A 41,826-nucleotide genomic window follows, 5' to 3' on the forward strand; every position below is an offset into this window, starting at 1 on the left:
AATACCAGTTTAATTGTGCTCGAAAACCTCGATGATTACCTGCGCTATGATATTGTGCCGCCAGCAGAATTGCGGCAAGAATACGAGGCAGTTTTAAAACAGCGTAGAACAGCAATTCTGGAACGTAAAACGGATTTGCTTAACGCAGCTGTAGCGATGACAAAAGAATTAAAAACCTGGTGGAATACGGAGTTTAACCAGGAAATTGAGAAGAAAAAAGAAGGTTACCCTGATCCGGGACAAGCTGATATACAAGGTGATCCTACTGCCGATATTGTAGTAAATGAACTGGCTGCTACCTCGAGGAGGAACGAGGCAATCAGGGCACAAGAAGTGCGCGTTGCCCCTCCTGTTGGTGCAGCAAGAAAAGCGGCTGAACGGACAAATGAATTAAATGAAGTAGTGGTTGTGGGTTATGGTGCACAGGCAAAAAGAGCCATAACAGGCGCTGCTTTAACGCAGTTAAAAGCGAAAGAAATTGGTGGTTTTCTGCAGGGTAAGGTTGCTGGCCTAAGTGTGCAAAATACAAGCACAGTGGGGAGAGATAAACGGCCAACTATTGTTATACCAGAATTTAAGAGCGATAAAGCCTACATGAAAAATATAGTAGGAAAACCGGACAGCGCTTATCAGGCTTATTTAAAAATGCGACCAGATTATGTGTCTACACCCATGTTTTATTTTGACGTAGCCAACTGGTTTTACCAGCAAAAAGATAGTGTACGGGCTTTAACTATTTTAAGCAACATTGCCGATTTAGACCTCGAAAATTCCGATCTATATAAAACCTTGGCTTATAAACTCAAACAAACAGGTAATTATAATGAGGAGATTTTTATTACCCAAAAAGTTTTACAATGGCGGCCAATGGACGCACAGAGTTACCGCGATTATGCTTTAGCATTGGCAGATATTGGTCAGTATCAAAAGGCTTTAGATAATTTATACAAAGTATTAACACAAAGTTACAATAGCCAGATTGCCAGCAGGGATCAGGGGATTGAGGAAATTGTAATTGCTGAAATCAACAATTTAATTGCCCGCCATAGCAATAAATTAAGCACTAAAGATATTGATAAACGATTAATCCAGCCTTTACCTGTGGATGTGCGCGTGGTATTAAACTGGAATAAAAACGATACAGATATCGATTTATGGCTTACTGATCCGATGGGCGAAAAGGGTTATTATGGTAACTCAAGGACAAAAATCGGTGGCAGGATTAGTAACGATTTTACAGCGGGTTATGGCCCAGAGCAGTTTATGATTAAAAAAGCGCCCAAAGGGAAATATAAAATCGAGGTAAATTATTTTGGCGACAGGCAGATTAACATTAGCGGACCAACAACTGTAACCGCTGAGATTTATACCCAGTATGCAACTGGTAAACAGCAACGCAAGGTAATTGTAATGCCCTTAGCTGCAAACGATAGTAAGGGCAACTTTGTTGGTGAGTTTAACTTTTAAAAAGGATTACACAGATTAAATGATTATACTGATTGGATAGCCTTTCAATTATGTCGTCGTTTCGACTATCGCATAGCGAAATCTAGAACGAGATTTCCTGCCGTAATCGAAATGACGGTTTTTGATATAGCTTAAAGTAATAAACCCGCCACCTCTTCCCAAGTGTTTACGCGCTCATATTGGGTAATGAGTAAATTGTGTGGCGAGGTGAACAAAAGCGGCCGGCCTTTAAAGCCTACAAAATTTTTAATGCGGTCGTCGATCAGGATATCTACCTCCACAATTTTGTTTCCACAGAACATAAGGTGCTGCCAATCAATAAAGGGGAAATGCTCGGCCATCCAGTCGTATTTATCAACCAGCGAATTGCGGAATTCCATAGCCGCCGAAACAATATAGACATCGTATTTTTCTTGCAGGGCCTTAATTACCCGCTGGCTATCGGCAATTACTTCCATATCGCGAAAAAAGCCAGGTTCGTTAATGTACTCGAACCATTTTTGGTTAACTTCATGCGGAACATGATGGTAAATTTCATTTCCAGCAGCTATTTTCAAATCGAGCGGTACGTTGTAATCGCGGTTATACAGTTTAATAAATTTTCCGAGGGCGTCGGCAATTACCTCGTCCATATCAATCGCAATTCTTTTCATTTTGTATCAGCAAATATTTTGATCGTAAATATCCAGAAAACAAATAAATTAAAGTATGTTTTTAATTTACAGTATTTTAGTTATCTTTGCAGCCCCGCAGCATGCAGCTCCGGGAACTATGTTGAATACATAAATACAAAAAGAAATGGCAACTAAAATCAGATTGCAAAGATTCGGTAAAAAAGGTAAACCTTTTTTCCACGTTGTGGTAGCAGATTCTCGCTCTCCACGTGATGGTAAATTTATTGAGCGTTTAGGTTCATACAACCCAAACACTAATCCTGCTACTATCGAAATTAACTTCGAAAAAACTTTAGCTTGGGTAAACAGTGGTGCAGAACCAACTGATACAGCTCGTGCAATCCTTTCTTACAAAGGTGTTTTATACAAAAAACACTTAGAAGGTGGTGTTAAAAAAGGTGCTTTAACTCAAGAACAAGCTGACGAAAAATTTGCAGCATGGTTAGATGCTAAAGCTGGTAAAATCTCTGGTAAAACAGAAGGTTTAGCTACTTCTAAAGCAGATGCGCGTAAAGCAGCATTAGCAGCAGAAGCTAAGAAAAAAGAAGAAAAAGCAGCAGCAATCGCAGCTAAAAATGCACCAGTTGCAGAAGAGGTTGTTGAAGAAGAAGCTCCAGCTGTTGAGGCTGAAGCAACTGAAGAAGCTCCTGCAGCAGAAGCTACTAAAGAAGAAGGAGCAGAATAATTTAATTATTCCGTTTCAAAAAATAGCGTTCCGGATTCGGAACGCTATTTTTATTAATACCCCTTTCCCCTAAAGGGGGGTGTTAATAAGTCCCCTTTAGGGGATTTAGGGTGATTATGAAACACGAAGAAGCATTTTACGTTGGTTACGTTACAAAAACAAGAGGTTTAAAAGGAGAAGTTCAGGTATTTTTCGAATTCGACGAATACGAACAGCTCGATTTTGATGTGGTTTTTGCTGATATGAACGGCAAACTGGTGCCTTACTTCGTGGCATCGGCAAAGCTGCAGGCCAATAAAACAGGTTATTTTAACTTCGATGATGTTGATCACATTGATAAAGCTCAGCCGCTGCTAAAAAAGAAATTATATCTACCAATTGCGCAGATGCCTGAGCGCGATGAAAACGAATTCTTTTATACCGATTTAAAAGGCTTTATGGCTATTGATGAAGCCCTTGGCGAACTGGGTGAGATTTTGGAGGTTAATGAATACCCTCAACAGTTTGTAGCTACCGTGCTTTATCAGGAGACAGAAATTCTTTTCCCTTTAAATGAAGATTTTATCGTTGAAATTGATGATGAGGAAAAGATTTTAACACTCGATTTACCTGAAGGCTTGCTTGATGTTTATTTAGAGAAATAAGCAAGACCGAAACTTTTTAAGCAGAATTTTCGTTTTACCTCTTATGAGGTGTTTGTCTGTTTTAATAATTGCTGTACTACTCATTTTAGGCTGCAACCGTAAAGAAAATAAAACCGCACATACTGCAAAAGCGAATGAGGCAAGTCAGCGGGATTCAATTGAAGCCGTGGGTTTAAAAGCATTAACCGCTTTGCAAGCCAAAGATTACGATGCTTTTGCCGCACTTTTTCATCCCATAGATGGCGTGCGTTTCTCTCCATATGGCTTTATCGACCCAACCCACAAACAAGTGCTGGCCAAAGACTTTCTTGAAGCCATAAGCCGGAACTGGATTTTAACCTGGGGCCACGTTGACGGAAGCGGCGAGCCCATTAAAATCAGGGTCAAAACCTATATCGACAAATTTATTTACAACGCAGGCTATTTGCATGCCCCGCAGAAAAGTTTCGATATGGTTATAGGTAAGGGCAATTCGATTGATAACCTGAAGGATACCTACCCTCAACTTCATTTTACAGAGTATTATTTTAAAGGCTTTGATGAAAAATACAGAGGCCTCGATTGGACCAGCTTGCGATTTGTTTTTAAAAAATATAACAATGCCTATTATCTGGTTGCCGTTATTCACGATCAATGGACAGTTTAAAAACAGCTAATTAACCGTTTCCTTTATGGAAATTGCCGTAATCTGCATCATAACTTTAAATCCGCTGTTATGATCAGAAAATTATACCTCTCATTTTTACTCTTTACAGTATTTGGCACAGCCGTAAATGCCCAGAAAGCCACTGTTGTAGAAATTGAAAAACTATCTCCTCCAGAAAAATTACTAAAAGAAACCGCCGCAAAAGATTTGCCGGATTTATATCGCAGTGCGTTCGAAAAAATGTCTCCATTGCCCGATAGTCTTGTCTTTTATCAGGATCATCCCTTTTTAACCGGCTTTTTTAACGCTTATAAAGATCACAGGCCTGTAGTTTTATCGCCTGATATGATTTGGTTACTCATCAGTCAAGGGTTTGCAAGGCATATCGATAACAACAGGGAGGCTTTAAGGCGTAAACTGGTTAATTTTGAAGGGCGTAAAGTGCTAACCGTAATGGCTAATGATATCAAGCTAGGTAACGCAAATAGCAACTGGGAAGCACTTTTTCCACAGTTTAATCAGCAAATAAGTCTGTTTACCGGAAAGAAGTTTGTTAAAAATCTAACAGCAGATTTTAGCACCACCACTCCTACCACTAAAATTGCATCAGAAATTACCTTGATGGAAGGAATGAGATCATATTTTGTATACCAGGTTATTTTGATTAGCTGCGGTATCCCCAGGGTAACGATAGAAGGAACTGTGGAGGACTGGGAAAAAGTGCTCCAAAAAATAAAATTTATTAAACAGTACGATTTAAGCTGGTGGACAACAGAACTCGAACCCATTGTAAAAGAAATTATCCAGGCCAAAAAAGGCAAGCCGAATAACGAGTTTTGGATGAATATGATTAAAGTGCATACCACCAAAGCTTATGGTACCGTTAACACTATAGATGGCTGGATTACAAAACTTTTTCCTTACAATAAAAAGGGATTAAAAACCAATTTCAAGCCCATTTCTGATATTGGTGGCCTGGCACCGGAGCTGGTAAAGGTTCCGTTTATATTAGAAGATAAAGTAACCAGGAAGACATACAACATGGAGTTCTGGGCGGGGTTTGTAGGCCTTAGGCAAAACAAAAATGATTTTTCATTAAAGCCAGAAATTGGCTGGGCAATTAGCTCATCAGTAGAAGGCGGAGCTACCATGAGCAAATCTGATGCGCTGAGCGTTTATAACATTACAGAGATACCCAACGAAGTGTATGCTGCTAAAAATCTGCGTGTGCTCGAACTCAGCTTTAAAAACCAGATTAAAATACCGGATCAGCTGGCCGAGATCAGTATTTTAACACTCAAGTTGCACGGTAATATAACCGAAGAAGAAGAAAAGCGGATATTTAAGCTTTTTCCAAAAACGCAGATTATTATCAATGATAAAGGGCCGGAACTGAAAGTAGTAAAAGGGATCAGGTAAAAATCTACTTTGGTTTAAAGACTTCAGACTAAAGACTTACCTTTGCGCTATGCGTTTCGATATTATAACTGTTTTACCCGCCCTATTGGAAAGTCCTTTTGCCCATTCTATACTGCACCGCGCACAGAAAAAAGGGATTGCCGAAATTGTGGTACATAACTTACGTGATTATGCTACCAATAAGCAAAAAAGTGTAGATGACTATCAGTATGGTGGTGGAAGTGGTATGGTTATGAGTATTGAACCTTTTGCTGCCTGTATTGAAAAACTTCAGGCAGAGCGCGAGTACGATGAAATTATTTTCATGAGCCCCGATGGTGTTACCTTAAATCAAAGCACGGCTAACGAGCTTTCCATTAAGAAAAACATCATTATCCTGTGCGGGCATTATAAAGGCATAGATCAGCGTATCAGAGATATATTTGTAACCAGAGAAATCTCTGTTGGCGATTATGTTTTAAGTGGCGGTGAGCTTCCTGCAGCCATTGTAGTAGATGCCGTCGTACGCTTAATTCCTGGCGTATTAAACGATGAAACATCGGCCTTATCCGATAGTTTTCAGGGAGAATTACTTGATGCCCCCGTATACACCCGCCCGGCCGATTGGCGCGGACATAAAGTGCCCGATGTTTTGTTAAGCGGACACGAAGCGAAGGTAAACGAATGGAGGCACGAACAAGCCCTTGAACGAACTAAAATACGTCGCCCCGATTTGCTTGAATAAGTAGAGCGATATTTCTACGCGGGAAAAATACCCTTTAGTGGGTATTTCGTACTTCCTTGTGTCCTACTATTTTAGCAGATAGAAAGCCGGTTATATTTCAAAAGTGGATTTCTATCTTTTGGATTAAGCAGTGCGAACGGAAAACAGAGAATTTGTTGTAAATAAGCGGGCGATGTGGTATTTTAGGAGACTTGCGTTCAACCTCCTTTTATGCCAAAACAGATCGTTATTTGCGATGACCATTTACTTTTTTTAAATGGCATTTCAGAATTGCTTAAAAATACCGGAAACGACTATTGCATTTTCAAATTTAGCGATGTGCACTCCTGCAGGCAACATTTAATGCAACACACTGCCGATGTTTTTATATGTGATTTAAACATTAACCATAGTGATGGTTTTTTGCTGCTGGAGGAACTAAAATCTCAGTTAAAAAATACGAAAACGATTATCCTAACAGCTTATTATGAAGATTTTCTAATTCAAAAGGCGAAAAAATTGGGCGTTGATGCTTTTCTGAAGAAAGAAACACCGGCCGAAGAGCTGATTGAGATCATAGAATCAGGTAAAAACAAGGAGTTTTATACCAATAAGAATTATAAGAACGGAAATAGTGTGTACAGCACTATTGATAATCCGATTATCAATAAATTCAGGATCTCTAAACAGGAGAAAGAAATTATTAAATTAATTATTAAAGGACTTACAAGTAAAGAAATTGCTGATGTGCTGTTTATCAGTATAACAACTGTTACCACCCACCGGAAAAATATCCACCGGAAACTGGAAATCAGCAACAGCAGTTCGCTCATCAAATTTGCTCATGAGAATAATCTACTTTCTTAGCCTTCTGCTATGCTCTTATTGCTCATGCGCACAAAACCTCAATAAACAACTCTCTATCTCATCTGGTTACGCTGTAGATACAAGTTCTGCCTGGAGTCAGGGTAATCTTCAGTCGCAGCAACTTTACCCTTTTAAGCCGCACCAAACGGTTAATATCGGTTACAATAAAAACGCAGCAGTATGGTGCAGGTTTGTGCTTAAAAATAAAAGTGCGTCACAATGGATAAAAACCTGGTTGTGTTTTAATAACAACCATATCGATAGCCTTACGCTTTACGATGCTGCGGCAACCAAAACCATTGGCGATAGAACAGCCAGCCAAAGCCCTTTTATCGAAACACTGGCATTTGAGCTTAATTTGCAGCCTAATGAGGAGAAAACAATTTGGGTAAGGGTAAAAAAAGTGACCTCTTATCTAGATTTCGCTTATAGTTTAGAGAGCCAGACTGATCTGGAAGCCAGGTCATCGCGCAAAATAGCCCTAACCTCTTTTTTTCTAGGCATTGTTTTTTTGCTGCTCATGATTAATGGAATCTTGTTTTTCATGACCAAAAACCGGTCGTACCTCTACTACATAGCCTATTCTATACTCACGGCCTGTTATGCTGCCATTACCACCAATTTTGCCAAGTACATTATGTTTCCGCAGTTTCGGTTCTTTAGCGAAGGTAGGGTTTACGTTGGGGCGCTTTGGTATATCGCACTCAGTTTTTTTCTAGACCATTTTTTAAAATTGCGGAAAAATCAACCCATTAAGCATAAAATTGTAATTGCGTTCAATTGTATTAATTTTTCGCTGATTTTGATTTCAATTTCGCTGCTTGTGCTTTACCCGGATGTTGAATTCCACTATTTTTTTATACTGGGTTATATCGTATTTCTGGCTTCAATTGTTTTACTGTTCATTTCGGCACTATCGCATGTAAAAATCGAAAGAATGCAGGGTATTTATGCTTTGTTTGCCTTTTTGCCACAGCTTATTTGGGGCGCCAGCCTCATTTTAAAAACTTTCGAAATTATTCCATACGCAATGGGTGGTAACTGGATGTTGTTTATCAGTCTTTACGAGGTGTTTTTGTTTGGCTATGTACTATCCAGAAATTACATTGATATCTTTTTGAAGAACAATGAGCTGATGCAGGAAATTATTTTCGAAAAAGAGAGCTCCCTAAAAACGATCAGTGAAGTTCAGTTGCGTGAGCGCAGAAATATTGCCAATATTATTCATGATAGAGTGGGCAGTAAAATTGCTTACATCATGCATCTTTTTGATATGGAGAATACCAAACTGGCCAAACAAACCATTGGCGAGCTGGCCGAAGATATCAGAGATATTTCGCATAAAATCCTTCCAAAAGCACTTGATGACGGCGCACTGGTGGCCAGTTTACAAAGCCAACTCAAAACCTTAAATGCAGGTTTAACAGATACCAAAATTGAGCTTTTTTGTTATGATTTTCCAGAGAAAGTACATGAGCCCTGGGTTTACGATTTATACCTGATTTCGCTCGAAATTATCAATAATGCGATAAAACACGGTCAGAGTGCTCTAATTACCCTCGAATTTTACCAATATAGCAGGCACTATCATTTTCAGTTTGTAGATGACGGAATTGGTTTTAATATGCAGCAGATCAACAAAGGTTTCGGGTTGGAGAATATCGAAAAACGGATTCACTATTATGATGGCAACTTCGAAATTAACAGTGTTAAAAATGAAGGCACCATTATTCAGATTAATATTCCGACCTAAATTTTAATGCCATTTCTCTTTGTGATATACCCTTTATTGGGTATTTAAACCTGTTAGTCCTTCATGTATCTTGGTTGCAATAAAATCTTAATCAGATAAACATGAGACATTTATTTACAACAGTATTTTTAAGCGTATTGGTTATTGTGGCCAATGCCCAAAATATAGTACCCAAGCGAAACGCCAGTGGGAAATATGGATTTATAGACAAAAGCGGGAAAGAGGTAGTTCCTTTTAAATACGATGATGCTGGATATAATTTTGAAGACGGCATAATAAAGGTTAAGCTGAATGCCAAATATGGCTTTATTGATGAAACCGGAAAGGTTGTAATTCCTATTATTTACGATGAGGTTCGTGGTTTATCCGAAGGCTTAATCGGTGCCTTAATTAATGGAAAATTTGGCTTTATAGACAAGGCTGGCAAAACAATAATCGCTTTCAAGTATGATTACGGAACTTACTTCAAAGAAGGCTTTACACCAGTTGAAAATGGTAAAAAATCGGGCTACATAGATAAAAACGGTAAGGAAATCACATCCTTAAAATACGATGTTGCTTTTGATTTTCATGAAGGTATTGCCAAGGTTAGATTAAACGAAAAGTATGGATTTATAGATAATACAGGGAGAGAAATTACAACTTTAAAATATGAAGATGGAAATAACTTTAAAAATGGCTTTGCCAGTGTTAAACTGAAAGATAAATGGGGTTTTATTGATAAAACAGGCAAAGAAATTACCAGGTTTAAATACGATTATGCAAAAGATTTTTCGGATGGGGTTGCTCCTGTTGAAAAGAATAAACTCTATGGCGCCATTGATAAAAACGGAAACGAAATTATTCCTTTCAAGTATCGGTTCATAGCTGATTTTGTGGATGGTTTGGCCAAAGCCGGGCTTAATGGAAGAGAAGGGTTTATAAACCGAACCGGTGAGGAAGTTATCCCCATTAAGTACGATGCAGTAGGCGAATTTAAAAATGGAGCAGCTATTTTTAGATTAAATGGCAGATGGGGATCGTTTGATAAAACGGGAAAAGAAATTACAAAATAATCATGTGTAACACTTAATTAAATGTATATGAAAACTTTAACACTAGCGCTTTTTTTATTGTATGGATCTTTTGCCTTTGGACAATTAAAAACGGATAATAATAAACTGGTGCTTATACAGGACATTTTTAATAAAACAACCAAGGATAACATCAACGCTTTTATGAAAGGCAAGGGCTTTGAAAAAGGAGATGTAGAAGAAGGAGAAGATGATATTAAAGAAATATATGCCTTCAGTTCGAAAATCGATCTGATCGAGATCTCTTATGGCAAAAACAATAAAATTAGTAGTGTTATTTGTATTTTTTCAGGCGCGATTAATACTCCTTTTATCGAAATTGAACTAAAAAATAACGGATATAGTGCTAAATTAACCAAGCAAACTATAAATGGGCAACCAATAAGTAAAAATATCTGGAGCAAATCTGGCGATAAGTTTAATTTTGTAACTTATTCTGATGAAGCAGAAAAAATTGGTGTATTAGGTTATGGACTCTATAAGTAATATTCTCAGCAAGCTTATTTGTACGTAGTAAAATTAGTCTGAAGTATCGATTAGTTTATAATATTTTGGTGTTATATTTTGTAAAAGGCTGGCGAATAAGCGCTCTCCGGACCTTTTGGAATAGAAGCATTTAACACAATCGAATGTGGATTTCATAAAGATTGTGGAAAAAATTAAAATAGGTTTTTTTATATCAAAAAAAATCCCTAATATTGCAATCCGATTTTCAAGGTAAAGAAAGTTGGTTTAATAGCTTAAAATCATGGATTTAGTAAAATTTGTTGAAGAGCAGGCCATCGCGAAAAAAGATTTTCCTGCGTTCAAGTCTGGCGATACAGTGAGCGTACACTATAAAATTCGCGAAGGTAATAAAGAACGTGTTCAAATTTACCAAGGTGTTGTAATACAACGTAACAGTGCAGGTGCTAACGAAACCTTCACCGTACGTAAAATGAGCAACGGCGTTGGCGTTGAGCGTATTTTCCCTTTTAATTCTCCGAACATCGAGAAAGTAGAAGTGAATAGCTATGGTAAAGTGCGTAGAGCTAAATTGTTCTATTTACGTGCTTTAACTGGTAAAGCTGCTCGTATCAAATCTTTGAGAAAATAATATTCTTTATTATAAGATACAGCCTTCACGATTAATTTCGTGGAGGTTTTTTTGTTTATACCTTTGTTAAATGTTAGATTCAGCTTTTTTCGACCAGGTTTTTTGGGGCAATACCGTAAAGGCCTACTTCCTTTTTGGCGGCATACTTTTTTTAGGTTTAATATTTAAAAGGATCGTTTCGAGGCTATTAAGTCGCTTGCTGTTTAAGCTTTTCCGTAGCTTTTCAAGCCAATCGCACAACGATGCTTTTGTGGCTCTGCTCATCAGGCCTATTGAGGTTTTTATCCTCTTAACTACACTTTACCTTTCTATTAATCAGTTAAAACACCCTTTAGAAGTAACAGTATTCCATTACAGTAAACTCATTGGCAAGGTTAAAGAGCAGATTCCGGTAACCATCGGTGATTGTATAGACAGGATATTCCTTTTTATGATTATCCTTTCCATTTTCTGGATCATTTTAAGGATAATCGATTTTATCAGTCACGTATTGCTCTACAAAGCATCGTTAACCGAAGATAAAGCCGACGACCAGTTGGTGCCTTTCCTGAAAGAGCTTTTTAAAACCATTGTTATTTTTATCGGCTTTTTTACCCTGCTTGGCTTCGTTTTCGAAGTAAATGTGCTTACCCTGATTACTGGTTTAGGTATTGGCGGTATCGCGATTGCACTGGCTGCAAAAGAAAGTTTAGAGAACCTTATCGGATCGTTTACTATCTTTTTGGATAAACCTTTTACGGTTGGAGACCTTGTAAAAGTTGATGGTGTAGAAGGAACGGTAGAAAAAGTGGGGTTTAGAAGCACGAGGATCAGAACGTCAGAAAAAACGATGGCAACCATTCCCAATCGCGGGATGATTGATGGTGTGCTGGAAAATTTATCGTTGCGGAACTCGCGTAAGGTATCTTTTATTATTGGCCTTACGTACGAAACCAACTCAACATCGCTGCGGAAAATCATTACCGAAATAGAAAGTTATATTAACAGCCATAAGGGCACCAGCGACGATGGAAATGCCTCTTTTAAAAGCTTTGGCGACTCAGGTTTAAACGTAGAGGTAAATTACTTTGTAACGGAGCTCAATTACTCCGAATTCCTTCAAATCAGGCAGGAAATTAACCTCGAGATAATGGATATCGTAATGCGCAATAAATCTGATTTCGCCTACCCTACGCAACGGTTGATTAGTGACAGGGTGGTTTCGCAGGGCGATAATACGGAGGTTGGCAACGATACGACGGATTAAAAATCCTCAGGTCGCGATTACAAATCGTGACCAACACAAAATCTTTGTCATGGAAAGTGTCTTCACGAGCCATAATGTTTACAATAATAAGTAAAGCATAAAGTTATTAGAAAAGCAAGGAGAGTGCTGCTATTGAAGTTTGTTCCTGCTATTCGCTCCAAGTCCTCGCTGCGCTGCGGGCTTTTTGCTACTATCAGGTTTACAAGGCAAAGCCTGGGTTTCAAACCGGTAAGCAAAATAAAAAAGGATACAAAAAAGCCGGTTCAGCAAATCCTGAACCGGCTTTTTAATGCGTTATAAGTTTATGGTTTAGCTTAAAGTAGCCAGGGTTGTTATTCCCCCTTTAACCACCTGGTTAAGCTCTACATTAACTTTAGTGCCTACTGGAAGAAACACATCAACTCGCGAGCCAAATTTAATAAAACCAAATTGTTCTGTTTGTACCACTTGGTCGCCTTCTTTTACGTACCATACAATCCGGCGTGCTAATGCACCCGCAATTTGACGGAACAATACCGGAGTACCGTTTTTATGTTCTACAACCGTAGTTGTACGCTCATTCTCTGTAGAAGATTTTGGGTTCCAGGCTGCAAGGTATTTGCCCGGGTGATATTTAAAGAATTTAACCACACCCGAGATAGGGTTACGGTTAATGTGCACATTAATTGGCGACATAAAGATTGACACCTGTAAACGTTTATCTTTAAAATATTCGCCTTCTTCCGTCTCTTCAATTACTACAACTTTACCATCTGCCGGGCAAATAACCAGGTTTTCGCCTGATGAAAAGCTGCGGCTGGGATTACGGAAAAACTGCAGAACAATGATAAACAAGGCGGCAGAAAAAATGTAAACAAACCAGCGTAACCAGGTTATGTCATGGTATTTATAATCAACAATTGCGTTGATAACAAAAATAAACAATATGCTTATGGCGATAGTGGTGTAGCCTTCTTTGTGTATGGTCATTGTAGTGCGAATTATTGCGCAAAGGTGCGAAAAATAAATTAATACAATCTAAAAATTATACCTCAGTAGCCCGGTAAATATCGTTCAGGTTTCTGCCAAGTCCGTTATAATCCAGTCCGTAGCCAACAACAAACTCGTTGGGTATCTCAAAGCCCACATATTCAAGTGCTTCTATTTCGTACTGCAATGCACTTGGTTTAAGTAAAAGCGTACTTACTTTTACCGATGCGGGTTTCTTTTCTTTAATGGTTTTTAAAATGTGGGTTAAGGTTAGACCCGTATCTACAATATCTTCTACAATAATCACATCACGGCCTGAAATATCTTCCGGTAATCCAATTAGTTCTTTCACCTTACCAGAGCTTGATGTGCCTTGGTATGAGGCTACACGCATAAAAGCAATTTCGCAGGGAACAGTAATTTCTTTAATCAGATCGGCCATAAATAAAAAGCTACCGTTTAATACCCCAATAAATAAAGGGCATTTTCCTTCGTAATCTACATTCATCTGGATGCCCAGCAAGCGAATCCTTTTGTTTATGGTGTCATTTTCTAAAAAAATCTCGAATTCTTTATCCTCTACTTTTATTTTGTGCATACTGCTTTGTTGTTGTTTGAAAAGTGTTTTAATGTTGGAAGGCTGTAATGTTATTGCAGGTCATTGCTTTACTGTTCGATTGTTAGCAGAAATGGTTGGTCGTATAAATCGGCTAACCGGTTAATTATTTGAGCAACTGCCAATTGTAAGCTGTGAACCGGTAACTCAACTCCAGCCTCCAAACTCCCAGCTCAAAACTACTGCCCCTGACTTTTCTCCAATTCCTTTTGTCTTCTTCGTTCTTCCCGACGTTCCTGTCTCAACTGCTTTTTTGATTTGGCAGTATCCGGTCCGGCAACGGGCTTAACGGTAGTTGTATCTTTTTTAGATCCGCCACCAAAAATACGGTCGAACAAGCTTTTGTTTTTGTCCTGCATAATTACCGGAGGTAATCCATCCTCGTCATCATCGAAAGCTGTGGTGTCGATTACGGCGGTATCAGGTGCCAGATATTGACGCAAGCCTTCTCTTAAGCGTACATTGTAGAAACCATAACCAGATGTATCGCTCGCAGTCAGGCCCCTTCGGGCCATAATATTACCCATAAACCTGAAGTAGTTAAACATGTAAGGTTTCAAGCTTCCATCGGCCATAAATTTATACATCGAAGCCTTCGGTTTAGGTACAATACTGGCTAAAAATAAGCCATCGCCAATGGTTAAGTCAGCTGGCTGTTTGCCAAAATAATATCTCGAGGCCTCACCTATTCCGTAAATATTCTGGCCAAGCTCCATAATGTTGAAATAAACCTCCAACATGCGTTGCTTGCTTACCAAATGGTTATGCTCAATAAGCCAAACAATTAAAATTTCTTCAGCTTTACGGGCCAATGTTTTTTGACGGCTTAAATACACATTTTTAACCAGCTGCATGCTGATGGTGCTGCCACCGCGCTTAAACTTCTTTTCTTTAAAATTTACAGCGATCGATTTACGGATAGACTCTTCAACAAAGCCGTTGTGTGTAAAAAACGAAGGATCTTCGGCGGTTAATACCGCATTGATGAAGTTTTTCGATATGGCCGAAAGTGGGGTGAAATTGGGATTTGCCGGACCAATGGTGATGTCGCGCATTGGTTTTCCATATTCGTAAGGCGTGTAAACGAAGGGGCCGTTGATTTTTTGCAAGTTGGTTTTGCCCCATTGCACAATCTTAAAATCGACTGGGGTAAGTGTAGAACTAAAACGAACGCTGTCTGGAATTTTGGTGTCGAGATAAAAATTGAGGTTATATTTTACCTTGCCCTGAACCCTCAAACCTTCTAATGATTCGAACAAGCCTTGTGGAAAAGCATTCAAAACGGCTTGTGCATCCTGCTCCTCGGCATTTAATTTAAGCTCGTAAATTTTGTTTTTACCCAGTGTGTATTTGATATAAGGGTGGATCTGCGCATTTTTTAAATAAGCAGTTGATGTACTATCCAATGCAATATAATTTGGACCCACTAAAATGTCAGCATCCAATTTGGCACTTTGTATCACAATATCGTTCGAGGCGATTCGCGGCTGATTAACGAGCATGTTTTTAACAGACCATGAGCCCGAAATTTTATAATCATCGCCACTATATTTGGCGTTTTTAAGCTCAGTTTGCAGAGTATCAAAGCTTAATTTGGCGTGTAATTTATTGTTCAGGTATGGCAGTTCAAGTTTTTTTCCATCAGCATAAGCCATAAAGCTTAATTCTTTGCTGCCTGGGTTAACGTAGCCGTTAACATGCCACATCGATTCGCCATTATTTACATTAATGCTTGATTTCAGGTCTCCCCCATCAATAACGGCTTCAGTGTCAAAGGTTAATTTGGCTGTGTCATGGTCGTTCAGTTTAAAAACCATGTTTTTCACATCCATATCATCAGGTATTTTGTACAAAACCTGATTTAAAATGTGGCTGGCTATTTCTGAAAGGTTGACCTTGTTTTTAGTTGCAGTGCTGTCTTTTTTCTTTCTTTTTAAAATGAAATCGATGTTGGTGGTCGAATCTTTTAGCACAATGCTTACAAAGCCCTGGTTTAATTTTACTTCCGAAAGCTTAACATGACCGAATATAAGCGGGAAAAGTTTTACCGATACACTCAGCTCGCCAATGTTAGAAAGGGTGTCTCTTTCTTTGGGGACAACGGAAATAGCGGTCATTTTTACAGTACTTAAGCCGGTAAAGCCAGCAGAACCAATTTTAACCTCCAAACCATAATCTTTATCGGCTTTGGCAATGGCCTTGGCCACCATTTTTTTAAGCAGTGCTTCTCTTTTGCTATAGGCTACGGCGCCAAGCGCAATGCAAATAACCATAAACACACCTAAAACCCAGGCTCCGATTTTTAAATATTTTTTAGGGATCTTAATTTTTGGTATGCGCATATAGTCGTTAAAATGGTTAATTGCTTAAACGTAACAATTAAATGTTTATTTCGTGTTAAAATTACAGTTTAAAAGCCTAAATAAAAGTATTTATGGCTATGTTTTGTTAATTTTGAATTTAAATTTATACAATGCAGATTAGCCCGCAACAAGTTTTAGATGCGCTTAAAAATGTCGAAGATCCCGATCTTAAAAAAGATTTGGTAACCTTAAACATGATTAAGGATTTACAGATTACCGATAACCAGGTTAGTTTTACCTTAGAGCTTACCACCCCAGCATGTCCTATGAAGGATATGCTAAAAAATGCCTGTACCAATGCTGTTAAGCATTTTGTATCGCCAACGGTAGAAGTTATCATTAATGTAACCTCGAGGGTTACCCAGCCAACCAATTCATCCTCGTTAGATAACATCAAGAATATCATTTTGGTTTCATCGGGGAAAGGTGGGGTTGGAAAATCGACTGTATCAAGCAATCTGGCTGTTGTTTTGGCTAAGGATGGTGCTAAAGTGGGTTTAATTGATGCTGATATTTACGGCCCATCGGTACCAACCATGTTCGATCTGGTAGATGCTAAACCTGGTGCCGAAGAAACAGCCGATGGGAAGACTAAAATTTTACCTATCGAAAAGTATGGCATTAAATTGCTATCGCTCGGCTTTTTTGCCGATCCCGGTCAGCCGGTGCCATGGCGTGGGCCAATGGCTTCGAATGCTGTAAAACAATTGTTTAACGATACCAACTGGGGCGAGCTCGATTATTTAATTGTCGATCTTCCTCCGGGTACAGGCGATATACACATTACCATTACGCAAAGCTTCCCAATTTCTGGCGCTGTTGTGGTAACTACGCCACAACAAGTAGCACTGGCCGATACACATAAAGGTTTGGCCATGTTCAGGATGCCAGGAATTAATATTCCGATTTTGGGAGTTATAGAAAACATGTCGTATTTTACACCAGAAGAACTGCCGGAAAACAAATATTATATCTTCGGAAAAGGTGGCGGAACCAAGCTGGCCGAGCGTTTCGATGTGCCGTTTTTGGGTGAAATCCCAATTGTACAGAGCATTTCGGAGGCTGGCGATAGGGGTAAACCGGTAGCATTAAACCAAAACCCTTTGCTGGACGGAATATTCGGCGATATTGCAAGTAAAATTGCACAGCAAATCTCCATCAACAACGCACAAATGGTGAATTGCTAAAAAATTACTATTTTTATAAATTAAAAGATACATAATGAATTTAACAGAGCAAGTAGAACAGGCATTGGAAACTATCAGACCTTATTTAAAGGCTGACGGAGGGGATGTTTCTGTTGAAGAAATTACAGCTGAAGGAACGGTAAAGCTTAAGCTTTTAGGCAACTGCGGTTCGTGCCCAATGAGTTTCATGACCATGAAATCGGGTATTGAACAGGCTATTATGAAGGCTGTGCCAGAAATTACTTCGGTAGTTGCTGTAAACATGGCCGAGCAAGAATAGCTTTAACACTATTTAACAAGGAAGTTTTATTAATAAAATTACTTTTGTCTTAATGAGATATTGTGTTGCCCTAATCTGCCTAATTTTTTCTGTCACCGCTTTTGCACAACAAAAGCCGGCACAGGATAAACTCATCCAGTTTTCGGGGATTATTACCGATATTGATAGTTCAAATGTGATCCCTTATGTTACGATTACCAACCTTTCGGCCAAAAGCAAAAGGGTTGCTGCCGATTACAGGGGATACTTTACTTTTATTGTAAATCCTGGCGATACCATTTTGTTTACCGCCATTGGTTATAAGAAATTTTCAACCATAATACCCGAAGGTACACCTGATAATAAATACACCATTATGGTTAAGTTGAAATCGAATGTGATCGATTTGCCATCGGTGAGGGTATTTCCGTGGGCAACCACCGAAGAATTTACCCGCGAGTTTCTATCGATGAAACTGGCTGATGATGACATGGCTATCGCCAAAAAGAACCTTTCGCGCTCGTCAATTAATGGTTTAATCCAAACCTTACCACGCGACGGACAGGAAATTGGTAGCCAGAATTATCGCTATAATTTCGATAGGATGATTAACAAAAATATGGTTCAAACCAATCCATTGTTAAATCCTTTTGCCTGGGGTAAGTTGATGCAGCAAATCTTTGATGGGGATAAGAGCAGGACGAATTAGTTTGGCTTAACATGAAGTTTTTCCCGTCCCAAGCGTTCGTGTTAAACACTAATATTTCGGCCAATAGCGCTTGGAATAATTTGTCGGAATCCCTATCAAATGGTCAAAATATTTCTATCGGTTTCTTTTCCCGAAACCAAAATACTGCACCTTTTAAAGGTCACGTTTTTCAGGGTAAATTTAATATACAGAGGAATTTGTCTTATCGAAACTCTTTTCAGGCAGGTATTTCTGGAGAAATTTTTGAGGATGGCAGTGGCAGTAAAATAGAAGTTAGTTTGAATTTAGCCCCATTCGTAAAAGTATTTTTAATCATTTGGTGTTCATTTACTTCAATTTTCTGTATAATGTTTCTTTTTGGTGCTATAAATGCCAAAGACCCTAATCTTGCTTTTGGATCACTAATTCCATTAGGAATGCTTGGTTTTTGCTATTTGATAGTTTCGGTTGGCTTTAAATCTGATTGCGAAGAATGCCGTAGAGCTTTAAATGTTGTATTTAAAGTTGAATCTCAGTCTGTTTTTCAAGGAAAAGGCTGGAAGAATGATTTTTAATTTATACTCTCCTAAATGCGCAACCTATCGTAGATTGTCAGGAGATTTTCAAAAGCAATAAGGATCCTGAAACAAGTTTAGGAAAACGGAATGCAATAAAAAAGGAAAACGTTTCCATTTTCCCTCTTACATCTTCCATCAGAACCTATCTTTTCTTGCTTTTGTTCGGAAACTTCATTTTATAATCGGTTTTGATATTTCCTTTTGAAATAGCATCCAGTTTACTTTTAAGCATTGTTTTGCGGAGTACACTCACCTTATCGGTAAATAATTTTCCTTCAATGTGGTCGTATTCGTGTTGTATTACGCGGGCGGCTAATCCATCAACATCTTCGGTATGCTCTACCCAGTTTTCATCGAAAAAACTAACTTTGATGTTCGGCTTGCGTAAAATGTTTTCCCTGATATCGGGAATGCTTAGACAACCTTCATTAAAACTCCAGGGCTCGCCGGTTTCTTCTAAAATCTCAGGGTTTATAAATACTCTTTTATAGCCTTTTGTTCCATCTTCGTCATCGCCAGTATCAACAATGAATAAACGGATGGGTAAACCAATTTGTGGCGCTGCCAGGCCTACACCGTTTGCATAATACATGGTGTCGAACATGTCGCTAATCAATTGTTTTAATTCAGGGTAATCTTTATCTATTTCGGTTCCTATCTTTTTTAGAACAGGATCTCCGTAAGCTACTATTGGTAATTTCATTGTATTCTATTTTGTTCCCACAGGTTCTGTGATCCGGATAAGTTTCTTAAGCCTATCTGTGTTTATTGATCTGTGGTTAATTTAATGCAAATTTAACAATTATTCTGCTATTGGCGAGAATGTAAAGATATTCAACCGGTCGATATCGAGCACTTCGTTTACTACCTGCGCCATCTGATTGGTGGTAACGGCATTAATTTTTTCAAAAACGGTTTCGAGCGAATCAATTTTGTTATGGTCGATGAGGCTTTTGGCCATTGATATAATTAAACCAATCCTATTTTCTTCGCCGAGCGCTATCTGTCCAATAAATTTGTTTTTAGCCTTTTGCAGCTGCAGTTCATTTAAGGGGTTATCTTTTAATTTTTTAATTTCTTTAAATATAAGCGAAAGTGCTTTTGCCTGTTTTTCTTTATCTGTTCCGAAATAAATCGAAAAAATGCCGGTATCGCTTAATGGCGAAAAATTAGATTCAATGGTATAGGCAATACCGTATTTTTCTCTGATTTGCAGGTTTAAAACCGAGCTCATGCCATTGCCGCCAAAATAGTTGTTCAATAACATTAAAGGTACTTTTTCCGATTGATGTGTGGTATAGGCCTGCGTGCCTAAAATACAGTGTGCCTGCATAATCGGCTTGTAAATGGTTGTGCTGCTTTGTACCAGAATGCGTGGTTTTGCTCTTTGCTGATCGGGCGCATTCTCCTCAACATCAGCAAAATGTTTGCTTCCTTTATTTACAATGTTTTTTAGGGAATAGTTGCCCAAAACAGCTACCACAATTTGGTTGGTGCGGTAATTGGCTTTCCTGAAATTGATTACATCCTCTCGCGTAAATTGCTGAACGGATTCGGTTGTGCCCAAAATATTGTTTCCCAGCGGGTGACCTGCAAACAGCATATCCTCAAAATCATCATTAATGGCTTCTTCGGGCTGATCGAGGTACGAGGCAATTTCATCCAAAATCACACTTTTTTCTTTATCCATTTCATCTTCGGGGAAAGTAGAGTGAAAGATGATATCGTTAAAGAGTTCTAAAGTGCGGTCTAAATAAGGATTTAAAAAAGAAGCATGTACACAGGTATATTCTTTGGTGGTATAGGCGTTTAAATCAGCACCAATGCTTTCCAGGCGGTTTAAAATTTGGTTGGTACTGCGTTTTTCGGTGCGCTTAAAAATTAGGTGCTCGATAAAATGTGCCAAGCCTGCTTTCTGATCGGGTTCATCGCGCGAACCGGTATTGATAATGATGCAGGCATGCGATATGGCTGAAGCCGATGGCACATGCAATAAGCGGATGCCATTGGGTAAAGTATGAACATTGTATTCCATTGAGGTGCAAAGATAAGGCTAATTGCTTACAAAGCCTCTGTATCCGGGTATTGCAATTGTAAGGCAGAAATCAATTTATCTTTAGTTGGCCTTTTAAGTGCTAAAAAAATAAAATTAGCTACACCAAAAATTAAAAAGAACGAGTTGTGGGTGATGAAAAAACCAACGATGTTAAACAATGCACCGCCTTCTAAGAGTGCCGAACTAATAATGAAAGCACTTTGGTACATGTTAATTTTGGTATCAACAGGGGCCGTTTTATCTATTTTTGCCATTAAATTCCTGAAAAAGAAGATGCTTGCGGAAATGGTGATTAATCCCATGATCGGAAATATCGGGTTAAACGGCGAAGTGGTTTTTGGGTTAGCATCGAAAAAGATGATTTCGCGGTTAAGAAAAATAGTTACCAGGGCGAATAAGAAAACGCCCGAGCATAATGCCAGGTGAATGGTCTGGAGTGTTTTTAGTTTGGTATTCATTGTAGGTTTGTAATTTATGATCTGGAAAGGTACGTCATCTCGACCGCAGTGGAGAGATCTTTTTAGATTTATGCTCAAAGATTTCTCGACTTCGTTTCACTCCGTTCGAAATGACGATCCTGATAAAATTTATTTTTCTATTCCCTCCAGCGCAAATAAAAATGCCCATCTTAACGAAACATCTTTAAGGTAATCGAAACGGCCCGATGCGCCGCCGTGGCCAAATTCCATATTGGTTTTTAGCAATAAAACATTTTTATCGGTTTTGGTTGCCCTTAATTTGGCTACCCATTTGGCTGGCTCAAAATACTGCACCTGACTATCGTGCAGCCCTGTGGTAACCAGGATGTTCGGATAAGCTTTTTTCTCTACGTTTTCGTAGGGCGAGTAGCTTTTCATGTAATCGTAAGCCGCTTTTTGTTTTGGATTGCCCCACTCGTCGAATTCGTTGGTGGTTAGTGGAATGCTTTCATCCAGCATAGTGTTAATCACATCAACAAAAGGCACATCGGCAATTACACCATTCCATAAATCGGGCGCAATATTAACCACGGCGCCCATTAATAAGCCGCCAGCACTGCCGCCATGCGCATACAAATGACCTTTTGAGGTATATTTTTGCTCAATCAGGTACTCTCCAGCTGCAATAAAATCGGTAAAGGTATTTTTCTTCTTCATCAGTTTACCGTCTTCGTACCACTGGCGACCCATTTCCTGTCCGCCGCGGATATTGGCAATGGCAAATACAAAGCCCCGGTTAAGCAAACTTAAACGTGGCGATGAAAAGTAAACATCAGAATTTGATCCATAAGAGCCGTAGCCATAAAGTAGCAGTGGCGAATTTCCGTTTTTCTCAAAACCTTTTTTATAGACTAAAGCAATTGGAACTTTGATGCCATCTTTAGCTGTAGCAAAAACACGTTCTGTTACATAATCTTTGGGGTTGTAACCGCCTACAACCTCCTGTTGTTTCATTAGTTTCTGATCTTTTTTGATCAGGTTGTAATCGTAAACCGAATTGGGTGTGGTTAACGAAGTATAGTTATAACGCAAAGCAGTGCTGTTGTATTCAGGATTTGCACCTACCCCGGCATCATAAACAGGTTCGTCAAATTTAATGTAATAGTCGCTACCGTCTTTTTTCAATACACGCAGTTCGGTTAGGCCATTTTTGCGTTCAGTTAAAACAGTATAGTCTTTAAATTCCTCCGCTCCTTCTAACAATACATCGGCACGGTGTGGAACTACCTCTTTCCAGTTTTCTTTTGCGGTTTTATCTAATGGGCATTCCATTAATCGGAAGTTTTTGGCATTCCAGTTAGTCAGAATCAAAAACTTATCATCAACGGGCATTACATCGTACAAGACATCTTTTGAGCGGGCTGCAAAAACTTTAAACGGCGTCTCAGGATGGTCGGCATCAATCATCTTATATTCGGCGGTTAATGTTCCCTGCGAAACAATGAAGATAAACCTGCCGTTTTTCGACTTACCTACACCGATATAATTGGTGTTATCTTGCTCATTGTAAACCACCGCATCAGCTTTGGCATCGGTACCGAGCACATGTTTTTTAATTTTCTCGCTCAGTAAAGTAACCGGATTCTTCGAAGTGTAAAAGAATGTTTTGTTATCATTTGCCCAGGCAACCCCACCTTCTGTATTGGGGATGGCATCTTTTAATATTTCACCTGTTTCTAAATTTTTAATATTAATGGTGTACTGGCGGCGCGATACCTGGTCTACCCCAAAAGCCAGCAATTTATTATCAGGACTTACACTAAAACCAGTTGCACTGTAATAAGCATGCCCTTTTGCCAGGTTATCTACATCCAGTAATACCTCTTCTGGTGCGGTTAAACTCCTTTTTTTGCGGCAATATTTATAATACTGCTGGCCATCCTCGGTACGCGAGTAATAAAAATAGCCGTTTTTGAAAACAGGTACTGATTCATCTTTTTCTTTAATCCGGCCTTTCATTTCCTTAAAAAGATCAGCCTGAAACTTATCCGTACTTTTCATCATCGTATCGAGGTAAGCATTTTCGGCTTTCAGGTAATTCACAACCTTTGTACTATCCGGACCTTTTTTAAAATAGTCAATCATCCAGTAGTAGTTGTCTACTACAGTATCGCCATGTACAGTTCTTTGGTGAGGTATAATTTCGGCCACAGGAGCTTTGGCATCTGGCCATTTAATCGCTTTCATTTCTTTTTTTTGAGGGTGGTTACACGCCATAATTGCGCTAAGCAACATTAGCCCTGGTAAGATACGTTTCATTATGATTCGATTTTAGGTTTAATGCAATTTAATAATTTAGTTTAATAGTTCATTAGTGGAGAGGTGGTTAAGCGGTTAATTGTCTAAACCGGTTAACTGCTTACAACAATCTGTTAACTGAAAATTGGTTAATCAACACCTAACGTAAAAGACTTAATGCCAAACTAATTATCATTTTCATAAAAATCCATTAAGCCTATAGATATTGCCCTTTATTAGAAAAAAACGTGTTAAATTGCCACATCAAATTGTTTTTAGCATAAAATGAAATCCGGGTATAAAAAAATTGTTGTAAAAGTAGGTTCGAATGTAATTACTCAGGAAAACGGACTGCCCGATGAAAACCGGATTCAGCATCTGGTAAATCAACTTGCAGAGATTAAAAAACGCGGTATCGAAGTAATTTTGGTATCTTCAGGCGCAGTTGCATCAGGTAGAAGTTTAATTAAGGTTGCTGAAAAACAGGATGCAGTAACCACCCGGCAATTGCTGGCTGCCATTGGTCAGGTAAAACTGATTAACACCTATTCTAATTTCTTTGCCGAACATGCGATAAAATGCGCGCAGGTGCTCGTAACTAAAGAAGATTTTCGCGACAGAGCGCATTATTTAAACATGAAAAACTGCCTGCAGATTTTATTGCAGAACGAAGTGATTCCGGTGGTGAATGAAAATGATGTGGTATCGGTTACCGAGTTGATGTTTACCGACAATGATGAACTGGCAGGCTTAATTGCCTCAATGTTAAATGCCGATGCTTTGATTATTTTATCGAATGTTAACGGGATCTACAACGGCGACCCCAAAATTGAAGGTTCGGAGGTTATTCAGGAAATTAATGGCTCGGTTGCTAATCTGGCTTCTTTTATCCAAACCGGTAAATCTCAATTTGGGCGTGGTGGTATGATTACCAAATCGACAATGGCCCAAAAGGTAGCTAAATTGGGTATTACGGTTCATATTGCTAACGGCACTAAAGATCATGTATTAACCAGTTTGCTCAATAACGAGCTGGTGCATACTCGCTTTGTACCCGAGAAAAGTAAATCGGGCAAGAAAAAATGGATTGCTCATTCAGAAACGGCAGCAACAGGTGTCGTAAAACTAAACGATGGTGCAAAAATGGTATTAACCTCCGGTAAGGCCACCAGCTTATTACCCGTTGGGATTATTGAAATACAAACCGACTTTTTAAAAGGAGATATCATTAAAATTGTTGACGAACAAAATAATTTAATTGGCTTAGGCATTGCAGAATACGGATCGGATAAGGCCCGTGAGCGCATTGGACAGAAAAAACAAAAAGCACTGGTACACTACGATTACTTTTACTCGGCTATTTAGGATAGGTCGTCATCCTGAACTTGTTTCAGAGATGCTGAAATAAATTCAGCATGACAGATCTTAAAATAAAAGAAAATGAATTACAAACAATACTTCGAAAAGGCACAGCAGGCCAGCCGAACCATGGTTAGCCTGGCTAAAGAAACCATCAACACGGTTTTAACAGATGTGGCTGCTGCTTTGGTGGTCAATGCTGATAAAATTCTTACTGAAAACGCTAAGGATTTAGCTAGAATGCCCATAGAAGACCCCAAATACGACCGATTGAAGCTAAGTAAAGAACGCATTGCGGATATTGCAAACGATCTTAAAAATGTTGCCGGCTTAAATAGTCCGCTGGGAAAGGTTCTTTCTGATAAAATATTAGATAACCAACTGCATATCCAAAAGGTTAGTGTGCCATTGGGAGTTGTTGGCGTAATTTATGAAGCCCGCCCGAATGTTACTGCCGATGTATTTTCGCTATGCTTTAAAACCGGTAACGTAGCGGTGCTAAAAGGCGGTAGCGATGCTGAACTTTCAAATCTGGCCATTACCAAAATCATTCACGGTGTACTAGATGATCACGCCATTAGCCGTGATGTACTCACCCTTTTACCTGCAGAACGTACTGCAACCGAAGCTTTATTGAATGCACGGGGTTTTGTGGATGTATTGATTCCGCGGGGAAGTCAATCACTGATTAATTACGTGCGCGAAAACAGTAAAATTCCGGTAATTGAAACTGGTGCAGGGATTGTACACACCTATTTTGACGAATCGGGCGATTTGGGGAAAGGCAAAGCCATAATTTTTAATGCGAAAACGCGTAGGGTAAGTGTGTGTAATTCGCTGGATTGCGTGCTGATTAACGAAAACAGACTGAATGACCTGTCTGCTCTTTTATCTCCTTTGGCAGATGGAAATGTAGAACTGTTTGCCGATGAAAAAAGCTACGCAGCTTTGCAAGCTACTTACCCGGCTTCATTGTTAAACCAGGCCACGCCCGAACATTTTGGCACAGAGTTTTTATCGTTAAAACTAGCGGTTAAAATGGTAAACAATCTGAATGAGGCATTGAACCATATTGCCACTTACAGTTCGAAACATAGCGAGGCCATTATTTCTGAAGATGCGGCTAATATTGCCCGGTTTTTAAATGAGGTAGATGCTGCTGCGGTTTATGCCAATGCTTCAACAGGCTTTACCGATGGTGCACAATTTGGTCTGGGAGCCGAAATTGGCATTAGTACACAAAAACTTCACGCCCGCGGTCCAATGGGCTTAGAAGAACTTACCAGCTATAAGTGGGTGGTAAGAGGCGATGGGCAAATAAGAGGGTAATAATTGATGAAAGATGTAAGAGGTAGAATGGAATAACCAATTATCAATTTTCAATGACCAAAGCCGGTAAAATCTTAATGTGCTATTCTCAATATTTGTTGATGGTTAATTGTTAATAGCTATTGTGTATTAGGCTATAAACTATAAGACCATGGACTATCAACTACAGTTCAAAAACCTCTCCTCTTTCAGGTATTTCAACATTAAAATCATCTTCCTGCAGCGCTAAGGATAAACTTTGCAGGCTTCTATCTTCACCATGAACCAGAAATACCTTTTTAGGATGGCCTGTTTGTTTAACTGTTTTTATGAGATCGTTGTGGTCACCGTGGCCGCTTAGCAGATCTGTTTGGCGGATCGTGGCATAAACCATCATTTCGCGGTCTTTAATGCGTACAATTGGTGCTCCGCTTAATAATTTATATCCCAAAGTACCTTTAGCACAATAGCCAATAAAAAGAATAGTGCAGTAATAATTCTGGATGTTGTAATACAGGTGGTCTTGTATCCTACCACCCTCCAACATACCGGCTGATGAAATGATAATGCAGGGATCGAAATAGTTAGAAACATCTTTACTCTCTTTCATGGTTTGAACGTAAGCCAAATGCTCAAATTCGAATTCATCGCCCATGGTTTGGTAAAAGTCTTTGGCTTCCTGGCTAACCAGGTTGTGGTGCTTGCGGTAAACATCAGTAGCTTGTATGGCCATGGGGCTATCTACAAAAATCTGGATGGGCGGCAGCAGTTTTTTGGTGAAAATCTGGTTCAGTGCAAAAACAAGCGACTGTGTTCGGCCGATGCTAAAAGCAGGGATAATTAATCTGCCCGGGCTTTTAATACAGGCTTCGGTAATTTCCTGTACCAATCTTTCTTCCAGTGTTTGGTCTTTGGTGTGCAAACGGCCGCCGTAAGTAGCTTCGCTTACTAAATAATCAACCTCTGGTAGTGGTTCTGGATTTACCAACACCGGATAGTTTTCGCGACCAATATCGCCGGTAAAAGCTATTTTCTTTTCCTCCCCGTTTTCATTAATGGTTAATACAGCAGCAGCGGCACCCAGCAAGTGACCAACAGGGATAAAAGTGAGACTGATATCGCCGTTTATTTTAAATGGTTTATTAAATGCAATGGTTACAAACCGATCAATGGTATCCATTACATGTTTGTGCAGATACAAAGGTTTCGGTCCACTAAAATTGCCTCTTTTAGTGCGTGGTTTACGGCTTTGCTTGCGTAAAAAAAGTTCTACGGAATCGAACAGCAAAATTGCAGTTAAATCGGCAGTTGGCGAGGTACAAAGCACCTGCCCATCAAATCCCAAACGAACCAAAGTGGGTAAATTACCGGAATGGTCGATGTGGGCATGGGTTAAAACAACTAGGTTTATGCTGGCCGGATCAAAGGGGAATTGTTGGTTTTCTTCCTGGTAGGTTTCCTTCTCATAATCCAATCCGCAATCTATCAGTATTTTATAATGCCCAACTTCGAGCAGGTGCATGCTACCGGTTACCTGTTGTGCTGCACCCCAAAACGTTAACTTCATCTTCTAATCCGTACTATAAATAGTTAGTTTGGCGTAAAGTAGTACAATTACCCCAATTTTTAAACTATAAGAAGTAATTTTTTAATTATAACTCATCATTATACCTTAGCTCAAGGGCTCTTAATATTTCACTTTTTGCTTCTTCAGAAAAGGGCTCTAAATCAGATGTTGTAATTGTTTTGTCTAAAAGCATAGCTACAACAGTCTGAAAAAACCATGAGTTTTTCAAGCCATCATATCTTCTGGCGATATGTTTATCAAAATCTTTCACAGCAATAAAAATTTTGTAATAGGCATCTTTATTTTCTTCAGTTTTTTGCGCTTTCCACTCTATTAGGATCTCAGAAAACTCGTTCATCCCTTTTATCAATTCACGCTGTAAAGCCACTTCAAATAATTTACGAGCAACTTTATTATCTGCCTTAGAAAAATCCATGGTTAAATTTTTATTTATAAAGGTAAAGTATAATGTATTTTGCCTGTCATTACCTCAACAAAAAGATGTTTATCTTTACACAAAAAAGAAAACAATGCAAGAACCTTTCGACATCGAAATCGGCCCAGTCAACTATTCAGTTTTTCCGGAAGGGAACGATTCATACACCATTTTTAAAGATGGAAAAGAGTACATTCAGATTCAAAAAGATACATCATCTATCTGGTTAAAAATGGATTACAAAACAGAATTGCCCATTTTTGAGGAGGATGAAGAAGTGAATGCCATTGGCCAGGCGATTGAAAATTATGTGCCTGAAGAGGAAGATGAGGACGAAGACGAGCTTTAAGTTTTCATATTAATACTGGCCGACATTGCCAGCCAGTATTAAAATTTTAAAATCAGGCAATGAGTTTTAAGAGCTCTTCTGCAACTTTTTCAGATGAGGCAGGGTTTTGTCCGGTTATTAACAACCCATCAACCACAGCGTAAGGATTCCAATCTGCAGTTTTGCTATAATTTCCGCCATTTTTTACCAGCATATCTTCTACCAGAAAAGGTACTATGTTTGTTAATTGAACAGCTTCTTCTTCGGTATTGGTAAAGCCGGTTACATTTTTACCCTTTACCAAATACTCACCATTTACTTTTACGTCTTTAAGTACGCCTGGGGCGTGGCATACAAATGCAACAGGTTTATTGGCAGTATAAAAACGGGTAATGAGTTGCTGCGAAGTTGTGCTCTCTGCTAAATCCCACAATGGTCCGTGGCCACCTGGATAAAACACAGCATCATAATAATCCATATTTACTTTGGCCAATGGGATGGTATTTTTTAATTTATCTAAAAGAACAGTGTCCTTGTCCATTCTTCGTGTGGTATCGGTTTGGAAAGTTGGATCCTCACTTTTTGGATCTATTGGTGGCTGGCCACCTTTTGGCGATGTCAGTACAATATCGATACCTTTATCGGTTAAGGCATAATAAGGTGCAGCTAATTCTTCTGACCAAAAGCCTGTTTTTAAACCTGTGTTTCCTAATTCGTCGTGGCTCGTAAGCACGAATAAAACTTTCTTATTCATATCTTTATGCTAAGTGTATTACAAAATTAGGCCTATCCTTTTCGCTAACAAAGGACTTCAATCACAGATTTAATGTGCGTTAAATCACACTTTTGCAGAAAGCCTGCTAAGCGTTTCTCTCGAAATACCCAAATACGCTGCAAGTATTGTTTTAGAAACCCGTTGCATTAGTTGTGGATATTGCTGTGTCAGTTGTTCGAAACGCTCTTTGGGATTTGTTGTAAGTAGTGATAAAATTCTTTGTTGTAAAGCCACATAACCAAAATTGCCTTTTACCCTGAAAAAGTGCTCCATTTTATGGCTCTCCTTACACAATTTGTCCAAATTTTCTTTGGAGATATAAAGTAACTCTGAATTTTCAAGGCAGCTGATATTGGTAATGGATTTAAAATTGCCGTAAAAGGCACGAAAATCTGAAAGCCACCAGTTCTCCATGGCAAACTGCATGATATACTCTTTGGCGTTTACATCTGTAAAGGAGGCTTTTAACAAGCCCTTAACTACAAAATAGATATTGGTTACAAACTCATCTTCCTGAATGAGATACTGATGTTTTTTAAGGTTTTTAGGTTTGAAATGTGCGGCTATATGTTCGAACTCCTGATCACTGAGTGGAACGATTTCTTCGAGGTGTGTTCTTAATTCAAAACTCATGCTATAAATTTAGCTAAATAAGCTTCAAACTCGTTTTATTTTTTGATTTGCATAACAAAGCAATGGAAATAAATAAAGCCCGATGATTAACCGGGTCTTTATTTATTTGAAAAATTATCTGGTGCAATCTGCCGTCCAGATTTGACTATCTTTAGCTACCCTAATGGTTAGGTTGCTGGCATCAATACTAATGCCTGTTAAGCCCGAACCGATGCTCACATAACTGTTATCGCCTTTCTTTTCGAATTTTACACCTGTAATATCAGGAATGTTGTTGCCAAAGTAAAAATTATAGGTTTCACCAACTTTACTTACGGTTACTTTGCCGTCGCTACTGGTAATGGTTGATTCGCCACTACGGTAAGAAACTGAGCCTTTATAAGTGCCCACAAAGAAATCACGATCGGCGGGATCGGTATCTTTTTTACACGAAACCATCACTGTTAATGCTATTAAAAGCATGCTGAAAATCTGAACTGTCTTTTTCATCTCTTTCACTCTTTAGTTTTTAAATAGGTAATAAATGTAACAGTGCTTTGACAATGACTATGCCAAAGAGGGTGATAGGCCTATTGAATCAGGGTGATTTGAAACGTTTGTTTGAAGTTTAATACGTTGATGGTAAGTTGTTTACTTTGTTTTTGAGTGGTTGGTGGCGAGTTGCCGAAAGAAAGAGAGCAAGTGCCTATTATTTTTGGAATAATCGTAATTAATGGACAGTGTTTTTTAAAATCTTTTTAATTCTCCGGTCTAATTCAGTTGGATCGCTTTCAAAAGTATCTTCAAAACTTTTTCCGATCTCATAAGCTTTGTTATCTCTCGAAATTTTATAAATGCTATAATGGTTTGTACCCGATAGGCCATAAGAAACGATCACTTTGTGTTTGCGATTGTATTCGGGATTTACAATATTTTCGAAATGTTTAACCTTATTGATTTTTCTGTTTTTAGAATTTATAAGAAATAAATAATAAAAGGCATTGCCACCACGACCTCCGGTATCTGAAAAAATAAGTAGGTCTTTAATGCCATCATTATTATAATCTTCGTAGGAGATATTGTCTTTAATCAAACGCAGATCAATTTTTTCTTTCCAAAATACATTGTCAGTTTTTATGCCAGTTTTACCAAAGTAAATATTCGAATTTCTCACTCCTAGGTCTTTGCCTTTTTCGTCCAGCTCGTATTGTATGGCTATCACATAACTTTTATCTCTAAAAGGATGGATATATTGCCATGTATCTTTGGAATTGACCAGGTGAAATACTTTTTGTGCAAACAAGTTGCTGTTAAAGAGAATAAAGAATAAATAAATGAGCTTGTTCATAGTTAAACATTGCGCGCGGTATTCGCTGAGCTTATTCCTCTAAATATCGATAAAAATCATTGACAAATGTTTTTTGTCCATCATTAAAATGTTTATGCAGTTGAAGTTTATTATCAATCCCTGCGGAGCTTCAAGTAACTTCATGTAGGTTAATATCTGTGCCTCAATAATAGGTTTGATATTCTTTGTAGCCTTTATCTCAACAGCGAGGCAATTTTCAATGAGTAGGTCACAGCGTAGCGTTGTTGCCACAGCAATGTTTTTATAGCACACAGGTGTAGACACTTCGGTTATAAAGTTAATACCCCTAAGTGAAAGTTCATGTTTCATGGTAAACACTTTCTAGCAAGCCAGAGCCAAGGGACTTATGAATTTCAATTGCTGCACCAATCACATTGTAGGTTAGTGATCTTAAGTAGGCTTTTGTGGTAATCATTTCTTCTTATTTAGTTTTTAAACTATACGGTGGATATTCTCATGTTAAAAGACGTTGTTTTGTTAAGCCATGTAGATACATAGACCATATAGGGTTCTTCAAAGAGCTGTAATTTTAGCTATTTGTTCCATACGGCTAAAATATATGGTAATTTGTATGCGTTACCCCGCCCAGCCATCTCTGTCCAAACTGCGGTAATTAATCGATTCTGCGAGGTGTTCCAGCTCTACGTTTTCGCTCCCATCCAAATCGGCAATTGTTCGGGCTACTTTCAAAATCCTGTCGTAGGCCCGCGCAGATAAACCCAATCTTTCCACTGCTGATTTTAATAGTGCGTTTTCTTCGTTACTGGTCCGGCATACTTTGCGAACCATTTTAGGGCTCATTTGTGCGTTGTAATGTAAATCCTCCTTATCTTCAAAGCGGCGATCCTGTATTTCGCGTGCACGGATAACCCGCGTGCTGATCTCACCACTCTTTTCTGTCTCTTCTTTAGAGGCCAGCTCGGTAAAATTTACAGGAGTAACATCAACATGAAGATCAATGCGGTCTAAAAGCGGCCCTGAAATTTTGCTTAGGTATTTTTGAACTACTCCGGGTGCGCAAACACAGTCCTTTTCAGGGTGATTGTAAAAACCACATGGACATTCCTGCGTTGCCTTGTTTGCGTTTTGAAAGCCAAACCGGAAAACCAATGCCTATTTCCTATCCAGAAAATCCAGTATCGATCGGTGATCATATAAGAAAGAAAAGAATGGAACTAAAGCTGCTTCAAAAAGACGTGGCAAGAATTTGTGGAGTTACTGAAGACTGCATTACAAATTGGGAAAGAAACCGGAGTACTCCTCAAATTCAATTTTTTCCGTGCATTATAAATTTTTTGGGTTACATGCCGTTTGAGGTTGATTTGACTTCTCCTTCAGGGAAACTAAAAGCGCATAGAAACATTAATGGGCTTAGCCAAAAACAATTTGGAAAAATTCTGGGAGTTGATGGAGCTACAATTTGTAGTTGGGAATTAGAAGAAAACAAACCAATAATGGAAAAGATAGATTCGATGTTATAATCGTTATCATTATTCCACCGTTTAATAGTAAATTACGGGCTCACTATAACTTAGGCGAGGTTTTGTTGAATTTTACAAATTACTATGCGCATTAGAGCTTTTGCAACCTTGGTAATGAAAATTAAGTCTATTACATTATGCAGATAGTTCCATCAGATGGTCTTAAGGTCATCATAAAACATTTTTTGATCTATTACCCTTCGACAAGCAACTCTGTGATGAGATTTTTTTCGGATGGCAATCCAGGCATCGTTGTACCACTATCGTATTCCCGGCTTCCATTCCTTCATAATCAAAAACTTCAAAAGGGGGAATTGATTGCTTATGGTTTGATGGAACATCCAATAATTATCCCTCCGCCACCAGCCTGTGGAATGATAGTTATTGTTCTCCAGCCTTATGCGCTCGCTTTTTTAAGTGGGATAAAGCCTGACAGGTTGAAAAATTGCATCCTACCTTTAAGTGCTTTGTTCGGTCTAAGTGCTTCTTTCCTGCAAATGGCTATCAGAGGGTTAAACGATGAGGGTGAAATCATAAAAGAGCTGGAAAGATTCTTCTTTAATCTCTTATCAACTTTGCCTCCAACCGATGAATTGCTAAGAGAAAGCCTATATCATATGAACCAGAGCCATGGCAAAATCAGCATCCAAGAGCTACTGCGAGGCTTGTTTGTAAGTGAACGGTTATTGGAGCGGAGGTTTGATCGTTTTATAGGAATTTCCCCAAAGAAATTAAATGGGATCTTGCGTATAAATCATTATTTAAAAATTTTGAGAGACCCCAACCACATCTATACTCCTGTACAGGCGGCAATTGAAGCAGGATTTTATGATCAGGCCCATCTTAATAACAAATTTAAAGAAATTACAAGCACCTCACCATTAAAATATCTAGCATCTTTTGATCCATTGGCAATGAATCTTTTTAGCTTTAGAGGTTAACGCACTTTGTCGGAAACATCCAATACCGGTAATGGTGTAAGATATAAATTTGTAGAAAAAAGATATGGGAAATTTAAAAGTAGCAGCTGTCCAATTCGAGAATGCCAGCGGCGACAAGGTTTATAACCTTTCTGTAATAGAAGAAATTGTCAGCCAAGCATCAAGATCTGGGGTCGAGGTTATTGCTTTTCATGAATGCTCTGTGACGGGCTATTCATTTGCAAGAAAACTTAGCCGGAGTGAAATGCTTGCCTTATCAGAGGTGATACCAAACGGCCCTTCGGTAACCGCTCTGATTGACATGGCAAATAAGTATAAAATTACAATTCTAGCCGGCCTTTTTGAAAAGGATGAATATGAAAATATGTTCAAAGCGTATGTTTGCGTCAATGAGACCGGACTTATTGCTAAACACCGTAAACTTCATCCTTTCATCAATTCTAACTTATTGCCAGGTACATCCTATACAATCTTTGAAATTAAGGGTTGGAAATGTGGAATTTTGATATGCTATGACAATAACGTAATAGAAAATGTAAGGGCAACGGCATTACTTGGTGCAGAAATAATCTTTATGCCTCATGTAACGATGTGTACACCATCTCCTCGCCCTGGTGCAGGGTTTGTAGATGCGGAGCTTTGGAAAGAAAAAGACAAAAATGCTGCCGTACTAAGATCGGAATTTGATGGTGATAAAGGGCGAAACTGGCTGATGAAATGGCTTCCTGCGCGCGCTTATGATAATGGAATTTATGCGGTTTTTTGTAATCCGATAGGCATGGATGATGACCAATTAAAAAATGGCTGCTCGATGATCATAAATCCTTTCGGAGAAATTGTAGCTGAATGCAGAACAATGGAAAATGAATTTATCGTTGCTGAACTGTGTAAGGATGAATTAGAAATGTCAGGTGGCTTTCGATATAAAAATGCTAGAAGACCAGATCTCTATGGAGAAATTTTAGCCTCACCACACACACCAGACCAACAAGTTGCCTGGTTGAAAAAATAACATCTCGTGGTTTCTCAGTATTCACTCGTTTTTCAATAATTACACTAAATCAAGTACACAGGCACCTCAACAAATCAAACCTACCTCAGTTATCTCTGGAATATCGTTTTTCTTTCTGGAATTATTATAAACTCATTCCATAAATTTAACGGGGGGGTAAAATAGTAGGCAGGCGTTTGGCAAGCATTGTTTTACCAGTACCCGGCGGACCAATTAAAATAACATTGTGCCCGCCGGCGGCAGCAATTTCGAGTGCGCGCTTAATGTTTTCCTGTCCTTTAACATCGGCAAAATCGTGTTCGTATTGGTTGATGTTCTTTAAAAATTCTGCTTTGGTATCAATTTTAACTTGTTCTAAAGCTTCGTGTTTATTGAAAAACGCGTCAACCTGGGCCAGGTTATCTACGCCATAGGCAATTAAATCGTTAACAATGCCGGCTTCGCGCACATTCTGTTTAGACAGGATAAAACCTGCAAAGCCATCTTGTTGTGCCTGTATGGCAATGGGTAAAGCCCATCTTATGGGCTGAATGAAGCCATCTAAAGAAAGTTCGCCCATAATGAAATAGTTTTCTAATTCATCATGTGGAATCTGCCTTGAAGTGGCTAAAATGCCAATGGCAATAGGCAAATCGTAAGAGGAGCCTTCTTTTTTTAAGTCGGCGGGTGCCAGGTTAACTACAATTTTTTATTTGGGCATGCGGAATCCCGATACCGTAATGGCACTGGCTACACGCCTCAAGCTTTCTTTTACTACATTATCGGGCAGGCCTACCATGTAGTATTTGGTGCAGGCACTGATATTCACTTCGATGGTTATGGTAAGTGCATTTACGCCATAAACAGCACTCCCGTATGTTTTTACAAGCATTCAATTCTTTTTAATAAAATAAAGTGGGATGTGTTGTTTATCCGGAAATGGATAATCAATATCGACTAAGATAGTAATTGTTTAGCTAAAAGAAAATATTTAAGCCGATCTCTAAATCCTTTAAAATAAAAAATCCCGACCATTTCTGATCGGGACTATATTTTCTGTCTATTGGCTTTACACCTTAAACCTATCTCCTATCTACCAAATGGCATTTTAGGCATACCTTTCATCATGGCTGCCGCTGCTGCGGGGTTCGAAAACTGCTTCATCATTTTGCGCATATCTTCAAACTGTTTAATCAGCTTGGTAACTTCTTCTACTTTGCTGCCCGAACCTTTTGCAATGCGTAAACGGCGGCTTTGCTGAATGGCGTCAGGGTTTTCTTTTTCGAATGGGGTCATCGAGTTAATAATAGCTTCGATTGATTTAAATGCATCATCCTGTATATCTACATTTTTCATCATTTTGCCAACCCCTGGAATCATGCCCATCAAATCTTTCATGTTACCCATTTTCTTGATTTGCTGAATCTGGTTATAGAAATCGTTGAAATCGAATTTATTCTTACGGATTTTTTTCTGAAGTTCTGCCGCCTCTTTCTCGTCAAACTGCATTTGAGCACGTTCAACAAGGGAAACCACATCACCCATACCCAAAATACGCGAAGCCATACGATCAGGATAGAAAACATCAAGTGCTTCCATTTTCTCGCCGGTACCAATAAATTTAATCGGTTTGTTTACTACCGATTTAATTGAAAGGGCCGCACCACCACGGGTATCACCATCTAATTTGGTTAAAACAACACCAGTAAAGTCTAAGCGGTCGTTAAATACTTTAGCTGTATTTACCGCATCTTGACCAGTCATTGCATCTACTACGAATAAAATCTCGTGTGGATTGGTTTTAGCCTTAACCTCAGATATTTCGTTCATCAACGATTCGTCGATCGCTAAACGGCCGGCGGTATCGATAATGATTACATTATTTCCATTTTGTTTACCATGTGCAATACCTTCTAAAGCAATGCCCACAGGATCGTTTGATGCACGGTTGGCATAAACAGATACGCCAACCGTAGTACCTAAAACCTCTAACTGATCAACAGCAGCAGGGCGGTACATATCGCCTGCAACCAATAAAGGCTTTTTGCCTTTACCTTTTAAATGCAAGGCAAGTTTACCGGCAAATGTGGTTTTACCCGCACCGTTTAAACCTGCAATTAAAATAATAGTTGGGTTTGCTTTAGTATCTAGTTCGGTAACCTCGCCGCCCATTAAGGCTGCAAGCTCATCGTTCATGATCTTGGTAAGCAACTGGCCTGGCGAAACCGCTGTAAGTACATTTTGCCCTAAAGCTTTTTGCCTTACATCATCAGTAAATGCTTTTGCGGTTTTATAGTTAACGTCGGCATCTAATAATGCTTTACGAATCTCTTTCATGGTTTCTGCCACGTTGATTTCCGTAATGCTGCCTTGTCCTTTTAATACTTTAAATGCTCTGTCTAGCTTGTCCTGTAAATTATCAAACATCTTTTTTTAAGCTAAAGGCTTAGTGCCGGATGGCAAAAAGCTACTTGTTTTTAATAAAAGGCAAATGTATCAAATTTTGATTGTAAATCTTAGCAACTCAAAGTCAAAACTTTATGGCCGGGCGATTATATTTCTGTTTTGGTGCAACATTTTGTTGGAGAGTTGGTCTTATACCCGATTAACTTAAACGAATGAAGCGCTGCATCCTCCCGGTTCTACTATTGATATGTGCTTTTTGCAAGGCTCAGGATATTACCAAGCAAAAGCATTTAGAAGCAAAAAGAACCCTTCAAAGTCCTAAAATTGATGGTGTTTTAGATGATGAATGCTGGAAAGATGTTCCGCTTGCTACCGATTTTTTTCAAATCAGGCCTCACCCGGGGAAGGTAGAAACTGCCGATAGACGTACAGAAATGAAGGTGCTTTATGATGATGTAGCCATTTATGTTTATGCGCGGATGTACGATAGTCCGGATAGTGTTTCGCATGAGTTGGTTTCGAGAGATAACATTGGGAATGCCGATTTTATTTCCATCATTGTCGATCCCTTTTACGATAAGATGAATGGCAATGGTTTTTTTGTTACCGCTGCTGGGGTACAGTTTGATGCCAAATACTCGCAGGTGGGCAATGAAGATGAAAACTGGAATGCGGTTTGGGAAAGTGCAGTTAAAATCGACGATAAAGGCTGGACCTGCGAAATGAAAATTCCTTACTCTGCCCTGCGCTTTTCAAGCAAGGATGTACAAAACTGGGGATTAAATTTTAGCCGCAGGATACAGCGCAGCAATACACAAACCTTCTGGAATTTTGTTGACCCTAAGGTAAATGGTTTTATCAATCAGGAGGGGCTTTGGACAGGCATAAAAGACATTAAACCACCCTTAAGACTTTCCTTTTCGCCATATCTATCCGCCTATGTAAACCACTACCCTATAAATCAACCTGGAGTTAAAAACACAACTTCGCGTTTTAATGGCGGTATGGACGTAAAATATGGTATTAACAACAGTTTTACCTTAGATATGACACTGGTGCCCGATTTTGGTCAGGTGCAATCAGATAACCGGATTCTTAACCTTACTCCTTTCGAAGTAAAATTTAACGAAAACAGGCAATTTTTTACAGAAGGAACTGAATTGTTTAACAAGGGCGATTTATTTTATTCGAAACGGATTGGCTCCATACCAGCCTATTACAATTACAGCGGGGTTGGTAATGATAAAGTTGTGAAAGACCAAACAGAGGCTAAGGTTTTAAATGCAACCAAAATTTCGGGGCGTACGGCAAAGGGTTTGGGTATTGGTATTTTTAATGCCATTACCAACAGCATGGAAACCGAAGTAGAGGATGTGCAAGGTAACCTTGGGATGGTAGAAACACAGCCCTTAACCAATTACAACATTCTGGTTTTCGACCAATCGTTAAAAAACAACAGTTCGGCTACCTTTATCAATACCAATGTACTGCGACAAGGTACTGCCTATGATGCCAATGTTAGTGCGCTGCTTTTCAATTTAAACAATAAAGGCAATAAGTATTTTGTTAATGGCGGGGCTAAAATGAGCTATTTACGTGGCGAAGAAAGTAGTACTGGTTATAGTTATACACTTCGTTTCGGAAAACAAAGTGGCAATTTTACCTGGAGCTACAACCAGGTATATGCCGATAATAAATTCGATCCATCGGATATGGGTTTCTTTACCAATAACAACTTCTTAGATCAGCGGATAGGCATTGGCTACAACATATACAAACCCAGCAAATGGTATAACCAGTTTGAAAGCTGGCTTAATTTAAACTATTCGCGCAGGGCAATTCCGGCAGCTTATCAAAAAATTGGTTTTAACGGAGGGTATTGGGTTCAGTTTAAAAACCAGTGGTCGGCAGAATTCGATGTAAGCTGGGACAGGAAAAGCAACGATTTTTACGAAGCAAGGACCGGGCAGGTTTACCACGCCCCCGAAAATTATGGTGTAAGCCTGTACATCAACCCCAACCGCGCTAAAGCTTATAATTTTGGTGGAAATATCCGCTTTTTTGAACAACAGCTATTCAAAGGAAAAATGTATAACTTTTACTTTTTTCAAAACCTAAGGCTTAACGATAAAGTTGCATTTGGATTGGATTTAAACTTTAACCCAAATTACAACTATGTTAACTGGGTAACCACACAAGGTAATCAGTCCATTTTTTCAAGGTATGATCGCAGAACGGTAGAAAACTCGTTCGATGCCAAATATACTTTTACCAACCTAATGGGGATTACTGTGGTGTTGCGGCATTACTGGAGCGATAGAAGGAATAAGGAATTTTACCTGCTAAAGCCCGATGGTAACTTAACCGATTATCAGGGAGCGCTATTAACCGGAATGGACCGGAATTACAATGTTTTTAATATCGATTTAATTTATACCTGGCAATTTGCGCCGGGAAGTACACTTTCTGTTTCGTATAAAGATGCGGCTGAAACTTACGATACTTTTTATACACAGCGCTACAACAAAAACCTAAGCGGGATTTTAAATGCGCCTCAAAATAACAGCTTATCGGTTAAGGTTTTGTATTACGTTGATTATTTAGACCTGAAGAAAAAACGGAAAAAAGGTTAAAAGATTTATTTGCCATGGGTTTAAACCCATGGCAAATATTATCGCGCTTTGCCCGGACTTAAGCCAAATTTCCGGGTAAATGCCTTGTTAAAATGTTGTACAGACGAGTAACCCAAATCGTCAGAAATATTTTTGATGTCGACTTGCTTATCGGCCAAAAGCTCTTTTGCTTTCATTAATCTATAATCGCTTAGATAAGCAAAAACAGAGTTACCAAATGTTTCCTTAAAGCCCTGTTTTAGTTTAAACTCGTTTATGCCCGCTACTTTTGCCAATTCGGTTAAAGAAGGTGGTTTGCAGGCATTGGCTAACAAGTATTCTCTTGCATAATAAATTCGTTCTTTATCGTAAGCTGATTTTAATGTCGGACGCTCCGTTTTCCTCGCCGCCTCTTCAAAAGCCTGCGCCTGTAGCGCCAAAAGCTCCAAACATTTAGATTGAAGGAACAACAATTTTAATCCACCTGTAAAATGGCAGTTCATAATATCGTTAATACAGCTGTGCATGGCCAGGCTGATGGGCAGATTCTCTGATGAAATTTCTACCGAACGGTTATTCATGATATTTTCGGCAAAATTTCTTAATAAGGTACTGCTTTCGCTCGTTAAATCAATAAAGCGCGACCGTTCGAAGTTTACTTCAAAAAATTTATGTGGGCCGCCTACCGTAAACTCGGCCATTCCATCAAAATCAGGGCTGTAAATAATGTTATGTTGATTGGCTTTAATATCCAGGCGCTTGTTGGTGAGATAATTTTCCATAATTCCTCCTCCCATAATCGAAAAATGGAGCTCAACCATATCGGGCTCATCAAAAGACTTAATGCGCAGGCGGCTCTTCTTTACCAGCATATCGCCATAAACAATATAAATTCCCGAAAAAGCAATCTCCACAATCTCTGCGTCGCCAAACGGAAAGCTATATTTATCCCTTCGCTCGGTTACAAGGGCTTGATTAAGGGCGTTATTGTCGAGTTTGTTCCCTACAACATAGTATCTCTCGTCGCCATCATAAATATTTAAGGCCATAAAATCCTTGTGATATAAACTTTAATCCTTTTGGTATAAAAAGATCCGTTTGTTAGACAGCTACTTTTGTTCAAAGTTACTAAACAAATTAATACGATGCCTAAATTACCTTCATGGCTGGCCAACACAATGGAAAAAGTGATCAGCAATAAAATATATCAAGCAGAAGTTGTGGAAATCAAAATGTTAAGCAGCAACTTAAAGTGCGTTACCTTTGAAGGAGAATTTTTTGATGCCAAATTTATACCAGGTAACGAGGTACTGCTAAGGGTTAACGCCAACGAATACAGACATTATACTTTATCGGGCTTTGATGAGAGAAACGGCACTTGTGAGGTTATTTTTTACCTGAACAGGCAGGGGCCAGGCCATAGCCTGGCGGTAAATATCCAAAAAGGCGATATATTGAAGCTGATTGTTGATCGTGCAAGAGTAAAGTATAATGAAGCTTCCAATCAGCATTTCTTTTTTGGTGATGAAACAAGTCTTGGTTTGTACGAATCGCTTGGAAAAAAGGCGGCTGATGAAGATGTGGAGTATTTTGGAATATTGGAGTTACAGGAAGAAAATTTCGATTCAGTTGATCACATTAACCTGTTGATTGATGTTGTTCCTTCAGATTTAAATGCTCCGGCAAAAAATGCCATTAACTGGATGGATAATATGCATCCCTTATGCTGGGAGATGTGGCAAGATGCTACTTTTTACCTCACCGGGAGAGCAAAATCGGTACAACAATTTAAAAAATACCTTAAACAACGGGGTGTACGCTTTAGCCAGATGATTACCATGCCTTACTGGGAAATTGGTAAAGTTGGCGGCGGAGCTTAAAAAAAATTGTGCTAACAAAAAGGCCACAGCTTAAATGGACATGCCCCAAAAAGTT

40 protein-coding genes and 3 pseudogenes (1 of these 43 only partly in view) are annotated in these 41,826 nt (G+C 38.9%); 24 read left to right on the top strand and 19 right to left on the bottom strand.

All coding sequences use genetic code 11. The features are described from left to right. On the top strand, positions 1-1,467 hold the 3' end of the coding sequence (locus tag DBR40_RS06715) for a VIT domain-containing protein (RefSeq protein WP_124558976.1). Its footprint begins 1,578 nt before the window's first position; 1,467 of the gene's 3,045 nt are visible here — the last part of the coding sequence; its start codon lies beyond the left edge, outside the window; the stop codon is at positions 1,465-1,467. A gap of 131 nt (positions 1,468-1,598) precedes the next feature. Here DBR40_RS06715 and DBR40_RS06720 read toward each other — a convergent pair whose 3' ends face one another. After that, positions 1,599-2,120: a 5' nucleotidase, NT5C type gene (locus DBR40_RS06720; RefSeq protein WP_166208103.1), complete on the bottom strand. Its 522-nt coding sequence runs from the start codon at positions 2,118-2,120 to the stop codon at positions 1,599-1,601. A 145-nt stretch (positions 2,121-2,265) separates the two neighbouring features. Here DBR40_RS06720 and DBR40_RS06725 point away from each other — a divergent pair, with 145 nt between their 5' ends. The 11 genes from DBR40_RS06725 to DBR40_RS06775 all read left to right on the top strand — a co-directional run bounded on the left by DBR40_RS06725 (position 2,266) and on the right by DBR40_RS06775 (position 12,273). Then, positions 2,266-2,826: a 30S ribosomal protein S16 gene (locus DBR40_RS06725; RefSeq protein WP_124558977.1), complete on the top strand. Its 561-nt coding sequence runs from the start codon at positions 2,266-2,268 to the stop codon at positions 2,824-2,826. 116 nt (positions 2,827-2,942) lie between these two features. After that, the gene (rimM, locus tag DBR40_RS06730; RefSeq protein ID WP_124558978.1) at positions 2,943-3,470 is read left to right on the top strand and encodes a ribosome maturation factor RimM; all 528 of its coding nucleotides are present in this window, start codon (positions 2,943-2,945) and stop codon (positions 3,468-3,470) included. A gap of 52 nt (positions 3,471-3,522) precedes the next feature. Further along, positions 3,523-4,116: a hypothetical protein gene (locus tag DBR40_RS06735; protein WP_124558979.1), complete on the top strand. Its 594-nt coding sequence runs from the start codon at positions 3,523-3,525 to the stop codon at positions 4,114-4,116. Positions 4,117-4,185: 69 nt separating this feature from the next. After that, positions 4,186-5,535 carry a DUF4419 domain-containing protein gene (locus DBR40_RS06740; protein ID WP_124558980.1) on the top strand — a complete coding sequence of 450 codons (1,350 nt, stop codon included), beginning with the start codon at positions 4,186-4,188 and terminating at the stop codon, positions 5,533-5,535. A 49-nt stretch (positions 5,536-5,584) separates the two neighbouring features. Beyond that, the gene (trmD, locus tag DBR40_RS06745) at positions 5,585-6,259 is read left to right on the top strand and encodes a tRNA (guanosine(37)-N1)-methyltransferase TrmD (RefSeq protein WP_124558981.1); all 675 of its coding nucleotides are present in this window, start codon (positions 5,585-5,587) and stop codon (positions 6,257-6,259) included. Positions 6,260-6,469: 210 nt separating this feature from the next. Further along, the gene (locus tag DBR40_RS06750; protein ID WP_124558982.1) at positions 6,470-7,105 is read left to right on the top strand and encodes a response regulator; all 636 of its coding nucleotides are present in this window, start codon (positions 6,470-6,472) and stop codon (positions 7,103-7,105) included. Continuing rightward, positions 7,083-8,858 (top strand): 7TM diverse intracellular signaling domain-containing protein, encoded by a 1,776-nt coding sequence (locus DBR40_RS06755; protein ID WP_124558983.1) that lies wholly within the window; start codon positions 7,083-7,085, stop codon positions 8,856-8,858. The genes DBR40_RS06750 and DBR40_RS06755 overlap by 23 nt, the downstream gene beginning before the upstream one ends. Before the next feature lie 101 nt (positions 8,859-8,959). Further along, positions 8,960-9,913 carry a WG repeat-containing protein gene (locus tag DBR40_RS06760; RefSeq protein WP_124558984.1) on the top strand — a complete coding sequence of 318 codons (954 nt, stop codon included), beginning with the start codon at positions 8,960-8,962 and terminating at the stop codon, positions 9,911-9,913. A 27-nt stretch (positions 9,914-9,940) separates the two neighbouring features. Next, positions 9,941-10,417, top strand: a complete 477-nt coding sequence (locus DBR40_RS06765) for a hypothetical protein (protein ID WP_124558985.1) — start codon at positions 9,941-9,943, stop codon at positions 10,415-10,417. Positions 10,418-10,679: 262 nt separating this feature from the next. Further along, positions 10,680-11,027 carry a 50S ribosomal protein L19 gene (rplS, locus tag DBR40_RS06770; protein WP_039474107.1) on the top strand — a complete coding sequence of 116 codons (348 nt, stop codon included), beginning with the start codon at positions 10,680-10,682 and terminating at the stop codon, positions 11,025-11,027. 70 nt (positions 11,028-11,097) lie between these two features. Then, positions 11,098-12,273: a mechanosensitive ion channel family protein gene (locus DBR40_RS06775; RefSeq protein WP_124558986.1), complete on the top strand. Its 1,176-nt coding sequence runs from the start codon at positions 11,098-11,100 to the stop codon at positions 12,271-12,273. Between the two features lie 309 nt (positions 12,274-12,582). Here DBR40_RS06775 and DBR40_RS06780 read toward each other — a convergent pair whose 3' ends face one another. The 3 genes from DBR40_RS06780 to DBR40_RS06790 form a co-directional block, all read right to left on the bottom strand. Continuing rightward, positions 12,583-13,242 (bottom strand): phosphatidylserine decarboxylase family protein, encoded by a 660-nt coding sequence (locus tag DBR40_RS06780; protein WP_124558987.1) that lies wholly within the window; start codon positions 13,240-13,242, stop codon positions 12,583-12,585. Positions 13,243-13,297: 55 nt separating this feature from the next. Beyond that, on the bottom strand, positions 13,298-13,840 hold the full coding sequence (gene hpt, locus DBR40_RS06785; RefSeq protein ID WP_124558988.1) for a hypoxanthine phosphoribosyltransferase: 543 nt from the start codon (positions 13,838-13,840) through the stop codon (positions 13,298-13,300). Between the two features lie 197 nt (positions 13,841-14,037). After that, positions 14,038-16,200 carry a transglycosylase domain-containing protein gene (locus DBR40_RS06790; RefSeq protein WP_124558989.1) on the bottom strand — a complete coding sequence of 721 codons (2,163 nt, stop codon included), beginning with the start codon at positions 16,198-16,200 and terminating at the stop codon, positions 14,038-14,040. Between the two features lie 131 nt (positions 16,201-16,331). On the opposite strand from DBR40_RS06790, the gene DBR40_RS06795 reads away from it, so the two are divergent. Genes DBR40_RS06795 through DBR40_RS06810 form a run of 4 tightly spaced genes read left to right on the top strand, consistent with a single transcriptional unit; the run spans position 16,332 to position 18,930 of the window. Next, positions 16,332-17,408, top strand: a complete 1,077-nt coding sequence (locus DBR40_RS06795) for an Mrp/NBP35 family ATP-binding protein (protein ID WP_124558990.1) — start codon at positions 16,332-16,334, stop codon at positions 17,406-17,408. A 34-nt stretch (positions 17,409-17,442) separates the two neighbouring features. Beyond that, complete coding sequence (locus DBR40_RS06800; RefSeq protein ID WP_124558991.1) at positions 17,443-17,688, top strand: NifU family protein; 246 nt, start codon at positions 17,443-17,445, stop codon at positions 17,686-17,688. A 52-nt stretch (positions 17,689-17,740) separates the two neighbouring features. Further along, complete coding sequence (locus DBR40_RS06805) at positions 17,741-18,376, top strand: hypothetical protein (RefSeq protein WP_124558992.1); 636 nt, start codon at positions 17,741-17,743, stop codon at positions 18,374-18,376. A gap of 11 nt (positions 18,377-18,387) precedes the next feature. After that, positions 18,388-18,930 carry a hypothetical protein gene (locus DBR40_RS06810; protein ID WP_124558993.1) on the top strand — a complete coding sequence of 181 codons (543 nt, stop codon included), beginning with the start codon at positions 18,388-18,390 and terminating at the stop codon, positions 18,928-18,930. A 145-nt stretch (positions 18,931-19,075) separates the two neighbouring features. Here DBR40_RS06810 and def read toward each other — a convergent pair whose 3' ends face one another. From def to DBR40_RS06830, 4 genes are all read right to left on the bottom strand, one after another. Next, complete coding sequence (gene def, locus DBR40_RS06815; protein ID WP_124558994.1) at positions 19,076-19,636, bottom strand: peptide deformylase; 561 nt, start codon at positions 19,634-19,636, stop codon at positions 19,076-19,078. Between the two features lie 99 nt (positions 19,637-19,735). Next, entirely contained in the window at positions 19,736-20,968 is a 1,233-nt protein-coding gene (locus DBR40_RS06820) for a M16 family metallopeptidase (protein WP_124558995.1), read from the bottom strand. A 26-nt stretch (positions 20,969-20,994) separates the two neighbouring features. After that, positions 20,995-21,447, bottom strand: coding sequence for a hypothetical protein (locus DBR40_RS06825; RefSeq protein ID WP_124558996.1), 453 nt, complete (start codon positions 21,445-21,447; stop codon positions 20,995-20,997). A 129-nt stretch (positions 21,448-21,576) separates the two neighbouring features. Beyond that, positions 21,577-23,727, bottom strand: a complete 2,151-nt coding sequence (locus DBR40_RS06830; protein ID WP_124558997.1) for a S9 family peptidase — start codon at positions 23,725-23,727, stop codon at positions 21,577-21,579. A 264-nt stretch (positions 23,728-23,991) separates the two neighbouring features. On the opposite strand from DBR40_RS06830, the gene proB reads away from it, so the two are divergent. Beyond that, on the top strand, positions 23,992-25,071 hold the full coding sequence (proB, locus tag DBR40_RS06835; protein WP_124558998.1) for a glutamate 5-kinase: 1,080 nt from the start codon (positions 23,992-23,994) through the stop codon (positions 25,069-25,071). Positions 25,072-25,146: 75 nt separating this feature from the next. Then, positions 25,147-26,394, top strand: coding sequence for a glutamate-5-semialdehyde dehydrogenase (locus DBR40_RS06840; RefSeq protein ID WP_124558999.1), 1,248 nt, complete (start codon positions 25,147-25,149; stop codon positions 26,392-26,394). Between the two features lie 163 nt (positions 26,395-26,557). On the opposite strand, the gene DBR40_RS06845 is transcribed toward DBR40_RS06840, so the two are convergent. Both DBR40_RS06845 and DBR40_RS06850 read right to left on the bottom strand, forming a co-directional pair. After that, positions 26,558-27,940 carry an MBL fold metallo-hydrolase gene (locus DBR40_RS06845; RefSeq protein WP_124559000.1) on the bottom strand — a complete coding sequence of 461 codons (1,383 nt, stop codon included), beginning with the start codon at positions 27,938-27,940 and terminating at the stop codon, positions 26,558-26,560. Positions 27,941-28,025: 85 nt separating this feature from the next. Continuing rightward, positions 28,026-28,376, bottom strand: coding sequence for a hypothetical protein (locus DBR40_RS06850; RefSeq protein ID WP_124559001.1), 351 nt, complete (start codon positions 28,374-28,376; stop codon positions 28,026-28,028). A gap of 94 nt (positions 28,377-28,470) precedes the next feature. On the opposite strand from DBR40_RS06850, the gene DBR40_RS06855 reads away from it, so the two are divergent. Further along, the gene (locus DBR40_RS06855; protein WP_124559002.1) at positions 28,471-28,725 is read left to right on the top strand and encodes a hypothetical protein; all 255 of its coding nucleotides are present in this window, start codon (positions 28,471-28,473) and stop codon (positions 28,723-28,725) included. A 52-nt stretch (positions 28,726-28,777) separates the two neighbouring features. On the opposite strand, the gene DBR40_RS06860 is transcribed toward DBR40_RS06855, so the two are convergent. The 6 genes and pseudogenes from DBR40_RS06860 to DBR40_RS06885 form a co-directional block, all read right to left on the bottom strand. Then, positions 28,778-29,458: a type 1 glutamine amidotransferase domain-containing protein gene (locus DBR40_RS06860; protein WP_124559003.1), complete on the bottom strand. Its 681-nt coding sequence runs from the start codon at positions 29,456-29,458 to the stop codon at positions 28,778-28,780. Positions 29,459-29,542: 84 nt separating this feature from the next. Continuing rightward, the gene (locus DBR40_RS06865; protein ID WP_124559004.1) at positions 29,543-30,112 is read right to left on the bottom strand and encodes a Crp/Fnr family transcriptional regulator; all 570 of its coding nucleotides are present in this window, start codon (positions 30,110-30,112) and stop codon (positions 29,543-29,545) included. Positions 30,113-30,226: 114 nt separating this feature from the next. Continuing rightward, positions 30,227-30,601, bottom strand: coding sequence for a hypothetical protein (locus DBR40_RS06870; RefSeq protein ID WP_039474169.1), 375 nt, complete (start codon positions 30,599-30,601; stop codon positions 30,227-30,229). Positions 30,602-30,821: 220 nt separating this feature from the next. Then, positions 30,822-31,439 (bottom strand): XAC2610-related protein, encoded by a 618-nt coding sequence (locus DBR40_RS06875; RefSeq protein ID WP_124559005.1) that lies wholly within the window; start codon positions 31,437-31,439, stop codon positions 30,822-30,824. A gap of 39 nt (positions 31,440-31,478) precedes the next feature. After that, positions 31,479-31,875: pseudogene (locus DBR40_RS06880) on the bottom strand (GxxExxY protein). 161 nt (positions 31,876-32,036) lie between these two features. Then, a pseudogene (locus DBR40_RS06885) lies at positions 32,037-32,522 on the bottom strand (ATP-binding protein); the annotation flags it as partial. A 47-nt stretch (positions 32,523-32,569) separates the two neighbouring features. On the opposite strand from DBR40_RS06885, the gene DBR40_RS06890 reads away from it, so the two are divergent. The 3 genes from DBR40_RS06890 to DBR40_RS06900 all read left to right on the top strand — a co-directional run bounded on the left by DBR40_RS06890 (position 32,570) and on the right by DBR40_RS06900 (position 34,894). Then, positions 32,570-32,941, top strand: coding sequence for a helix-turn-helix transcriptional regulator (locus DBR40_RS06890; protein ID WP_233603821.1), 372 nt, complete (start codon positions 32,570-32,572; stop codon positions 32,939-32,941). A gap of 137 nt (positions 32,942-33,078) precedes the next feature. After that, the gene (locus DBR40_RS06895) at positions 33,079-33,882 is read left to right on the top strand and encodes a helix-turn-helix domain-containing protein (protein ID WP_124559006.1); all 804 of its coding nucleotides are present in this window, start codon (positions 33,079-33,081) and stop codon (positions 33,880-33,882) included. A 64-nt stretch (positions 33,883-33,946) separates the two neighbouring features. Continuing rightward, entirely contained in the window at positions 33,947-34,894 is a 948-nt protein-coding gene (locus tag DBR40_RS06900) for a nitrilase family protein (protein ID WP_124559007.1), read from the top strand. A 151-nt stretch (positions 34,895-35,045) separates the two neighbouring features. On the opposite strand, the pseudogene DBR40_RS06905 reads toward DBR40_RS06900, so the two are convergent. Together DBR40_RS06905 and ffh are read right to left on the bottom strand one after the other, a co-directional pair. Further along, positions 35,046-35,765, bottom strand: a pseudogene (locus DBR40_RS06905) (magnesium chelatase domain-containing protein); the annotation flags it as partial. A gap of 197 nt (positions 35,766-35,962) precedes the next feature. Further along, on the bottom strand, positions 35,963-37,300 hold the full coding sequence (gene ffh, locus DBR40_RS06910; RefSeq protein WP_124559008.1) for a signal recognition particle protein: 1,338 nt from the start codon (positions 37,298-37,300) through the stop codon (positions 35,963-35,965). A gap of 191 nt (positions 37,301-37,491) precedes the next feature. Here ffh and DBR40_RS06915 point away from each other — a divergent pair, with 191 nt between their 5' ends. After that, on the top strand, positions 37,492-39,912 hold the full coding sequence (locus DBR40_RS06915; protein WP_124559009.1) for a DUF5916 domain-containing protein: 2,421 nt from the start codon (positions 37,492-37,494) through the stop codon (positions 39,910-39,912). A 38-nt stretch (positions 39,913-39,950) separates the two neighbouring features. Here the strand turns inward: DBR40_RS06915 and DBR40_RS06920 are convergent, their stop codons facing one another. Beyond that, positions 39,951-40,940 carry a helix-turn-helix domain-containing protein gene (locus tag DBR40_RS06920; protein ID WP_124559010.1) on the bottom strand — a complete coding sequence of 330 codons (990 nt, stop codon included), beginning with the start codon at positions 40,938-40,940 and terminating at the stop codon, positions 39,951-39,953. Positions 40,941-41,036: 96 nt separating this feature from the next. Here DBR40_RS06920 and DBR40_RS06925 point away from each other — a divergent pair, with 96 nt between their 5' ends. Continuing rightward, on the top strand, positions 41,037-41,771 hold the full coding sequence (locus DBR40_RS06925) for a hypothetical protein (protein ID WP_124559011.1): 735 nt from the start codon (positions 41,037-41,039) through the stop codon (positions 41,769-41,771). Positions 41,772-41,826 lie beyond the last annotated feature (55 nt).

Origin of the sequence: Pedobacter sp. KBW01, assembly GCF_003852395.1 — a bacterium.
Taxonomy (GTDB): domain Bacteria; phylum Bacteroidota; class Bacteroidia; order Sphingobacteriales; family Sphingobacteriaceae; genus Pedobacter.

Coding starts and splice junctions, on each gene's coding strand:
- DBR40_RS06820 (WP_124558995.1), bottom strand. CDS start 20,968: ATGGAATACAATGTTCATACTTTACCCAATGGCATCCGCTTATTGCAT.
- DBR40_RS06855 (WP_124559002.1), top strand. CDS start 28,471: ATGCAAGAACCTTTCGACATCGAAATCGGCCCAGTCAACTATTCAGTT.
- DBR40_RS06725 (WP_124558977.1), top strand. CDS start 2,266: ATGGCAACTAAAATCAGATTGCAAAGATTCGGTAAAAAAGGTAAACCT.
- DBR40_RS06900 (WP_124559007.1), top strand. CDS start 33,947: ATGGGAAATTTAAAAGTAGCAGCTGTCCAATTCGAGAATGCCAGCGGC.
- DBR40_RS06765 (WP_124558985.1), top strand. CDS start 9,941: ATGAAAACTTTAACACTAGCGCTTTTTTTATTGTATGGATCTTTTGCC.
- DBR40_RS06840 (WP_124558999.1), top strand. CDS start 25,147: ATGAATTACAAACAATACTTCGAAAAGGCACAGCAGGCCAGCCGAACC.
- DBR40_RS06760 (WP_124558984.1), top strand. CDS start 8,960: ATGAGACATTTATTTACAACAGTATTTTTAAGCGTATTGGTTATTGTG.
- DBR40_RS06750 (WP_124558982.1), top strand. CDS start 6,470: ATGCCAAAACAGATCGTTATTTGCGATGACCATTTACTTTTTTTAAAT.
- ffh (WP_124559008.1), bottom strand. CDS start 37,300: ATGTTTGATAATTTACAGGACAAGCTAGACAGAGCATTTAAAGTATTA.
- DBR40_RS06920 (WP_124559010.1), bottom strand. CDS start 40,940: ATGGCCTTAAATATTTATGATGGCGACGAGAGATACTATGTTGTAGGG.
- DBR40_RS06825 (WP_124558996.1), bottom strand. CDS start 21,447: ATGAATACCAAACTAAAAACACTCCAGACCATTCACCTGGCATTATGC.
- DBR40_RS06775 (WP_124558986.1), top strand. CDS start 11,098: ATGTTAGATTCAGCTTTTTTCGACCAGGTTTTTTGGGGCAATACCGTA.
- DBR40_RS06740 (WP_124558980.1), top strand. CDS start 4,186: ATGATCAGAAAATTATACCTCTCATTTTTACTCTTTACAGTATTTGGC.
- DBR40_RS06860 (WP_124559003.1), bottom strand. CDS start 29,458: ATGAATAAGAAAGTTTTATTCGTGCTTACGAGCCACGACGAATTAGGA.
- DBR40_RS06755 (WP_124558983.1), top strand. CDS start 7,083: ATGAGAATAATCTACTTTCTTAGCCTTCTGCTATGCTCTTATTGCTCA.
- rimM (WP_124558978.1), top strand. CDS start 2,943: ATGAAACACGAAGAAGCATTTTACGTTGGTTACGTTACAAAAACAAGA.
- DBR40_RS06805 (WP_124558992.1), top strand. CDS start 17,741: ATGAGATATTGTGTTGCCCTAATCTGCCTAATTTTTTCTGTCACCGCT.
- proB (WP_124558998.1), top strand. CDS start 23,992: ATGAAATCCGGGTATAAAAAAATTGTTGTAAAAGTAGGTTCGAATGTA.
- DBR40_RS06925 (WP_124559011.1), top strand. CDS start 41,037: ATGCCTAAATTACCTTCATGGCTGGCCAACACAATGGAAAAAGTGATC.
- DBR40_RS06795 (WP_124558990.1), top strand. CDS start 16,332: ATGCAGATTAGCCCGCAACAAGTTTTAGATGCGCTTAAAAATGTCGAA.
- DBR40_RS06720 (WP_166208103.1), bottom strand. CDS start 2,120: ATGAAAAGAATTGCGATTGATATGGACGAGGTAATTGCCGACGCCCTC.
- trmD (WP_124558981.1), top strand. CDS start 5,585: ATGCGTTTCGATATTATAACTGTTTTACCCGCCCTATTGGAAAGTCCT.
- DBR40_RS06915 (WP_124559009.1), top strand. CDS start 37,492: ATGAAGCGCTGCATCCTCCCGGTTCTACTATTGATATGTGCTTTTTGC.
- DBR40_RS06790 (WP_124558989.1), bottom strand. CDS start 16,200: ATGCGCATACCAAAAATTAAGATCCCTAAAAAATATTTAAAAATCGGA.
- DBR40_RS06875 (WP_124559005.1), bottom strand. CDS start 31,439: ATGAACAAGCTCATTTATTTATTCTTTATTCTCTTTAACAGCAACTTG.
- rplS (WP_039474107.1), top strand. CDS start 10,680: ATGGATTTAGTAAAATTTGTTGAAGAGCAGGCCATCGCGAAAAAAGAT.
- DBR40_RS06850 (WP_124559001.1), bottom strand. CDS start 28,376: ATGGATTTTTCTAAGGCAGATAATAAAGTTGCTCGTAAATTATTTGAA.
- DBR40_RS06810 (WP_124558993.1), top strand. CDS start 18,388: ATGAAGTTTTTCCCGTCCCAAGCGTTCGTGTTAAACACTAATATTTCG.
- DBR40_RS06890 (WP_233603821.1), top strand. CDS start 32,570: ATGCCTATTTCCTATCCAGAAAATCCAGTATCGATCGGTGATCATATA.
- DBR40_RS06865 (WP_124559004.1), bottom strand. CDS start 30,112: ATGAGTTTTGAATTAAGAACACACCTCGAAGAAATCGTTCCACTCAGT.
- def (WP_124558994.1), bottom strand. CDS start 19,636: ATGAAATTACCAATAGTAGCTTACGGAGATCCTGTTCTAAAAAAGATA.
- DBR40_RS06895 (WP_124559006.1), top strand. CDS start 33,079: ATGCAGATAGTTCCATCAGATGGTCTTAAGGTCATCATAAAACATTTT.
- DBR40_RS06780 (WP_124558987.1), bottom strand. CDS start 13,242: ATGACCATACACAAAGAAGGCTACACCACTATCGCCATAAGCATATTG.
- DBR40_RS06800 (WP_124558991.1), top strand. CDS start 17,443: ATGAATTTAACAGAGCAAGTAGAACAGGCATTGGAAACTATCAGACCT.
- hpt (WP_124558988.1), bottom strand. CDS start 13,840: ATGCACAAAATAAAAGTAGAGGATAAAGAATTCGAGATTTTTTTAGAA.
- DBR40_RS06870 (WP_039474169.1), bottom strand. CDS start 30,601: ATGAAAAAGACAGTTCAGATTTTCAGCATGCTTTTAATAGCATTAACA.
- DBR40_RS06830 (WP_124558997.1), bottom strand. CDS start 23,727: ATGAAACGTATCTTACCAGGGCTAATGTTGCTTAGCGCAATTATGGCG.
- DBR40_RS06845 (WP_124559000.1), bottom strand. CDS start 27,940: ATGAAGTTAACGTTTTGGGGTGCAGCACAACAGGTAACCGGTAGCATG.